Annotated in this window: 44 protein-coding genes and 2 tRNA genes (2 of these 46 cut by a window edge); 21 read left to right on the top strand and 25 right to left on the bottom strand. The window is 41.9% G+C overall.

The window, feature by feature from the left end; translation table 11 throughout:
* The 4 genes in view from LC454_RS16035 to LC454_RS16020 are tightly spaced (at most 37 nt apart) and all read left to right on the top strand, a layout consistent with a single transcriptional unit that may run on beyond the window.
* Positions 1-1166 carry the 3' portion of a SusC/RagA family TonB-linked outer membrane protein gene (locus tag LC454_RS16035; protein ID WP_223583485.1) on the top strand. The gene continues 1960 nt to the left of window position 1, outside the view, so the window shows 1166 of its 3126 coding nt (coding positions 1961-3126); its start codon lies off the left edge, out of view; its stop codon occupies positions 1164-1166.
* An 18-nt stretch (positions 1167-1184) separates the two neighbouring features.
* Complete coding sequence (locus LC454_RS16030) at positions 1185-3140, top strand: RagB/SusD family nutrient uptake outer membrane protein (RefSeq protein ID WP_223583484.1); 1956 nt, start codon at positions 1185-1187, stop codon at positions 3138-3140.
* A 37-nt stretch (positions 3141-3177) separates the two neighbouring features.
* Positions 3178-4449, top strand: coding sequence for a DUF4959 domain-containing protein (locus LC454_RS16025; RefSeq protein ID WP_223583483.1), 1272 nt, complete (start codon positions 3178-3180; stop codon positions 4447-4449).
* A 24-nt stretch (positions 4450-4473) separates the two neighbouring features.
* The gene (locus tag LC454_RS16020; RefSeq protein ID WP_223583482.1) at positions 4474-6150 is read left to right on the top strand and encodes a DUF4998 domain-containing protein; all 1677 of its coding nucleotides are present in this window, start codon (positions 4474-4476) and stop codon (positions 6148-6150) included.
* Between the two features lie 163 nt (positions 6151-6313).
* On the opposite strand, the gene LC454_RS16015 is transcribed toward LC454_RS16020, so the two are convergent.
* The 4 genes from LC454_RS16015 to LC454_RS16000 form a co-directional block, all read right to left on the bottom strand.
* The gene (locus LC454_RS16015) at positions 6314-7144 is read right to left on the bottom strand and encodes a M48 family metallopeptidase (protein WP_223583481.1); all 831 of its coding nucleotides are present in this window, start codon (positions 7142-7144) and stop codon (positions 6314-6316) included.
* A gap of 158 nt (positions 7145-7302) precedes the next feature.
* A complete protein-coding gene (gene plsY / locus LC454_RS16010) occupies positions 7303-7953 on the bottom strand; it encodes a glycerol-3-phosphate 1-O-acyltransferase PlsY (protein WP_223583480.1) in 651 nt (216 codons plus the stop codon).
* Between the two features lie 16 nt (positions 7954-7969).
* Entirely contained in the window at positions 7970-8827 is an 858-nt protein-coding gene (gene nadC / locus LC454_RS16005; protein ID WP_223583479.1) for a carboxylating nicotinate-nucleotide diphosphorylase, read from the bottom strand.
* A gap of 76 nt (positions 8828-8903) precedes the next feature.
* Positions 8904-9287: a DUF4783 domain-containing protein gene (locus tag LC454_RS16000; RefSeq protein WP_223583478.1), complete on the bottom strand. Its 384-nt coding sequence runs from the start codon at positions 9285-9287 to the stop codon at positions 8904-8906.
* 250 nt (positions 9288-9537) lie between these two features.
* On the opposite strand from LC454_RS16000, the gene gpmI reads away from it, so the two are divergent.
* The 4 genes from gpmI to LC454_RS15980 all read left to right on the top strand — a co-directional run bounded on the left by gpmI (position 9538) and on the right by LC454_RS15980 (position 14664).
* Complete coding sequence (gene gpmI / locus LC454_RS15995) at positions 9538-11070, top strand: 2,3-bisphosphoglycerate-independent phosphoglycerate mutase (RefSeq protein ID WP_223583477.1); 1533 nt, start codon at positions 9538-9540, stop codon at positions 11068-11070.
* Positions 11051-11641: a hypothetical protein gene (locus tag LC454_RS15990; protein WP_223583476.1), complete on the top strand. Its 591-nt coding sequence runs from the start codon at positions 11051-11053 to the stop codon at positions 11639-11641. Before gpmI ends, LC454_RS15990 begins: the two co-directional genes overlap by 20 nt.
* A gap of 166 nt (positions 11642-11807) precedes the next feature.
* Positions 11808-12107, top strand: coding sequence for a hypothetical protein (locus LC454_RS15985; RefSeq protein WP_223583475.1), 300 nt, complete (start codon positions 11808-11810; stop codon positions 12105-12107).
* Between the two features lie 259 nt (positions 12108-12366).
* A complete protein-coding gene (locus tag LC454_RS15980) occupies positions 12367-14664 on the top strand; it encodes a TonB-dependent receptor (RefSeq protein WP_223583474.1) in 2298 nt (765 codons plus the stop codon).
* A gap of 158 nt (positions 14665-14822) precedes the next feature.
* On the opposite strand, the gene LC454_RS15975 is transcribed toward LC454_RS15980, so the two are convergent.
* Together LC454_RS15975 and LC454_RS15970 are read right to left on the bottom strand one after the other, a co-directional pair.
* Positions 14823-15377, bottom strand: a complete 555-nt coding sequence (locus LC454_RS15975) for a ferritin (RefSeq protein WP_223583473.1) — start codon at positions 15375-15377, stop codon at positions 14823-14825.
* Positions 15378-15585: 208 nt separating this feature from the next.
* Positions 15586-16236 carry a tetratricopeptide repeat protein gene (locus tag LC454_RS15970; RefSeq protein ID WP_223583472.1) on the bottom strand — a complete coding sequence of 217 codons (651 nt, stop codon included), beginning with the start codon at positions 16234-16236 and terminating at the stop codon, positions 15586-15588.
* Positions 16237-16582: 346 nt separating this feature from the next.
* On the opposite strand from LC454_RS15970, the gene lon reads away from it, so the two are divergent.
* Positions 16583-19060, top strand: a complete 2478-nt coding sequence (lon, locus tag LC454_RS15965; protein ID WP_223583471.1) for an endopeptidase La — start codon at positions 16583-16585, stop codon at positions 19058-19060.
* Positions 19061-19185: 125 nt separating this feature from the next.
* Here lon and dctA read toward each other — a convergent pair whose 3' ends face one another.
* From dctA to LC454_RS15920, 9 genes are all read right to left on the bottom strand, one after another.
* Complete coding sequence (gene dctA, locus LC454_RS15960) at positions 19186-20439, bottom strand: C4-dicarboxylate transporter DctA (RefSeq protein ID WP_223583470.1); 1254 nt, start codon at positions 20437-20439, stop codon at positions 19186-19188.
* 4 nt (positions 20440-20443) lie between these two features.
* The gene (locus LC454_RS15955; protein WP_223583469.1) at positions 20444-21499 is read right to left on the bottom strand and encodes an alpha/beta hydrolase; all 1056 of its coding nucleotides are present in this window, start codon (positions 21497-21499) and stop codon (positions 20444-20446) included.
* A gap of 350 nt (positions 21500-21849) precedes the next feature.
* On the bottom strand, positions 21850-23760 hold the full coding sequence (locus LC454_RS15950) for an amidophosphoribosyltransferase (RefSeq protein ID WP_223583468.1): 1911 nt from the start codon (positions 23758-23760) through the stop codon (positions 21850-21852).
* 120 nt (positions 23761-23880) lie between these two features.
* Entirely contained in the window at positions 23881-25758 is a 1878-nt protein-coding gene (locus LC454_RS15945; protein ID WP_223583467.1) for an Nramp family divalent metal transporter, read from the bottom strand.
* 83 nt (positions 25759-25841) lie between these two features.
* Positions 25842-26444, bottom strand: coding sequence for a 2'-5' RNA ligase family protein (locus tag LC454_RS15940; protein ID WP_223583466.1), 603 nt, complete (start codon positions 26442-26444; stop codon positions 25842-25844).
* An 82-nt stretch (positions 26445-26526) separates the two neighbouring features.
* Positions 26527-28479, bottom strand: coding sequence for a gamma-glutamyltransferase family protein (locus LC454_RS15935; RefSeq protein ID WP_223583465.1), 1953 nt, complete (start codon positions 28477-28479; stop codon positions 26527-26529).
* 253 nt (positions 28480-28732) lie between these two features.
* Entirely contained in the window at positions 28733-30409 is a 1677-nt protein-coding gene (locus LC454_RS15930; protein WP_223583464.1) for a sodium/sugar symporter, read from the bottom strand.
* A gap of 52 nt (positions 30410-30461) precedes the next feature.
* Positions 30462-31790 (bottom strand): xylose isomerase, encoded by a 1329-nt coding sequence (gene xylA / locus LC454_RS15925; RefSeq protein ID WP_223583463.1) that lies wholly within the window; start codon positions 31788-31790, stop codon positions 30462-30464.
* 1 nt (position 31791) lies between these two features.
* Positions 31792-33276 carry a xylulokinase gene (locus tag LC454_RS15920; protein WP_223583462.1) on the bottom strand — a complete coding sequence of 495 codons (1485 nt, stop codon included), beginning with the start codon at positions 33274-33276 and terminating at the stop codon, positions 31792-31794.
* 121 nt (positions 33277-33397) lie between these two features.
* Between LC454_RS15920 and LC454_RS15915 the strand changes: the two genes are divergently transcribed.
* The 4 genes from LC454_RS15915 (at position 33398) to LC454_RS15900 (ending at position 36586) form a co-directional block, all read left to right on the top strand.
* Positions 33398-34420: a LacI family DNA-binding transcriptional regulator gene (locus tag LC454_RS15915; protein ID WP_223583461.1), complete on the top strand. Its 1023-nt coding sequence runs from the start codon at positions 33398-33400 to the stop codon at positions 34418-34420.
* A gap of 28 nt (positions 34421-34448) precedes the next feature.
* The gene (locus LC454_RS15910) at positions 34449-35006 is read left to right on the top strand and encodes a hypothetical protein (RefSeq protein ID WP_223583460.1); all 558 of its coding nucleotides are present in this window, start codon (positions 34449-34451) and stop codon (positions 35004-35006) included.
* Position 35007: 1 nt separating this feature from the next.
* Complete coding sequence (locus LC454_RS15905; RefSeq protein WP_223583459.1) at positions 35008-35481, top strand: hypothetical protein; 474 nt, start codon at positions 35008-35010, stop codon at positions 35479-35481.
* A gap of 82 nt (positions 35482-35563) precedes the next feature.
* Positions 35564-36586: a WD40/YVTN/BNR-like repeat-containing protein gene (locus tag LC454_RS15900; protein WP_223583458.1), complete on the top strand. Its 1023-nt coding sequence runs from the start codon at positions 35564-35566 to the stop codon at positions 36584-36586.
* Between the two features lie 68 nt (positions 36587-36654).
* Here LC454_RS15900 and LC454_RS15895 read toward each other — a convergent pair whose 3' ends face one another.
* Together LC454_RS15895 and glmM are read right to left on the bottom strand one after the other, a co-directional pair.
* Positions 36655-38730, bottom strand: coding sequence for a Na+/H+ antiporter (locus tag LC454_RS15895; RefSeq protein WP_223583457.1), 2076 nt, complete (start codon positions 38728-38730; stop codon positions 36655-36657).
* An 86-nt stretch (positions 38731-38816) separates the two neighbouring features.
* A complete protein-coding gene (glmM, locus tag LC454_RS15890; protein WP_223583456.1) occupies positions 38817-40199 on the bottom strand; it encodes a phosphoglucosamine mutase in 1383 nt (460 codons plus the stop codon).
* A gap of 201 nt (positions 40200-40400) precedes the next feature.
* Between glmM and LC454_RS15885 the strand changes: the two genes are divergently transcribed.
* Together LC454_RS15885 and LC454_RS15880 are read left to right on the top strand one after the other, a co-directional pair.
* A complete protein-coding gene (locus LC454_RS15885) occupies positions 40401-40982 on the top strand; it encodes a phosphatase PAP2 family protein (RefSeq protein ID WP_223583455.1) in 582 nt (193 codons plus the stop codon).
* The gene (locus LC454_RS15880) at positions 40982-41800 is read left to right on the top strand and encodes a ZIP family metal transporter (RefSeq protein WP_223583454.1); all 819 of its coding nucleotides are present in this window, start codon (positions 40982-40984) and stop codon (positions 41798-41800) included. Before LC454_RS15885 ends, LC454_RS15880 begins: the two co-directional genes overlap by 1 nt.
* On the opposite strand, the gene LC454_RS15875 is transcribed toward LC454_RS15880, so the two are convergent.
* Positions 41801-42250 carry a MarR family winged helix-turn-helix transcriptional regulator gene (locus LC454_RS15875; RefSeq protein WP_223583453.1) on the bottom strand — a complete coding sequence of 150 codons (450 nt, stop codon included), beginning with the start codon at positions 42248-42250 and terminating at the stop codon, positions 41801-41803.
* A 131-nt stretch (positions 42251-42381) separates the two neighbouring features.
* Between LC454_RS15875 and LC454_RS15870 the strand changes: the two genes are divergently transcribed.
* From LC454_RS15870 to LC454_RS15855, 4 genes are all read left to right on the top strand, one after another.
* A complete protein-coding gene (locus LC454_RS15870) occupies positions 42382-42621 on the top strand; it encodes a ferrous iron transport protein A (protein ID WP_223583452.1) in 240 nt (79 codons plus the stop codon).
* Positions 42621-44723 carry a ferrous iron transport protein B gene (gene feoB / locus LC454_RS15865; RefSeq protein ID WP_223583451.1) on the top strand — a complete coding sequence of 701 codons (2103 nt, stop codon included), beginning with the start codon at positions 42621-42623 and terminating at the stop codon, positions 44721-44723. The genes LC454_RS15870 and feoB overlap by 1 nt, the downstream gene beginning before the upstream one ends.
* Positions 44724-44776: 53 nt before the next feature.
* On the top strand, positions 44777-44941 hold the full coding sequence (locus tag LC454_RS15860; protein ID WP_120259094.1) for a FeoB-associated Cys-rich membrane protein: 165 nt from the start codon (positions 44777-44779) through the stop codon (positions 44939-44941).
* A gap of 374 nt (positions 44942-45315) precedes the next feature.
* Positions 45316-46737, top strand: a complete 1422-nt coding sequence (locus tag LC454_RS15855) for an amino acid permease (RefSeq protein WP_223583450.1) — start codon at positions 45316-45318, stop codon at positions 46735-46737.
* 141 nt (positions 46738-46878) lie between these two features.
* Here LC454_RS15855 and LC454_RS15850 read toward each other — a convergent pair whose 3' ends face one another.
* From LC454_RS15850 to mnmA, 3 genes are all read right to left on the bottom strand, one after another.
* Positions 46879-47424: a GNAT family N-acetyltransferase gene (locus LC454_RS15850; RefSeq protein WP_223583449.1), complete on the bottom strand. Its 546-nt coding sequence runs from the start codon at positions 47422-47424 to the stop codon at positions 46879-46881.
* A 53-nt stretch (positions 47425-47477) separates the two neighbouring features.
* Entirely contained in the window at positions 47478-48542 is a 1065-nt protein-coding gene (locus LC454_RS15845) for a PA0069 family radical SAM protein (protein WP_223583448.1), read from the bottom strand.
* Between the two features lie 264 nt (positions 48543-48806).
* A complete protein-coding gene (gene mnmA / locus LC454_RS15840; protein ID WP_223583447.1) occupies positions 48807-49898 on the bottom strand; it encodes a tRNA 2-thiouridine(34) synthase MnmA in 1092 nt (363 codons plus the stop codon).
* A 187-nt stretch (positions 49899-50085) separates the two neighbouring features.
* On the opposite strand from mnmA, the gene LC454_RS15835 reads away from it, so the two are divergent.
* Positions 50086-50158, top strand: a tRNA-Phe gene (locus LC454_RS15835).
* Positions 50159-50200: 42 nt separating this feature from the next.
* Positions 50201-50273, top strand: a tRNA-Phe gene (locus LC454_RS15830).
* Between the two features lie 65 nt (positions 50274-50338).
* On the opposite strand, the gene LC454_RS15825 is transcribed toward LC454_RS15830, so the two are convergent.
* The 4 genes from LC454_RS15825 to LC454_RS15810 all read right to left on the bottom strand — a co-directional run.
* The gene (locus LC454_RS15825) at positions 50339-52441 is read right to left on the bottom strand and encodes a hypothetical protein (protein ID WP_223583446.1); all 2103 of its coding nucleotides are present in this window, start codon (positions 52439-52441) and stop codon (positions 50339-50341) included.
* Between the two features lie 28 nt (positions 52442-52469).
* Positions 52470-54227 (bottom strand): RagB/SusD family nutrient uptake outer membrane protein, encoded by a 1758-nt coding sequence (locus LC454_RS15820; RefSeq protein WP_223583445.1) that lies wholly within the window; start codon positions 54225-54227, stop codon positions 52470-52472.
* Between the two features lie 11 nt (positions 54228-54238).
* Positions 54239-57385 carry a SusC/RagA family TonB-linked outer membrane protein gene (locus tag LC454_RS15815; RefSeq protein ID WP_223583444.1) on the bottom strand — a complete coding sequence of 1049 codons (3147 nt, stop codon included), beginning with the start codon at positions 57383-57385 and terminating at the stop codon, positions 54239-54241.
* Between the two features lie 199 nt (positions 57386-57584).
* Positions 57585-57671 carry the end of a hypothetical protein gene (locus LC454_RS15810; RefSeq protein WP_223583443.1) on the bottom strand. 966 nt of this gene lie beyond the right edge of the window, so the window shows 87 of its 1053 coding nt (coding positions 967-1053); its start codon lies beyond the right edge, outside the window — the gene reads right to left on this strand; its stop codon occupies positions 57585-57587.

Below are 57671 nucleotides of genomic sequence, written 5' to 3'. Positions count from 1 at the left end.
TCGGAAACGACGCCATTGCCGAGCGGAGAGACCGCTTCTTTTACCTATCGGATATTTCAAGAGGTAATGATGCCATGTATCGTTGGGGAACCGATTTTATGAATGCTTATAATGGATTTAATGTAAACCGCTACGCTAATCCAGATATCACCTGGGAAGAGTCCGAAAAATGGAATGTTGGTATAGAAGCCAATTTCTTTAATGAGTCACTCAAATTGCAGGGAGACTTTTTTAAAGATGTACGGAGCAAAATCTACATGCGACGGGAAAACTTCCCTGCATCTGCTGGTTTGGAGGCTGCCATCAGTGGTAATGTAGGTAAAGTCAGTTCGCAGGGATTTGATGGCTCGCTTACCTATCAAAAATTCTTCGGATCGGATCTCTGGCTTTCGGCTCGGGCCAATTTCACCTATGCAACCAACAAATATCTTGCACTGGACGAGAAAAATTATGCAGATACCTATCTAAAGAAACTTGGACACAATTTGAGACAAGAATGGGGACTGCTTGCCGAGCGATTATTTGTCGATCAGTATGAAATAGATAATTCACCCAGACAGGATTTCGGTGAATACATGGCGGGTGATATCAAATACAAAGATATCAATGGTGATGGCATTATCAATGATAACGACAGGATCCCGATGGGTTACCCTACCGTACCAGAGATCCAATATGGTTTTGGTATGTCTGCAGGTTATAAAGCTTTTGATTTTTCCTTCTTCTTTCAAGGGAACAAAAATGTCTCTTTCTTTATTAACTCCACCGCTGAATCCAACCCAAACACCGGATCTTATGGAATAGCTCCCTTCGCTTTCCGCAGAAATGCATTGGCTATTATCGCCGACGACTATTGGAGCGAAACTAACCCAAATACCCATGCCTTCTGGCCTCGTCTGTCTACAGATCCCATTAATAATAATACACAGCAATCCTCCTGGTGGCTGAGGGATGGTTCCTTTATCCGGTTAAAATCCCTTGAAATCGGTTATAGCCCGCGAAATTTAGAACGCTTTGGCTTTGGCAAGGGAAGCCGGATCTATATCAGTGGCGAAAACCTGGCCGTATTCAGCCCATTCAAACTCTGGGATCCAGAATCGGGACGAAATGGACTCGGCTACCCCCCAAACCGACGGTTTAATGTTGGTATTCAATTATCATTTTAACGTATAACGGACTTACACATGAAAACAATAAAATATATCGCAATTGCAACTGCATTCTTTTTGGGTTCTTGCTCCAAGTACCTTGATGTGGTGCCTGACAATACCTTAAAATTAGAAGATATATTCAACATCAAAGTTGAAGCGTATAACGCGCTAGCAAAAGTTTACAGTTACCTGCCCAATGATGACCAGACACATGTGACTTCATGGTCGCTGGGAGACGAATGGCTCGGCCGGCTGGATCTTAACACCAATACAGGCAACCTACGGGCAATCCGTATTATGCGTGGTTTACAATCACAGACCTCACCTCAATTGGGTCTTTGGTCTGGTACCGAGGGTGGCAAACCGCTCTATCAGGGTATACGCCAATGTGAGGTCTTCCTGGCTAATATTGACAAAGTACGTGATATGACCGAAGGAGAAAAAGCCGAGTGGAAGGCCCAAGTCAAATTTCTAAAAGGCTATTTTGCTTTTTTACTGATTCAGCGTTATGGTCCCATCGTTCTACCTACGGGCCTTGCTTCGCCAACATCCACACCGGAGGAATTGTTTTTGAGCCGTTCCAAAGTAGAAGATTGCTTTAATTACGTATTAAACCTGATGAACGAGGCTATTCCGAATCTGACCGAACGTGTATCCTCCAACAACCTCGGACAGATCGACCAAGTAGCAGCCAAAGCAATCAAAGCTAGGGTGCTTGTGTTCAGAGCAAGTCCATTTTTCAATGGTAACCGCGAATACTTTGGCGATTTTATGGACAGTGATGGCCAGCCTTTCTTTCCACAAGCCGAAGATAAAGAGAAATGGAAAGCAGCCATTGATGCGCTTAACGAATCGATTACGTTGTGCGAAGCAAATGGACTGGGACTCTATCATTTTGCCAAGGAACCTTTTATTTATGATCGTCCCGCATTTACGGCCAATCCCGAAAGAATGCAAACATTGTATGACCTACGCATGCTTGTTGTAGATCCATGGAATAAAGAACTGGTTTGGGGGAATTCAAATCTCAATTACTATAACCAAGGTGAACTGGCCCATTCCTCCAATATCCGTTTGCCCGAAGGCTATGGTGACGGGGTCGTGAACGAACCTTCTTATTCTTGGCAATGGATGGGTGCTACTTATCAAATGGCTGAACGTTATTACACCGAAAATGGATTACCTATTGATGAGGATCTGACCTATGATTTCACCAACAAATATGAAATCATCAAAACACCGGCGTCCAGTGAGAGCAGCTATACGCACTGGAACGGCTACATGCAGCCCAATACCGAAACCATCAGATTATACATGAACAGAGAGCCTCGATTCTATGCCAACCTGGGCATTACAGCGGGTTATTGGCGAGCACATACCGTTCGTATCAATACCATGTTCTATGGAAATTCACATGGAGGCTATAACTCCTCGCAGCACACCACAGACTTTTTTGCTACGGGTATTGGCACACAAAAAATGGTTCACCCGGAGTCACAGTCAGGCGCCTGGCAGCGTACAATAAAATTCCCTTATCCCATTATCCGAATGGCTGATCTATATCTGATGAAAGCGGAAGCACTAAACGAATATTCGGGTCCATCACAGGAAGTATACACTCTCTTAGATCGTGTCAGAGAGCGTGCTGGAATCCCCTCCGTGGAAAAGGCCTGGTCCGATGCCTCACTCGCCAAGACGGTCAATAAGCATCGCTCAAAAGAGGGGCTGCGGGATATTATTCTGCAGGAACGCGGTATTGAGTTTGCATTTGAAGGTATTCATTTCTGGGATATGATGCGCCACAAACGGGCGACATCGGCGTTTTCAATGCCAATATGGGGCTGGAACCATACGGGGACCTCTGGCACTTCATTCTTTGTACTTGATGTCAAACAGGAAAGACGATTCACCATCCGGGACTGCCTATGGCCAATTGATCTCAATGAGATGAACACCAATGGTAAACTTATTCAGAATCCGGGCTGGTAATACTAAGCTCTTATTGTAACAATTAATAAAGACAAACATGATCAAATTAAATCTCCAATATATCGCATTTAGTCTACTAATGCTTTTCGTTGCCTGTAAAGAGATTGAGCGATTTTCTCCGGCTGCGGACGATACTACGCCACCCGGAAAGGTAGAACTGCGCAGGTATACACCCTTATACGGTGGAGCCCGTTTTTTTTACAATATACCAAAAGATGAAGATCTTATGAGCATCGATGCCGTTTACACCAATCCCAACGGTAAATCATTCACCTTTTCCGCCTCTTATTTTGTGGATTCCCTAGATGTGTATGGACTGCCCAACACGGATGAATACACCATAAAACTGTATGCCGTAGACCGCACGGGCAACAGATCAGAAGCACTGGATGTCAAGGTGCAGTCTCTGGAACCTGCTTTTACCCGGGTAGCCAGTTCCATACAGGTGAAACCGGGCTTCAGTTCCTTCTTTCTGGACTGGGAGAATGAGCTCAAACAGGACGTCAATGTTTATGTAGACTTTACTTTTAACCAAAATGGCACACCTCGTAGCCTGACCTCGGTCTTTTCGTCCAATCTGGCTACCGACCGAAGGTTTATCAATGACCTGGTGCTCCCGTCAACAGAAAAAGTAAGTGTGAAAGTTCGCGTCGAAGACAGCTATGGAAATACCACGGCAACAATAGACAAAGGGAATATTTCCCTCCTCGAAGATACGAAAATACCGAAAAAAGACTGGGTACTGCCTAAAGCCGCAGATTCCATCGGCCGTATCCCAATGGCCTTTGGCGACGGGCTGGAAGGGCGCTCACGCTACGTCATAGACGATATCATAGACCGTGGTGACAACCTCAACTTTATGCACACCCACGGAAGGGGACGAACTGGAAAAACGGCTGATGGCAATATGCCATGGAACTTTATCATCGACCTGGGTGCATATTATGAACTGAGCCGCATTATTACCGTACAACGGCACTCCGGGGGATTGGCCAATATCTCCAGAGGGCAGTACTACCGCAGCGAAAATGTCGGAAGGTTCAAAATGTATATCTGGGATGATGCCAAACAAGACTGGGAACCTGTATCAGAGCACTTTATTCCGGTACCTTTTGGGATCAGTGAACTTGAATTTGTGAAAAAAGGCGAAGCCGGCGATATGGCTTATATGTATCCCGACAATCCGAAGTACACGAAGAAGACAAGATGGTTCAGGTATGAAGCTGTAAAGGGTTTTACATCTGACTATACTTTAGATGATGCGAACTGTCTTTCCGAAATCACGCTTTACGGACGCAAAAGTAACTAAATAGGGACCTCTAAGACATAAAGTATGAAAACAAAAAATAAGTTCAGAAAAATAGCTGGGTTTTTAGTTGTCTTGACGTTAATGGCTTTTAGCTTTTCCTGCAAGAAAATGTACGATAATATAAAACCCTACGCGGAGGAAACTGTGTATCCGCAACGCTATGATACTATCGCCGCCAAGATCGGCTATGAACGGGTCGAAATTGATCTGATAAAGGCAGGGCGGATTCCCTCGAGTCAGATCCGGATGGGAAAATCCAAAAAAACAATTGTTGAATATGACAATCAGAAAATCATCATTGATTCATTGGTTTCATGGTTAAATATCAAAGGACTCAAGCAGTCTAAACTGTACCGATTTAAAGTCTATACCATAGACGAATTTGACAATAAGTCGGTACCACAGCAAATCGCTGTCATTCCATTTACCGAAAGTGACGTAAAAAACCTGGTCATCGCTTCTCCACGGATTATGACCTCGCCGAATGCGATGGTCATCGACTGGACGAGCTCGCTATCATCGATCCTATTGACTTATAAAAGTCTTTCTTATGAATATAAAGATAAGACCGGAAAAACAATTACAGGAACCCGAGGGGCCTCACCACGTATATTTGCGGCAAACCTCAATCCCGGATCTACGGTGGCAATGAAACTATCCTATAACGTGATTCCAAAAGTGGGTGGACAGGAAATAGTAGACTCGATCACCTATACACAGACACTCGATATCACTTTGCCGACCGGAGAGACAACTTTCAATCCAACAGAACGGGATATCCTCGTCGCGAACGGGGTCACAACCTTCAATGCAAATGTCGCTGCGGGAATTAAGAAATTGACTTTTCCGATTCACACGAATAGTTTACAGGATTTATTCTATTTTTCCAATGTAACTGAATTGGATCTGACCGGCGGTGACCTGTTTAATGTTAAAATTCTTGATTACAACAGAAATGGCGTGGTCAAAACGATCGGTGGTGGCAAGTTTCAGCCTTTTATACGCCATGTATCGGCCATATCAAATGCGAATGCACAAGCGATGTTAGATCTACTGGATCTGGGGATAATCAAAAAAATTAAATATGTCCCCAATTCGCTAGGAATAGACGAGTTACTGAAACGCTATGATGGCAAAAACATTGTCGAATGGGTGACACCTCCGGATGAAAGCTTGATTCCGATGAATTTCTTCCTGGACGGAAAGATTCAGGACAATAATTGGGCAACGGATATTGTTAATCCAGCGACGGATGCCCCGGCGGGAACAGCTATTGTGAACCCAATGAAAATAACACTAAAGGCAGCGAGCGCTTCCTTTGTATTTACACTTCCAAAGGAATATCGATTTAATATCGCAACCTACAAGTATCTTAAATTCAAGGTCTATGCACCCGACAAATCTAAATTTACTGGTAGTTACAGCGCTTTCCAAAAATTGTGGCCTAGATTTATGAACTATATGTGGGCATTTTCCAGCGAAAGCGCCTTTGGTCAGGAGTACTGGGAGCTGGACCGAAATGCCACCCCAATTCCGGACAGCGATCTGACAAAATGGAAGGATGTGACCATTGATTTGTCTTCAGCAAAAGACAAACACAACAGGGTAATCGTCATTAACATTGGTGGTGAGCCCGGCGGAACATTCAGTCCTCCGGCGGATATTACTTATTACTTTGCTAATTTCAGGTTTTCAAAATAACACAAAGAAATAATCCCCCCAAAGAACCGTTTAGCACGGAATAATCGAAAATAGGACATAAGGGGGATTCGAAAAAATGAAATAAAAAAACGGGAGTGTCCAAAGGTGGACACTCCCGTTTTTATTATTCGATGTGAAGCATATAAACTATGCTTGTATTTTTTTACTTTTTGTAATACCGCATTGCATTTGGAATCTGCTTCTCAATATCGGCAATACGTCTCGCATCGCTTGGGTGAGTACTCAAGAACTCTGGTTGTCCTTTTTGACTGCCCGCTGCCATGCGCTTCCAAAATCCAATGGCTTCATTCGGATCGTAACCGGCCAATGCCATGATAATTAATCCAGCCTGATCTGCAGAAGATTCATCGCTACGTGAGAATTTTAGCTGGGCCAAGCTGCCTCCCAAACCATACAGGTTATTAAAGATTCCAAGGGAGCTACTACCAGTCATTCCTGCTGCTGAGCCCAGAATCTGACCACCCATTTGTAAAGCCATTTGGTTAGATGCCTGCGCTACGGAGTGCTCTTCAATGGCGTGCGCAATTTCGTGTCCCATTACTGTTGCCATACCAGCTTCGGTACGCGTTACTTGAAGTATTCCGGTATACACAGCAACTTTCCCACCAGGCATACACCAAGCGTTCACATCATCACTCTTCACCAGGTTAAATTCCCAATTGAAATTATATTTATTGGCTATGCCTTTGCTCTGCAAGTATTGATTGACCGCTGTTGCCAATCGGTTACCTACACGTTTTACCATCGCCGCATCCGCCGTACCGGTAATAACCTTTGTATTATTTTTTGACAAGAAATCTTTGTACGCCAGCGCAGCCTGTTGGTTGACCTGGTCAGCACTGACCAATTTCAAATATTTTTTTCCCGTAACAGCTGAAGTAGCACAACCTGACAACCCAGATGCCAGCGCTACACAGGCCAATACTATAGCCGAATACTTAAACATGCTTTTCATATGTATCTTATTATTCATCTGTGTTTGTTTCAATTGTATTCATGAGCTCTCAGGCCCAGTCTCATTTTCAATGATTATATGGAATGTCTAGGCTAGATTCGCAGGGTCTCTGCTTTTCTAGCGCAGCTATTTCATAATATTCTATTAAATACTTTTTTAGGATGCAATTATTGTGCCTATTCTTTTGCCTTGTTTTTTTTCTTGAATAGATAAATCTTGGACTCATGTCCTTTTAGCAAGCGCTCAATATTCTTTTGATGGGTAATTAATAGCAGCGTACAAATGGCAATACCATAAAGCAATACCGAAGGAATGGTAGTTTTAAAAATAAATGCCAAGCTAAATGGAAAAGCAAAACCGGCCGAAATTGAACTTAGGGATACATAATGTGTCGTCAATAGGATAATGACAAATACCGATACACAAACTAAGGCTGCCGGTGTATGTATCGCCAGAATCATTCCACACAATGTCGCCACCCCTTTTCCTCCCCGGAAGCCCGCAAATACAGGAAATAGATGTCCTATCACAGCAATCACTCCCAAAGCCAACTGAAAATTAACGAACTGAACATCACTGGTATTTTGGCCCAACTCAATCAGATAGGCAAGATTTGTTGCTGTCCAACCCTTGAATATATCCACAAACATCACGATGGAGCCGGCACGCGGTCCTAATACGCGAAAGGTGTTAGTCGCTCCAGCATTACCACTCCCATACTCACGAACATCTACGCCATAAAATGCCTGACCTAACCAAACTGCTGTAGGTATAGAACCAAACAAATAAGCTAGTAATACTGCAATTACTAAATAAATCGATATCATTAAATTAAATCAGTTCTTATAATAATTTGGCTTTCAGACTCAGATCTAAGCTCTTGACACTGTGTGTCAAAGCGCCCACCGAGATATAGTCTACTCCAGCCTCTGCATAGGCCCGAATGGTTTCAAATGTTATTCCCCCAGAAGCTTCTGTCTTAAATCGATGATCGATAATTTTAACAGCTTTCGCCACATCCGCAGGTGAAAAATTATCCAACATGATTCGGTCCACTTCGCCAAAGTTAAGAACTTCGTCAAGTTCCGCAAAATTTCGGACCTCTATTTCTATTTCAATTGGTTTATTTAATTTCTTTCGATAGTCATTTGCGCGTGTCAATGCCGGTATAATCCCACCACTATAATCCACATGATTGTCTTTGATCAGAATCATATCGAATAATCCAAACCGATGATTGGTGCCGCCACCTATTTTGACCGCTTCCTTTTCCAATACTCGAAGTAAAGGTGTTGTCTTTCGAGTATCCAATACCTGTGTATCTGTGCCTTTCAACAGCTCCACATATTTTCGGGTTGTCGTCGCTATACCACTCATACGTTGCATCACATTCAATACCAAACGCTCTGCCAACAGAATACTCTGGATATTTCCGCGAACGTAAAACGCGATATCACCAACTTTTACCTGGCTTCCATCGGGAATAAATACCTCACAGGCCAAGGTTTCATCGATGTAACTCATAATCGCCTGAGCAACCTCTACGCCTGCCAAAATACCCTCGTCCTTAACAATCAGTTTCGCCTCTCCCTGTGCCCCCACCTCTATCGTGGATAAAGAGGTATGATCACCATCTCCGAGATCTTCCGCGACTGATTGTTTTACAAACTGCGCCAAATAATCCTTGATTTCCTTCTCCATAAATTCAATTTATTGGGCTAAGATGTGGAATAATTTTTTAATCGAAAAATAGAATGATAAAAAAATAGCGTCTGACTTAACTTTTATCGATCCGAAGTTCTTCTATTGTCTGACTATTGGATCCCGCACTTATCTTAATAAACACACGGTAATTGGCTTGTTCTGTAGCTAATGAAAAGGTGAAATATTGATAACCATTGTTTGCATTACTGGCCTGGGTCAGTTTGACGGTCTTGGGTTTATGTTGGTTAAAAAATGTACCCAGCATAATCTCGGACTGGTATTTGGTATACACGCCATTTTCTCCCAATAGGGACAGGGTCAGATTGGAACCAAAATATTTCGCAATATTCTTTGCATTCCCCTCCTTTAAATAGGTTTTTAGTTCTTCGGAAATACTTCCCAAAGACTCCTCTCCTTCCCATGCAACAGGCTGTGACGAATAGTTTAAATCTTTCAAAAGATGCCCTGAGGCGTTAGTGTGTATAAAAAGACTATAAACAAATATAAATACGCAGTAGCTTAAAAGTTTCATATAGCTCAAAATAAGACAGAACAGTTTCCACAATAGATGTAATCAATCATTAGGTAGCATAGTTTATACTAAACATAAACTATGCCACAAACCTATAAAATTATTGCATATAAACGAGGGAAGATTTTAAAGACGCATTGATAGATTCTAAAATTAAGGTTATCTTTGTTATACGATGAATAAGAAAAAAGTTGCACTCATGATCCTAGACGGACTAGGATACGGAAAACATGATAAATCAAATGCAGTTGAAGCTGCAAATACCCCATTTTTAGATCATTTATTGGAAACATACCCAAATTCAAGCCTGGAAGCTTCCGGTGAAGCCGTTGGCCTTCCTGATGGACAGATGGGTAACTCTGAGGTTGGCCACATGAATCTTGGAGCCGGAAGAGTTGTCTATCAAGAATTAGGACGTATCCACAAAGCGGTAAATGACGGCGTATTCAATACAGATATTGTTATCCAGGACGCATTTAAATATGCGCTTGAAAATAATAAAAAAGTACACTTTATCGGTTTACTTTCGGATGGTGGTGTACATGCACACACCAAGCACCTAAAAGGTCTTTGTGATGCTGCCAAACATGCTGGACTAAACAGTGAGCAGGTTTTTATCCATGCTTTCCTGGATGGTCGTGACACCGACCCTAATTCGGGGATCGGCTATGTCAAAGATTTACAGGAATATCTAAAAACAACTTCAGGTACTTTTGCTTCTGCCATCGGTCGATATTATGCAATGGACCGTGACAACAGATGGGAACGCGTCAAGTTGGCTTATGATCTTTTGGTGAAAGCCGAAGGTGAAAAAACCAATGACCTGGTTGCTGCGATCCAAAAATCATATGATGCAGGAGTAACAGACGAATTTGTTAAACCAATCACATTGGTCAATGAAGATGGCACCGCTGTAGCAACAATTCAGGAAGGTGATGTCGTCTTCTGTTACAATTTCAGAACAGACCGTGGTCGTGAAATCAGCATTGCACTGACACAGAAAGCCTTCCCTGAGTATGATCTTGTACCGTTGAATCTGTACTATGTTACGCTAACAGCCTATGACGAAACCTTCAAAAATGTACGTGTTGTTTTCCAAAAAGATAACCTGACAAACACCTTGGGTGAGGTTTTGGAAGCCAATCATAAAACACAGACCCGTATTGCCGAAACTGAAAAATATCCACACGTGACATTCTTCTTTTCGGGTGGCCGTGAACAGCAATTCGAAGGTGAGAACCGTCTTTTGGTCCCTTCTCCAAAAGTGGCTACTTACGACCTTCAACCTGAAATGTCTGCAAGTGGAATCACCGAAGCAATTGTCAATGATATGGAAACTCTTCAGCCTGACTTTATCTGCCTAAATTTCGCAAACCCTGATATGGTAGGCCATACTGGTGTATTTGAGGCTGTCGTAAAAGCAGTAGAAACAGTAGATCAATGCACAAAAACAGTGGTGGAAACAGGATTGAAAAATGGTTATTCATTTATCATTTTGGCTGACCACGGTAATTCAGAATTTATGGTCAATGAAGATGGTTCACCAAATACGGCACATACAACCAATTTGGTTCCTTGTATCTTGATTGATGATCACTACAAAAAAATCGCAGATGGTAAATTGGGTGATATCGCTCCAACCGTTCTCAAACTTTTGGGCGTAGATATCCCCGTTGAAATGACAGGAAATGTATTGGTATCAGAATAAGAATTTTTATAAAAAATTAAGCAGCGCACTTCCACTACTGGTGGGAAGTGCGCTGCTTTTTTGGAGCTGTAGCTCCCCCTCAGGCCAACAGAAAGCTAAAAAGACGACGGATATATTTTCTGTAGACTCTTTTTTCAGTGCCGAAGCACAACGCTTGCAGCAACTCAACCCTTCGGTGTTAAAATCCGTCAATAAAGATGGTGAAAAGGAACAACGTGAGCTCAAAATTGAAAACTGGAAAAATGAACTTTCAGCTTTCCAGTCCGCTGATATCAGCAAAAATTTTGATCCCGCACTCTACGATGTCAAAGCCGTAGATTGTGTAACGGAATTTACTGCAAAAAAGAAAGAACTGCAGATACAAAAACTCCGAATCGAGTTTGATCGTAAAAACGAAAAGGTTAAACATATCCAAATCGATAAAAAGATCGCGAATTCCCTCTATGACAGTGATGAAAAACTAGATTATTATATCGATTCATTGTATAGTATTGTGAAACTCCAGGATGTACAAGGACTTGATGCAAACCAATATGAAATTATTGGGCGATTTGTGCAATCAAAAAAATAACTCATGCTGATAAATGTCTTTATGCGCATTCATAAAGACATTTATTTGTTCCCCAATACCAATAAATAAATGCAACAACATTGCTTTATTTGTAATTTTTCTTATATTTGCCTCATTAATTGTCTGCAAAGACATCGTATAGAAAAATAAAGTGCGCAATATTTCATTGAACAAATTAGCAGCGTTAACGCTTTTAATGACCTTTTTAATCGGTCAGTTCATTGTCTATACCCATTCCCATGAGTCGCCGACATTAAGTATAGTGGGCTGCAGTCCCAAAAAACATCATGCAGACCATCCAAAATGTTCCATTTGCGACCAAAGTTCACATCCGCAGTTACTCTTTCATTTTAGTCAAAGTGAGATTTCTCTTCCTGAACGGGAAATAGCATTTGGTTTCTTTGTACCCAGTGACCAAATGATCAGTGCATTGCTATCTGGCAATCGTGGTCCCCCTATTTGTTAAATTTCATCTACTATGCGACAACAAAGCTTCAATGGAAAGCCTTGTTTACTACGATCAGGAAACAAAGGACCAACGTTTTGGTGATTGTTGCTAGCATATTCATAATGGATCATCCTCCTATTTAACAATCAAGCAATTCAATGATGAATTACTTCGTATTGAACAGGCTATTTTTCACGACTGATGAAAGTATAGGTTTAATGCGACAGGTTATCATTTGGATAGGCACCATCGACAGATGGCATAAAAATATTTACAGATGAAACTCAAAATTAAAGGCGGCATATGCATGCTTGTCTGCTATTTCCTTCTATTCACTGCTAACGCCGCGACTATATCGGGTAAAGTGACAGATTCAAAAACAAATCAACCGATCGCTGGAGCGACCATATCTTTACTCCAACTCCGTTCGAGCACCTCTTCAGACCAAGAGGGGCGTTATTCGTTCAAATCACTGCCCTCGAGTGGACGTTATCTTGTCGAAGTACGTTTTATTGGCTACCAATCGCTGATCAAAACGATAGATCTGACATCTGCGGATGTATCGGTCGATTTTGCACTAACAGAAAGTATAATCGAGACAAATGAGGTGGTGGTTACAGGTACACTTGTGACTGCACAAAGCCGTCGCAACAGTACCTCAGTCTCCGTTATCTCCAAAGACGAATTACAAGGTGGTGCGACAAATCTGATCGACGCGCTAGCCCGTCAGGTACCTGGTTTAAGTCAGATTACAACGGGACAGGGTATTTCCAAACCTGTCATCCGCGGTCTTGGTTATAACCGTGTTGTCACCGTCAATGATGGCGTGAAGCAAATGGGCCAACAATGGGGCGACGAACATGGTATCGAGATTGACCAAAACCAGCCAGACCGGGTAGAGGTACTTCGGGGAGCAGCTTCGCTGATGTACGGATCTGATGCCATCGGTGGTGTTATCAATATCCTCGAGCCCAGCGTCCCTACTGCAGGCGAAATAAAAGGTGAGCTGCTATCTAGTTATTCAACCAACAACGGACTGACCAATAACTCGCTCATGCTTACAGGCAATGAAAACGGCTTTGTGTGGCGCGGACGTGGATCTTATCAAAATGCATATTCCTACAATACACCAGCAGGACGCTATATGAATAGCGGTTTTAATAATACCAGCTTCAGTGGAATGCTGGGTTTAAATAAACAATGGGGATATTCACATCTTAATTTTTCTTACCTCAAAAATAACATTGGTTTTTACGATGCCGACCCCGGAGATCCGCTATACGATGCATCCAAAAGCCGAACATTGGATTTCCCCAAACAGGATATCCGCCATTATAAGCTCGCGCTCAATAATAATTTTGTGATCGGCTCAGGAAATTTAAAACTGGACCTGGGCTACCAGAAAAATCAACGTCGCGAACTTGAGGAAGCAACACCCTCGTTATTTTTTGATTTAAATACCTACTCTCTTGATGCGAAATATTATCTAGCTGAAAGAAACGGCTGGCAACATGTCGTTGGTATCAGTGCCAGTCAGGAGCATAGTATCAACAAGGGTGTGGAATTTCTGATCCCTGCTTATGACCAGATCGAATTGGGAGTTTTTGGTTATGCAAAAAAAACCTGGGGCCATAATACATTCAATATGGGACTACGTTACGATTATGTCAATAGCAAGGGTAAACAGCTTTTCGTTGATGATGAGGAGCAATTTCCGGGTTTTAAAAATAAATTCAGCAATGTTAGCGGTGCTTTAGGTTTTACCCATAGTTTCAGCGAGGATTTCAACTTCAAAGCAAATGCAGGATCGGCTTTTAGAGCGCCCAATCCAGCAGAATTGGGTTCTAACGGGGTACACGAAGGTACATCACGCTACGAAATCGGCAATGAGAACCTCAAAGCTGAACGTAGTTTCCAAGCGGATGCAACCCTTGAATTTGGACATAGCATCGTCACCGGTAGTATCGGGATCTATGAAAATTATATTCATAATTTTATCTACGCTTCAGCAAAAAAGGGCGATACAAAAACCATCGTTGATGAGGACAACAATGAGCAAACTTACGATGTTTATCGCTATGGTCAGGTGAACGCCAATCTTTATGGTTTTGAGGGAAGTCTGAATTTCCATCCGCTGAACTGGATACATCTGGATAACACGTTTACCTATACCCATGCACAAAATAGGACCTTTGATAGGCCATTGGCATTGATTCCGGCAGGTGTCTTACATAATACGCTACGCCTCGAGCCCAAGATAAATGGATTACATGCTTTTTACGTATCTGTAGGTCTAGACAATTATTTTAAACAGAATCGCATTGACGAAACTTTTGAAACGGCTGCAGATTCGTATTCACTGATCAATGCGGGAATAGGTACTACCTTGCACTTAGGAAAACAACAAGTGAAGCTGTACGCGGCTGCGTCTAATCTCACTAATAAGCGCTATTACGATGCTTTGAGCAGACTACGTCCAGGAAGATTATCGCAGGAGGATCCTACTTATGGTGTTTATAATATGGGAAGGAATGTTACTTTTGGAATCTACCTTCCACTCAGCATAAAAAAATAAGCCCCAGAGGTTTTCTCAAAAGGCAGATTTGGCAAATGTGCTAAATATTACTTTGAGGCTTCAGTCTAAAAAATAGTGTCCGAATTCATTAAGAATTCGGACACTATTTTTATACGATCACCGTATTAAAAATTATTCTCAGAATTTAAATTCCCTTCCTACTTAGGATCATCTGCTGTGCCTTCTCGTGCCAAAGGCACATCGTCAGCCATGCTTTCTAATGAGGAATCTAATGCAAATAACGATTCGTCTGAAGCCCGATCTCCACCAGCTATCTTTAATTTATCGATCAGCTCAAGAGCAAGTTTTTCTTCTTCAATCTGTTCTTTGACAAACCATTGTGCAAAGTTCCATGTCGCCCAATCTTTCTGCTCCATAGACAGATTGACAATATTATAAATCGCTTCGGTATTATCCACCTCATGTTTAAAAACCCGTTGGAAACACTCAGTTAAGGTCTTCGGATCTGCTGGCGGTGCTGAAATGGCTTGTATCCGGGGACGCCCTCCTCTTTCCAGTATGTAACCCATAATTTTGGTCATATGATTCCGTTCCTCCTGGGCATGTCGATATAAGAAATTGGCGATCCCACCATAGCCCTGATCATCGGCCCATACACCCAAAGCCAGATAAATTTGCGCAGCTTCGGCTTCTTTTGTCATTTGACTGATTAAAATATCCTGCATTTCCGCAGACAATCGATTCGTTTCCATATACTAAATTCCTGTTGATTCAATAAAAGAACAGTATTGCGAAGTATTTCGTTTGCAAATTTGTCAAAGACAGGCTCGAGAGCGAATCAATCTCATCAGGAAAACCAACGGGGATAACATGAAGAATAAAAAGAACAGAACAGGTAATTGCACAAAAAAAGGGAAACTCGGCTGAGTTTCCCTTTTTGTATCTATCTTATAGGTAAGCCTATTTCAGATTATCTCTATATACTTTTGCTTTTTTGACTTCTGTTTGAATATCTTTTTTAGAAGAATCAAAACTCAATACTTTTTCATAATCCTTGATCGCGTTATTATAAGCATCTGTAGCCATTGCTTTGTTGTAGTTAGGCGTACCAGCTGTACCGATCAAAATACCCAAATCGCGGTTTGCAACCGCTCTATTTTGATAGAATTTGGAGTCTGTAGGAGTGATAGCGATCGCTTTTGAATAATCTTCAATCGCTACGCGTAACAGCTGTTCTTTGTTTGCAGCAGACACTTTATTTGCTTGAACTGCAAGTGTATTGTTTGCTTTTGCTTTAAAGTAAAGTGCATTTGCATTTTTAGGACTTAATGCAACAACCTTTCCGAAAGTTTCAGCTGACTTTTTATAATCACCATTTTGAAATTGGGAGTATCCCAACATATACAAGACATCCGGATCTTTGCCTTCCTGCGGTAAAGCTTTTGTCAAGTATGACTCTGCATTTTTGAAGTCACCATCCAAAAGAGCTTTTTGGCCCATTCTCACATTGGCATTGCTATGCTCAGCTTGTTTTTGTTGTGCATTGGCACTAAGTGCAACCAAAGCAAAAACTCCTGTGAACAAACCTAATTTAAGTGATTTTAAGTTCATATCTAAATAGTTACGTTTTTTCAATATACCTTATTAATGATCAATATTGATCGTTTATTAACCCTAGAAAAAATAATCCTATTGCTTCACCCCTCGCAAGAATCTGCCATCGTTTATTCTTTCACATTCCAATATTACAATTATTATGCCTATTTATCCAACAAATGGCAGATAAATTTTATTTAACCTGCCTTTTTTTCATATTCTAGAAAATAGATTAGTAATTTTGCTACCTTTTAGCAATTGGCACTTCCCTTGCAATATAGGGGAAACAATATTTGAAGCTTAAAATTTGAAGGTCTGCCGACAACATGTCAGCGACTGCCAAATACACAAAATAAACACTATGAGCAAATTCGAAACTTTTGATTTCAGTCAGGCTATTCCAATCGTTACGGAAGACACAGAATTCTTTCCCCTATTGACACAGCAGGATGAAGACGATATGGCAAATGCTGAAATTCCAGAAGCACTATCTATTTTGCCTTTACGCAATACCGTATTATTTCCCGGTGTTGTCATTCCGATCACTGTAGGAAGGGATAAATCCATCAAATTGGTTAAAGAAGCCTATAAGGGCAACAAAACAATTGGCGTGGTCTCCCAAAAGGATATGACAGTAGAGGATCCCGGGTTTGAGGAGCTGAATAAGGTGGGTACTGTTGCCCATATTATCAAAGTGCTTCAGATGCCCGACGGAAACACCACGGTAATCATCCAGGGAAAGCAACGTTTCAACCTGGTGGAGATCTTAGAAACTGAACCTTATCTCAAGGCGCGTGTCGAGAAATTCAACGAGGCAAAACCAAAGATGACTAAACATTTCAAGGCGACAATATCCACCTTGAAGGAAATGGCATTGCAGATTATTCAGCTTTCACCCAATCTACCCAGCGAAGCCGGTATCGCAATCAAAAATATTGAAAGCCCTTCTTTTCTGATCAATTTTATTTCGTCCAACATCAATGTCGAAATGATCAAAAAACAGGAGCTTCTTCAAATTCCGAAGGTCGAAAACCGTGCAAAGCTCTTGTTGGAATTGTTGACTTTGGAAATCCAGATGCTGGAACTGAAACATCAGATCCAGAATAAGGTGCGTGTCGACTTAGACAAGCAACAACGGGATTATTTCTTGAACCAACAGCTGAAAACCATCCAGGAAGAGCTTGGTGGAAACACACCTGACCTGGAACTGGAAGAACTCAAAAAGCGTGGCAAAACAAAAAAATGGTCTCTTGATGTTGAAAAACATTTTAACAAGGAACTTGAAAAATTATCACGTATCAACCCTGCAGCAGCAGATTATTCTGTTCAGCTCAATTATTTGGAACTCCTTCTGGATCTTCCATGGAATGAAACAACCAAAGATAATTTTGACTTAAATAAGGCGCAAAAAGTCCTGGACAGGGATCACTATGGACTGGAAAAAGTCAAAAAACGTATCGTTGAATACCTTGCGGTATTGAAACTAAAAAATGATATGAAAGCCCCTATCCTTTGTCTGGTAGGTCCTCCGGGAGTTGGTAAGACTTCTCTGGGGCGCTCTATCGCCAAAGCACTGGGCCGCAAATATACACGTATGGCCCTGGGTGGGGTACGTGACGAAGCCGAAATCAGGGGCCACCGCAAGACCTATATCGGTGCCATGCCTGGCCGTATTATCCAATCGCTAAAAAAAGCAGGCACTGCCAATCCAGTCTTTATTCTGGATGAGATTGATAAAATGAATGCAGATTTTAAAGGCGATCCTTCTTCTGCCCTGCTAGAGGTTTTGGATCCGGAGCAAAATACACATTTCTACGACCATTATGTAGAAATGGAATTTGACCTTTCTAAAGTGATGTTTATTGCAACGGCCAATTCGCTAAGTGCTATCCAGCCCGCTTTATTGGACCGTATGGAAATCATCGAAGTCAATGGATATACCATTGAGGAAAAGATTGAAATAGCAAAAAAACACCTGCTTCCCAAACAACGTGAAATGCACGGTATGGCTGCCAAGGATGTTGCGCTAAAAGGTAAGATTATCGAAAAAATCATTGAAGACTATACCCGCGAATCCGGCGTACGTGGACTGGAAAAGAAAATTGGTTCGATCGTCCGTGGTATTGCGACACGTATTGTCATGGAGAAAGACTATAATCCAAGTATCAACGATCAGGATGTCGTGGATATCCTGGGTGCTCCGATCTTTGATAAAGATATCTACGAAAACAATAATGTTGCCGGTGTGGTGACTGGCTTAGCCTGGACTTCCGTGGGCGGTGATATTCTATTTATCGAATCCTCTTTAAGTCCCGGTAAAGGACGCTTGAGCCTAACAGGTAATCTTGGCGATGTCATGAAGGAATCTGCTTCTATTGCCTTAGCTTATTTAAAAGCTCATGCTGCTGATTTCGGGATTGACTACAGGGTATTCGATCATTGGGATATTCATATCCACGTGCCTGCGGGTGCTATTCCTAAGGATGGTCCATCTGCTGGTGTAACGATGCTGACTGCGCTGACATCTCTATTTACCCAACGTAAAGTTAAAGAGAAATTGGCTATGACTGGCGAAATTACGCTTCGTGGAAAAGTATTACCAGTAGGCGGTATCAAAGAAAAAATCCTTGCGGCCAAACGTGCGAACATCAAGGATATTATCCTTTGCAAATCCAACGAAAAAGATATCCTTGAAATCAAGGAAGATTATATCAAAGATATGCAGTTCCATTATGTGACCGAAATGGCACAGGTGATCAAACTAGCACTTTTAGAAGAAAAAGTAGATGGTGCTTTGGATCTAAGCCAAGGAATTGAAAACACAAAAAAAGAGGCTTAATCGCCTCTCAAGAGTTTAAATAAATTTATTCAGAAAAACGGGGTGTCCAAAAAGATTGGGCACCCCGTTTTTCTTTTAAGAGATACATCGTCTAGACAAGTATGAATGTCCGGTTCGGTAAGATATCAACCAAGTTTCTCATGGAGGACTTCCTCATCCAGACTATTTTCATATTTGGAAATCACAAGCGTTGCTGCCGAATTGCCAATCAGATTGGTTATAGCCCTCGCTTCACTCATAAACCGATCCACCCCAAACACCAATGCCACGGACTCAACAGGAACATGTCCGACGACAGGCAAGGTTAGCGCCAAGGTCACGAAACCACTTCCCGTTACACCCGCAGCTCCTTTGGAGGTTAGCAATAGGACCAACAGCAAGGTAATTTCCTGCTGCAAGGTCAGATGCATATTGAGTGCCTGCGAAATGAATACCGCTGCCATGGTCAGGTAGATACTCGTTCCATCCAGGTTAAAGGAATACCCCGTCGGGATCACCAAACCTACCACGGACTTTGCACAACCTGCATCCTCCATTTTCTGCATAATGCCCGGCAATGCTGATTCCGAAGAAGAGGTTCCCAATACAATCAAAATCTCATCTTTGATATATTTCAGGAATTTGAAAATATTAACCTTGAGATAGAAGTGTAATACCGCCCCGATGACAATAATGACAAAGATAAAACAGGTCAGATAGAAACTTAACATCAACATACCTAACTTGGTCAAGGCTTGAATACCAAACTTTCCAATGGTAAATCCCATCGCCCCCATGGCTCCCAATGGGGCCAGATACATCACCATCTTAATAATGGAGAAAAGTACCTTTAGAAAAGATTGCAGCACATTGATAACGGGTTCAGCAGCTTTTTGACCGATCTTGGTCATCCCTATCCCAAAAAGCACCGCAAAAACCAGGACTTGCAATATGTTATCTGAGGCAACCGAAGCTATAACGTTCTCCGGAATAATATCCATGATAAAGTCCATGAAACTATGGGGCTTCTGGGACTCAGTAATGTAGTGTGATACCGACGATGTATCCAGACTCGCCAGATCCGCATTCATACCTATTCCGGGCTGAATCAGATTGACAAAGATCAAACCGATAATCAATGCAATCGTGGTCATGACTTCGAAATAGATAATCGATGTCAGACCAATCTTCCCTACTTTCTTTACGTCTTGCATCCCTGCAATACCGATCACGATCGAACTAAAGATCAGAGGTGCTATCACCATCTTGATCAATTTGATAAAGACATCACCCAGCGGCTTTAGTTTAACGGCAAAATCCGGGAAATAGACCCCACAGAAAATACCGATCAATATACCAACGATAACCTGAAAATAGAGACTCTTAAAAATATACTTCATTGTCTTAACGATTGACTGCAATTCCCTCCGCCTTCAACATGGCCTTGAATTTGGGGTTGCGGATGTATTTATTAAAATCGTGGCTCTGCATGCCAGTAAAATCGGTATACTTCATCATCGGGTAATGCTTCACCAATTCATTACAGACATCAGCTTTATAGCCCAAATCTGTAGCCTTCAATTTATTGGACAGAAAACCAACAAACTTCTTTAACATCACATCGGTATTGTTAATAGTAATATGGATCTTCTTAACTTGCTTGCTCAAGTTACAAAATGACTCGGTTCCCTTATCTACATCTCTTATCTTAAAGTCCTCCAGTCCTATTGCTGGAGCTAGCATAATACAGGTAATATCATTGCCGTTTTCAGCAAGCTTTTTTGCGCCATCGACGTCGACGTTGTGGTTCTCCAGCGTTCCTTTGGCAAAACTTTCACTAAAAGTTGCACTGCTTAAAGCACTCAACACGACTGATGCACCACGGCTATGCGAGATCAGAATAATCTTCTTATTACTGATGCTATTCAGGAGGTTACGCAATCCAAACTCACCCGCCATTTGGCTGAATGAGGTTGCGGAAAACCAAACTTTGGCGCCCCCAAAGGGATTGGTTGTATGTAAACCATCCCAATAAAATTTAACCACCTCATCTTTATTCGCATTGATCTTTAACAACTTGCGCATATACTCATAGCTCTCATTGACCTCGTCTGATGGCGCATTGAATCCATGCACAAATATAAATACACGGTCTTTGGCCTTCACTTTGCTGCCCACAGCCAACATTCGAGTCTTCTCAAAAGCTTTCAGCTGGCTTTCAATTCCTTTTTCTGTTGCAATCTTCATCAAGGAATAAGCATTGACATCACCGCTTTTAGGCGGTTCACCATAAGTTCTGCGCCAATTGTCTGGATAGAAGTTTCCATTCTGATCCACGAAGGAATTCACGATATTTGGCTTGTCAAATGAGTTGGGGTAAGGATCCTTGGGCACGTTATGGGCTATATCACAGGAAACCATTGAAAAAAGAAGAAAAAGATAGAAAAGTTGTCCTCTCATGGAGCTATTTATTTACGCTGTTAAAAACCTTAATTTCAGTAAGGCTAAAGGTTGATTGAATCATAAAAGTATATATTGGCAAAATACAGCAAATACCTTATGATGCGCCTGCTGTGTCATTATAATCAATTCCGTATTACGAATATATAAAAAAAGAAGCTGTACAAAAAGTAAAAGCGTCCCTTGAGAATTGAATAATAAAAAAGAGACTGGAAAGGAGTATGAGGAAATGCAAAAAATAAAAACGGCCCCCTTGGGTCTCGAATATAAAAATTGACCTCGCAGGGTAAAAACAAGTTGAAAGAAAAAGGGGGCATTTTGAACGCCCCCTTTTCCTGATATTTTTATACTTAGTTACTGAAGTATGCACGTACATTTTTACCTTCAATCCAGTTCATATAGGCTTTATTAACAACCTTATTACCACCTGGAGTCGGGTAATCGCCGGAGAAATACCAATCACCGCTATGTGCGGGACATGCTTTATGCAAATTATCCAAGGTTTGATACACCACCTCAAGTTCGGCTTTCAAATGGTGAGGTCTAACGATACGGCCAATTTCTTCGGAAATCTCTTCATCTGTAAATGGCGCATAAATTGCTTTCACATAGTTTTCGATTTCATTGACATCCTGCGTCATCGACAACAGACATTTTTGATACACTTCATCAATAATATGTGCCATGCCGCGTTGTTTCAACAGGTTGATCGCCGCTTCGAATGCAACGAATTCACCCATACGTGACATATCGATACCATAACAATCAGGGTAGCGAATTTGTGGTGCGGAGGAAACGATTACAATTTTCTTCGGGTTCAAACGATCTAAGATCGTCAGGATACTTTGCTTCAACGTCGTTCCACGTACAATGGAATCATCGATTGCAACGATGGTATCTTCATGATCTTTAACAATGCCGTAAGTGGTATCATACACATGTTGTACCATATCTGTACGATCGGCATCCTGTGTAATGAAGGTACGCAATTTAGCATCCTTTACATTCAATTTTTCAAAACGTGGTTTGATGCTCAAGATCTCATCCAATTCCTCGTCAGAAATTTTCTCTGCACGTTTTAGTAAGGTCTCTTTTTGAAAATCCCTGACGTAGGTATTGATACCATCCATCAAACCGTAGTACGATACTTCAGCCGTATTGGGGATGAAAGAGAATACGGTATTCTTAATATTACTTTTGACAGATTCCAGTACCTGTGGCACTAATAATCTACCCAATTCTTTACGTTCTTTATAGATATCAGCATCTGACCCACGGGAGAAATAGATACGCTCAAAAGAACAAGAACGTTGTTCAACAGGCTGTCTAAACATTTCCTGTGACACAGTACCATCTTTTTTAGCGATCAAGGCATGCCCCGGTTTAATTTCTTTCACGGCACCGATAGGCACATTGAATGCAGTCTGGATGACTGGTCTTTCGGAAGCTACAACTAAAATTTCTTCATCCTGGTAGTAGAATGCCGGACGGATACCCGCAGGATCACGCATCACGAAAGCATCGCCATGACCAAAGATACCAGCGATGGTATAACCACCATCCCAAGTCTTCGCTGAACGCTTTAAGATCTTGGAAACATCGATGTTTTTGGCAATCAATGAACTGATCTCGACATTGGAATATCCCTCTTTTTTGAAGTGATCAAAAAGCTCCTGGTTTTCATCATCTAAGAAATGTCCAATTTTTTCCAAAACGGTTACGGTATCCGCTTTTTCTTTTGGATGTTGTCCCAACTCATACAATTGTTGCAAAAGTTCATCCACATTGGTCATGTTGAAGTTACCCGCAACAACAAGGTTGCGTGACATCCAATTGTTTTGTCTTAAAAATGGGTGACAGCTTTCGATACTGTTCTTTCCATGCGTTCCATAGCGCAAATGTCCTAAAAGTACTTCTCCAGTAAAACTGACATTATCTTTTAACCATTGGGTATCCTTTGACTCATCTGGAAATGCCTTCTGAACAGAAGCAAATTTTTTCTGTACATATTCGAATATGTCTGCCACAGCAGTTGAGCCCATAGCTCGGTAACGCGAAATGTAACGATTTCCAGGTTTAACATCAAATTTAATGGTTGCAATTCCAGCCCCGTCTTGTCCACGGTTGTGCTGTTTTTCCATTAATAGGTACAATTTGTTGATGCCATAGAATGGCGTACCATATTTTTCCTGATAATAAGATAAGGGTTTTAACAGGCGAATTAGTGCGATTCCGCACTCGTGTTTAATAGCGTCGCTCATATCTTGATTTGATGACGCAAAAGTAAGAATTATTTAGCACTTACCGATCCATCCCTACACTTTTTCCGTAATAAAATTACAGTGAATAGACAGTGTCTCTTTGGGATAGGTCTCCAAGTCTTATTGTGCAATAAAAACTGGAACTTTTACAGCATGACGCAACTTGTTTACTGTCTCACCAAACACAAAATCCTTGACACCGGTATGACCATGGCTCCCCACGACCAAGAGGTCTGCATGGTATTTTTCACAGACTTCGGCAATGCTCTTGATCCGATTATTGTAGCCGAGTTCATACTCCGTTTGATGCCCTTTGGACAATAAAAAGTCAGCATACAGCTTTAGGCGTTCCAAATCTTGTCGTGACTCAAAATCATCGGTAGACTCACCTGTATATTTGACGGAGGCACTTTCGACAATGTGGACAACGACAAAGCTGGTGTCGGGATGTGACAGTTGCAAAGCATACTGTATCACTTTCTGATCTGAACTAGAATAATCTAAGGCAATTACCACTTTCTTGAAATACCCTCTGTCTTCAAAATGTAAAGCTTCAAATGGTGGGTGCACTTCCAACTCGATCGGTTTTGATTTGCGCATAATGGGAATTAATACCGTCATGATCAGCAGAAAGAGCAGACCAGCGGCACCCAGAATAAGTAACACCGTGACAAAAAGATTGTTTGCTTCGGTAATCCATCCGGTGACCTCGTCATAAACCAACTTAAAATTCAGTACGGCTATCACAGCGGCTATCAGCCAGGCAAAAGCTTTGGTCAGGGGTTTTATAGCAAAGATTCCCATCTTGGCCTTGTCGCTTACAAAGTGAATCAATGGTATGACAGCAAAAGCCAACTGCATACTCAAGATCACCTGACTAAAGATCAACAACTGCCCTACTCGCCCTTCACCGGAAATCAGGATCACCAGGACGGCGGGTATGATTGCCAAAAGCCGCGTGATAATCCGACGCAGTGTCGGACTGATCCGCAACCGTAGGTAACCCTCCATCACGATCTGTCCGGCCAGGGTTCCCGTGACCGTAGAACTTTGACCCGCTAGGATCAATGCTACTGCAAATAGCTTCGAGGCCCATTCTGTACCGAGTAAATTGCCTAATAAGTGGTAGGCATCTTCCAGTTCGGCGACATCATGCATACCATTTTTATGAAATACGGATGCGGCAAGGATCAATATGGCGGCATTGACCAGGAATGCCAGGTTTAATGCAATGGCACTATCCCAAAAATTATATTTCAATGATTTTCGTATGGAGACTTCATTTCGGTCAATCTTTCGGGTCTGCACCAGAGCGGAATGCAGGTAAAGGTTGTGTGGCATGACAGTAGCACCGATAATACCAATCGCTATATAAAGCGCAGCACTATTGGGGATGCTCGGAATAAAACCCGTGACTACTTCGGAGAAATCAGGTTTGGCCAAAAACATCTCCACCATAAAGCACATGCCGATCATGGATATCAAACCAATAATAAAGAGTTCCATTTTGCGCATGCCTAACTTCTGTAAGTAGAGTAACAGGAAGGTGTCGGCAAAACTGATCAATACCCCCCAGAGTAGATCAATGCCAAAGAGCAGGTTAAGACCAATGGCCATACCCAATACTTCGGCCAGATCACAGGCTGCAATAGCAATCTCGGCTAGGACATATAGCACAAAATTCATACGCTTGGGATAAGTCTCGCGGTTACATTGCGCCAGATCCTTACCTCTCACGATCCCCAAACGTGCACAGAGGTTTTGCAGCAATAGTGCCATAATATTGCTCATCAGCAAGACCCAGATCAAAGCATAGCCAAACTGACTTCCCCCAGCAAGGTCCGTCGCCCAGTTGCCCGGATCCATATACCCCACACTGATCAGATAGGCTGGACCGAAAAAACTGAGTACCTTTTTGAATTTGGATTTTCCTTGATTGACATCCACACTTTCATGGATATCAGATAATGATTTATGATGGGAGTCGTCGTGATGCATAGCTTACATTAGGACAATATCTTTTATTGCTAGGGCTAAAGATAAAAAGCTTTACATTACTAGACAATTAAACAGCCATATAATTAGAATTTAAATGAAAGTTGTCCGGAATTTTCTTTCGATTGATTGCCAAATTTGACAAAATCAACGGGTTCATACTGTCCCATGTCAGGATTAAAGCGACGAATATGCACACCGGTACACATAAAACTCAGATCAACCGAGCGTAATAGTTTTTTTGCGAAATCGAGCCGTTCCGGCTCCAATCTACGTCCAATAGAAATATGCGGTTCATCACTAATCTCGATCAGATCAAACGAGTTGAGGGTGTGTACGACCTTTCGGATTCGATCCTTTAGATAACTTCGGGCATGTACTGTGGGGGCAATATAAAAAGTTCCTCCAGCAAAAGAACAAAAATGGTCAAAATAAACGTACTGACTACGTTCATATAGCATCGTTTGTTGCAAAGCTGTAATAGCCTGTGCCAGTGTATCCTCATTTCCGGCAAAAGCACAGATGGTCACATGAGCTTTGGAATTGCAGCTGTGGTACCAGCCTTTGTCCTTATCTGGAAACTCTTCGGCCAATGCCGCTCTCAACTGCTGCTTTAAACCATCCACTAATACTAAACCCGCTTCATCAGGTTGAAAAACAAACGAATACTTATTGACACTACCCTCCATAACAAAAAAATCACCTTTTGATCAGTAGGTAAGATACCAAATACGATGGAGATAACAAAACGATGTTACTTTTCTGTTCAGGTTACCATCCTATTCCATAGTCTTCCCCATTATTGCTACTACCGCCCCAGAGTGTGCCATGCTTCTGATCGAAATAGATCGCATTGATCGGACCACTGTTTCGTTCGCCGAATTGTATGCTATAGCCCATTGTCTTAAGCTTTTCGACAACTTCCTTTGGAGTACGTTTATCCAGTAATAAGCTTCCGGCACGAGGTTTTCGATCGCCAATTTTGGTACCACCCAAAGATAACCACAGTTGATTACTATTGATATTCGGCGCCTCACTCGCCTGCTGTGTTGTCATGTCAAACTCCACAGTATTCAGAAAGAATTGCAACAGATTCTGGTCCTGTGTATCACCACCCTGCACCGCAAAAGAAAGATATGGTTTTCCCTCTTTTAGTGCCAGCGCGGGTGTAAGCGTTACACGCGGTCTTTTGCCCGGTGCCACGACATTGAACGGATTGATCAGCGAGTCGAGGACAAAACTTTGTAAGCGTTGGCTCATACCTACTCCAGTATTTCCAGCGATACAGGCCGGTAGCCAGCCTCCACTTGGCGTGATCGAAACAACCCAACCTTCGGCATCTGCCGCTTCCACACTGGTCGTCCCACGCAATAGCCGATCCATATAGACACTATCTGTTGCCAGAGAGGCCCATAGGGTTGTATCGCGTGGCGATGACAAGGATGTTGTTGAATTCGCATCGTGCTTGGGAACAAAATCTTTTTTTGACTCCGTATCCGGAGTGAATTGTTTGCTACGTTGCTGAAGTAGCTTAGCAAAAGGATTCTTCTTTCCTTCATAAGGATAAGGATCACCAGGAAGAACATGCGGATTGTTATGCTTTGGATCAATCGTAGCGGCCCGTGCCTTGGCATAAGACTCACTTAATAGACCTTGAATAGGTGCCTTAGGTTTGAAATAGGGATCCCCATAATAAAAATCCCGGTCTGCAAAGGCCAGATTCATGACCTGATATATCGTGTGTATATAGGGCGCAGAGTTATAGCCCATAGCTTTTAGATCAAAATTTTTCAGCAACTGTAAACTTTGCAGCATGGCCGGTCCCTGCGTCCACTCTTGTAATTTATAGACGTCTATACCCTTATAATTTACATGCAAAGGTTCTTCTTCAATGGGTTTCCAGTTAGCAAGGTCTTCTTTGGTAATCAAGCCCCCCTGTTCTTTACTGCCACGGACAAATTCATCCGCGATATCTCCTTTATAAAAACGGTCGTAGGCGGCCATAATAGCGGCTTTTCTATCCTTGCCGGCGGCAATAGCTTTCTTCTCGGCCTCAACCAATTTTGAAAGTGTCTGTAGTAGATCTTGCTGTACAAAGATTTCGCCGGCTTCGGGAGCTTCCCTTTTGCTGCCTTCATGGACGAGGAAAACTTTTTTGCTGTAAGGCCATTCTTTGATACGTGCTTTACCACGTTCGATGCTATTGGCCGTCTGGGCATCGATGGGATAGCCCGCTGCCATCTCCATGGCTGGCGCGAGGACTTCAGCCAGGCTTTTGGTGCCATAATGCGCTAACATATAACATAAGCCTCCAGGCGTGCCGGGGGTAACTGCAGCAAGGGGACCGTATTCCGGCGGGAATTCATAGCCCTTTGACCGAAAGAAATCAACCGTTGCTCCTGTCGGCGCAACACCGAGGGCATTGATAGCAATCACCTTTTTTAATTTCGGATGATAGATTAGCGCCTGTGTCTCTCCTCCCCAGCTAAGCACATCCCACATGGTACAGGTGGCTGCGAGCATTGCACAAGCGGCATCAACAGCATTGCCCCCTTGATGGAACAACTGGGCACCAGCGGTTGCAGCCAAAGGCTTTCCTGTAATCGCCATCCAATGTTTACCATGCAATGGCGGCTTCTCAGTACGTTGTGTTTGCCCCTGAACTGGCGTAAATGTGGTCATTATCCCTACAAGAGCAGTAAATAGCGTATACCTTCTTTTCATCCTTGTTATTATTTTAGTGTCCAAAGTCCACCCCTTTGGTCTCCTCCTCTATTGAAACAGGAATACCAGGCCGGATTTGCGCCTCGCAGCACATGTAATAGTTATTGAAGACAAGATAGGAATTTTTTAAAAATCTTCTGACTACTGGTGTAAACCCTCAGGATAAAACGGTAAACAGAAGTTGTTAAAAACAAAAAGCCCATATCAACCGCAGTTGATATGGGCTCTCTATGATGCCTTTTTGATTATCGGATTACCAATAGATGGAATACAATGCAGTCACCAATAAGGCAACAATCAATGCTCCTATCAAAAATGCTTTATGCGGTTTAAACATCGTTGTATCTACCTCTAAACCGGCAGGTACTACCCCGCGTTTATTGTCAATCAAACTGATAATGATCATACCGATGATACAGATTGCAAAGACAAAGCCCATCCGGTCCAAAAACGGAATTTCGTAAATTCCCGTTGTCGGATTTGGAATAGAGAAGCCAGTAGAAGCCAAGAAGGAGAGATCCGCCCAATCTGGTAATTTTTTGAAAATAATGGATAATATAAATCCACCGATCGTTGCAAATAATGCAGCATTTGATGTTGTCTTTTTCCAGAAAAATCCCAAGATGAACATGGCAAAAATACCCGGTGATACAAATCCGGTATACTCCTGGATGTATTGAAATCCACCTTTTTTGTCGATACCCAAATGTGGCGCGATAATCACAGCCAAAATCATGGCAACGACAACTGTCAATTTACCAATATTGACCAACTTCTTGTCAGAAGCTTCGGTATTAAATACCTTTTTATAAATATCCAATGAAAAGATCGTGGCAATACTATTTGCTTTACCCGCCAATGAAGCAACTACCGCAGCTGTCAAAGCCGCAAATGAAAGCCCTTTCAGTCCTGCAGGCAACAAATTCAATAAAACGGGGTAAGCATGATCCGGATTTACCTCACCATGTTGCATCATTTCATTTTGAAATAAGCCATCTTTCCACATAACGTAAGCAGCAATACCCGGCAATACCACGATAATCGGCATCAACAACTTCAAGAATGCAGCAAACAAAATCCCGTTACGTGCAGTCTTCAAATCCGCTCCCAACGCGCGCTGCGTGATGTACTGATTACAACCCCAATAATTCAGATTCACAATCCACATACCACCGATCAGAACTGTCAGTCCAGGTAAATCCAGATAGTTCTCGTTTTTACGATCCAGAATCATATGGAAGTGATCGGAAGCTTTTTCTGTCATCAGTTGGTAGCCCTGTAAGATACCAGAACCACCATAATGTTCTGAAACAAGGTTCAATGCCAAATAGGTTGTTGCCAAACCACCCAACACCAAAAAGAATACTTGAATAATATCCGTATATCCAATCACCTTCATACCGCCCAATGTGATGATAACGGCAAAAATGGCAATAGCATACATACAGGCATCCAGGCTAATACCAGAGATACTGCTCACCGCAATAGCACCTAAGTAAAGAATAGAAGTCAGGTTGACCACCACATATAATAGCAACCAAAAGACAGCCATAATCATGGCTACAGTGCCATTATAACGTTTGTGCAGAAATTGCGGCATCGTAAAGATCTTATTCTTGAGGTATACCGGAATAAAAAACACCGCAACAACAATCAAGGTAATTGCCGCCATCCACTCGTAAGTCGCAATGGCAAGTCCCATCTTGAAGCCTGACCCACTCATGCCGATAAATTGTTCCGCAGAAATATTGGATGCAATCAGGGAGGCTCCAATCGCCCACCAAGTTAGCGATCCTTCGGCAAGGAAATAATCCTTCGAGCCTACAGATTCAGACTTTTTGCGATAATACACCCATAATCCATAACCTGCGACAATGACAAAGTATATCAGGAAAACGATGTAATCTTTTGTACTTAAATAATTATTCATGTATTGGTAATTGGTTTAATTTGATCGCCTAATATAGAAATATTTTGAATAACTATATATATCTATTGATCAAATTTTCTAAATACTCCTGTCTTCCACTGATCGTTTGTGGCTCACCAAATTCTACTGCTAAATCTCTTAAAGACTCCAAAGTCAGAGCACCTTCCTCAAAAGAGGCCCCCTTGCCGCTATCGAAGGACGCATAACGGTCTGTCCTTATTTTGCGGTATTCACCGTCTTCCAAGATACGTTCAGCAGTGAGCAAAGCGCGTGCGAAAAGATCCATCCCACCGATATGTGCGTAGAATAAATCTTGAGGATCAGTCGAGTTTCGACGGATTTTGGCATCAAAATTAACACCACCGCCCTGGAAGCCACCACCTTCTAAAATGATCAGCATGGACTCGGTCAGTTCATTAATATCATTAGGAAATTGGTCGGTATCCCAACCATTTTGATAATCACCACGATTGGCGTCAATCGAACCCAGTTTTCCGGCATCAATAGCAACCTGTAATTCGTGCTGGAAGGTATGCCCAGCCAAAGTTGCATGGTTTACTTCAAGATTGAGTTTGAAATCGTCCAATAGGTCATACTGTCTCAAAAAGCCCAATACGGTTGCTGCGTCGTAATCGTATTGATGTTTGGTCGGCTCACATGGTTTGGGTTCGATAAAGAATGTTCCTTTGAAACCATTTTTACGGGCGTAATCTTTAGCTAGGTGTAAAAACTGTGCAAGATGTTCCTGCTCCCGTTTCATATTGGTATTCAGTAGGCTCATATAACCTTCCCGTCCCCCCCAGAACACGTAGTTTTCACCACCAAGTGCGATGGTGGCATCCAATGCGGCTTTTACCTGTGCAGCACCATGGGTCAATACCTGAAAATCCGGATTGGTCGCGGCGCCATTCATGTAACGTCTGTGACTGAAGAGGTTGGCTGTACCCCAAAGAAGCTTGATACCACTCGCCTGCTGTTTCTCTTTCGCGTAGTCGACGATTGTTGCCAGTCTTTTTTCGTTTTCCAGCACATTATCCGTGTAATCCACTAAGTCTACATCATGAAAACAGTAGTATGGAATATTCATTTTACTGATAAATTCAAAAGCAGCATCCATCTTATTTTTTGCACGTGTGATCGGGTCATTACTCTCATCCCAGGGGAATCTGTGGGTTGGCCCGCCAAATGGATCGGATCCGTCACCATTGAAGGAATGCCAATAGGAACAGGCAAATTTAAAATACTCTTCCATCGTTTTACCTGCAACGACTTGTTTTGGGTTGTAATAACGAAAAGCAAATGGATTTTTACTTTCCTGTCCTTCAAATTCGATCTGTCCGATCCCTTTAAAAAACTCTTTTTGTCCTTTAATAATATTCATTTTATTTGGTTTTGATTTTTGTTTCTAAAATTCCTTTCCATTGTTGATAATTTTCTTCATACTGATCAACATGTTTGGGCGCTACGGAATACACGGGCTTTAAGTTCCTGAAAGCCTCCGTGAAATCAGTATAATAACCGCTGCCGATGCCTGCTCCCATGGCTGCACCAACACTTCCGTCATGATCATATACTTCTACGGGGACATTCGTAGCGCCCACAAATGCCTCCCTGAATACTGGACTGAGGAATAAATTGGCGTGTCCGGCACGGATCATCTGCGGATATAGTCCATTTTCACGCATAATATCCAATCCATAGCGAAAGGCAAATGCTATTCCCTCCTGAATCGCCCGCAGGATATCTGCGGTTTCATGTCTATTCAGATCAATGGATGTGATCGAAGCACCTACCAGTTGATTATTCAACATTCGCTCGGCTCCATTTCCAAATGGGATAACCTGCAATCCCTGACTTCCAATAGCTGCGGTTGCAGCTATAGTATTGATCTGATCGTAGGATAACTCTTTTCCCAAGAGCTTCCGGCCCCAGCTGTTCATAATCCCGGTACCATTGATACAGAGCAATACACCTGTCCGGATTTCATCTTTGCGGTAGTTGACATGTGCAAATGTATTGACACGTGACTCGCGGTCGGCAATCAGCTGGTCGCTCACACCGTAGATAACGCCGGAAGTCCCTGCCGTAGCTGCCACCTCACCGGGTTGGAGCACATTTAATGAAAGCGCATTATTCGGTTGATCTCCGGCCTTGTAATTGATCGTTACTTGGGGTGATAGCCCCAACTCTTCTGCCACAGCGAGTTTAACTTGACCGTGCTCAGCAAAAACAGGTTGTATTGCCGGAATCAGATTCGGGTCAAAACCATAATAGTCCATCAGGGTAGCCGACAGCTCATTCCGCTGAAAATCCCAGAATATACCTTCCGATAAAGCAGATATCGATGTGCTGATGGTGCCTGAAAGTTTCATGGCAATAAAATCACCAGGAAGCATAATCTTGTCAATTTTATGATAGATTTCGGGCTCATTCGCTTTTACCCAAGCCAGCTTGGAAGCTGTAAAATTACCCGGAGAATTGAGATGGTGTGTTAAGTTAAAATCCTTTCCTATCTCTTCAAAAGCTTTATTTCCCAAAGTGACAGCACGACTATCGCACCAGATAATCGCATTGCGTAATACCTGCTGATCCTTATCGACAACAACGAGTCCATGCATTTGATAAGCGATACCAATCGCTGTGATTTGTTTGGGATCATACAACCCGGAAGCATTTGCCTTGGAAAGGGCCTGTTTGAAATAGGCCCACCAATCGCAGGGATTCTGCTCTGCCCAGCTGGGCTGCGGCGAATAAATGGGTGCTTCAACAGAGGGATACTGCGCGGAGCAGATCTTTCGTTGTGAAGATGCTTCGACAATGGAAACCTTGACCGAAGAAGTACCAATATCTATACCTAAAAAATACATCTGATTTTTTTAAACTGGTTATTAAAACAAATAGCGGAAACAATTTTGCAACCGGTTGCATAAAAGTAGGATATGTTTCTGAATTTTCCAAAATATTCAATAAAATTATTTACTTTGGGGCGTGAATAAAAAAACAACAATTTATGATATTGCCCGGGCGCTTGGAATCACGGTTTCAACCGTTTCCCGTGCCTTGAATAACGTACCAACCATTAGTGAGGGGACACGGCAGCTGGTCCTGGCAAAAGCAAAAGAGCTCAATTACAGTGTCAATAAAATTGCGTCTTCACTCTCTTCGGGACGCTCCAATACAATTGGGGTTATCGTACCGACCATGCAAATTCACTTTTTTGCAGAGGCTGTTCACAGTATTGAAAAAGAATTAAAAAAACATAACTATAGCCTGCTACTTTATCAGTCGAACGAATCTTATTCGGATGAGGTAAATGGCATCAAAACCTTACTGGAAGCACAAGTGGATGGTATCATTGCTTCACTATCCTTAGAAACCCAGCAGATAACGCATTTTCAAGAGGTCATCAAGCAGGGCAAATGCCTGATCATCTTTGACCGTACACATCGGGACATTGCGGCACCTGTAGTCAAATTAAACGATTTTGAGGCGGGTTATCTGGCGACCAAGCACCTAATCGAACAAGGGTATAAAAAAATTGGTTTTATCACCACAAACAAAGAAATCGCGATTTTCCAGGATCGTTTCAGTGGCTTTGAAGCCGCCTTAAAAGAGGCTGATCTTCCGCAACTGGATGATCTTATTGTCCGTGGGGAGCTGTCTATTGAAGCGGGGATTAAAGGTACGGAGCAGATCTTACAATCTTCCATTCAACCGGATGCCATCATTGGTGGTGACGACTTCACAGCCGTGGGGATTATCCAAGCACTGAAAGCAGCTGAGATTGCTATTCCAGCGACCGGTGTCATCGGTTTTGCGAATCAGACTTTCTCTTCGTTTATTACGCCCGCTTTATCAAGTATCGATCAACAGGCCAACAAAATGGGCGAAGAATGTGCTAAACTCTTTCTGAAGATGGTCAAACAAAAGAATCCTTATGAAGATATCGAGCAAGTTGTACTAGATCCAATCCTGATAAAAAGAAAATCTACCTGTAGAATAGACAAATAATTGATAACTTTGCCGAAATTTGAAATAAATGCAAGCCAGGCAGAAGTTTAGAATTTTAAGTATTTGCTTATTATTTGTTATCCAGGCACTCTTTCTAGTCGCCATCTTCGTTGAAAACACCAACTCATATATTGTACTGTCATTCATCGGATTACTTTCCTTATTCATCTTATATAGTTACCTCAAATCGCCGATACACCACCACATCCATGAATATGAGTCGATCAAAATTGCGGTTTGGGTGCCAATAGGTGCTATCATCTCCTATTATTTTAATCAGATTTTTGGTCTCGGACCAGTCATGGGGGCTGCACTGACGGGTACATTGGCGTCGTTCATTCCCAACATCAATAAAGATTCCGACTACCTTCCCCATCTTCCTGCGTCCATCTATTGTGGTGCTTTTGTCGGTATGTCGAGTTCCCAAGTTGCTCATGGTTTTTCTTTTATATTGACGGCGAGTGTCTTTACCGCAGTCTTTCTGGTCATTTCAAAAAGCTTACTGAATGGTGTAGGTGGCAAATTGGGAACACTGGCTTTCCTCGGTGTTTCGCTAACTTATTTACTGCTTTATCTTTTCAAATAACATGGAAATATTCATTCTATATCTTGTCGGAATTATCGGAAGTACAGCGACATATTATGTAAACACAAAATACAAACAGGGCGCAGTACGCTCCTCCGCATTACTGACGTTGATCGTATCAGGTTTCCTGTATTTCTTTCCCCATCTACTCTCCACCTATCTCACACAGTATATTCCGGCCGTATTTATTGGTGCATCTTTTATTGGTATGGTATCCAAAACACAGCTGTCCACCTACTTTGGACTTTCGTTAGCGGGTGTTATTTTTACCACCATCCTACTCAACACCAGTAAGTTTTTCAATGGGTACGGTGGCGCATTGGGAACATCGGCCTGTATATCGTTGCTCGTGATATTAAGTATCCCTTATTTCAAATCGCCAAGAAAAATGACAGTTGGCTTACTCCTATTGAGGAAAACGATATTGAAAAAAGGACGTAAAGCATCCCGCAGAGGTGTAGATTTGTCTAAATAATATGCGTAGATTTACCGTAACAATGCGAACGGATTTACTGCAAAAATACAACTGAATTTATTGCAATAACTAGTATAACTACATGAAACCACTATTTCTTCTCTTTCTCGTTCAGGTATTTCTTATTGAAAGTCTATCTGCACAAAAAAACACAATTCAGCTGTTGAACCAAGAACGCAATAGCAGCTATCGGGGACTAAGTGTAGTCGATGACCAAACACTTTGGGTCAGCGGAAGTAACGGCACAGTAGGCTTGAGTACCGATGCTGGAAAAAATTGGCAGTGGGTCAATCCGATCGGTTATGAAAAGATAGACTTTAGGGATGTCGAAGCTTTTGATGAAAATCAGGCCCTGATTATTTCAGCAGGTTCTCCAGCCTTAGTATTGCTTACGACTGATGCGGGTAGAAGCTGGAAGGAGGTTTTTAAAGATACACGACCTGAAATATTTTATGATGGCTTTGCTTTTACACCCAAAGGTGTCGGTATCGCTTTTGGAGATGCCATCAATGGGAAGATGCCTTTATTAAAAACAACAGATTTTGGACAGACATGGCAGGATATATCCTCCAATCTAAGCTATGCCATTTCCGAAGGTGAGGCTGGTTTTGCCGCCAGTGGTACATCCATATTTAGTCTTGCAACCGGAGATTTCTGGATCGCAACTGGCGGAACGGTTTCCAATATTTACACGAGCAATGATCACGGGGACACCTGGCAACGTTACAGCTGTCCAATTACGCAAGGACAAAATAGCACTGGCCCTTTTTCCATTGCATTTAGTTCACCTAAGTCAGGGATCGTCGTTGGTGGTGATTACAGAAATGACAAAAACAAGGAAAAAGCCTGTTTTTTGAGCAATGATGGTGGCAAAACTTGGCAGGCTTCAAGTCAGCCAATATCAGGTTTTAAATCGGCTGTAATCTATCTTTCAAACAAACAACTTATCTGTACTGGAACCTCGGGAACGGATCTGTCAGCGGACAAAGGAAAAACATGGTATACAATCTCTCAAGAAAGCTACAATGCGGTGCAGAAGGCTAAGAAAGGTAAAACCGTCTTTTTGGTTGGAGATAAAGGAAAAATAGCAAGGTTGATCCAATAGACCAACCTTGCTATTTTTTGAGCCTTTCGTCAGTTTTGAGCCTTTCGGCTTTTGGTGGAAGAATCAACTTATTTGCGTGTCAGGCGCGACTCTTCTAGATCCAATGAATATTCCAAATCTTTGATGACGTCACTGTCGTACTCTTTGCTTTCTTTCATCTTCGCTAATCCGTTGCGACGTACAACCAGAATTTCCAGCATAATTTTATTGTACAATCCTCTAACAGCCGATAGCTGCGCTCGGGTATCCTCTTCTTTGGCGCGTTCAGATGCATTTATACTTCGGATAAGCTGTTCTTTTACTCGTGCGATTGTCTCGTACTCCATCATCTCCTTGGCATAGTGTTTATCAAGATATGCAATAGAGTCCCTACCGAGCCTAACACGGATTTCATCAATTTGCTCTTCCATCGGCACTTGTTCATCAACCTCCTCGATCTTGATCAATTTTATCAGCAGGGGTAATGTAAGTCCCTGAAACACCAAAGTCACCAGAATAACGACGAAAGTGATAAACAAAATAAGATTACGATGTGGGAAAGCTGTTCCGTCATATAAGGTCATCGGGATAGCCAAGGCTGAAGCAAGTGAAACGACACCTCGCATACCAGCCCAACCGACGATTAATGGCAATTTCCACCCCGGTCCTTTTTCTCTGACGCGAACTCTTTTGAACAATAAGCGTGGAACATAAGCCGAAAGATAAACGGCCACCAATCGCAAAACAATAACAATAACACAGATGGCCAAAGAAAAATCAATCGCCTCTTCCATGGAGTATTCACCTAATCCATTGATGATCACAGGAAGTTCAAGGCCGATCAGGATAAAAACAAAGCCATTCAATAGAAAACCTATTGTTGCCCAAACCTCCTTGGTTTGGATACGAGTATGGTAGTTGAGATAATCGCCTGCCCGGAAAGAAAGAAATAAACCACCACTGACGACTGCCAATACGCCTGACCATTCAAAATGCTCGGCAACGATATACATCAGGTAAGGAGCGATGAGTGTGATGGGGGTTGATATACTGGAGGATTTAGCAACATAACGCAAGAAGAAATACAAGATATGGCCGATCACAAGTCCAACAACAACACCCATGACTGACAGCACAAGAAATTGTGTTGTTGCCGTACCCATCGCAAATTGCCCTGTTAGGATAGCGATGGAAGCAAACCGAAATACGGTCAAAGAAGCCGCATCATTAACCAAACTCTCCCCCTCCAGGATAGCAATACCCCGTTTGGGTATACTCACGCCTTTTAATACTGAACTTGCGGCTACCGCATCCGGCGGAGAAATAATACCACCCAACAGAAAACCTAAAGCCAAAGTGAAGCCCGGAATAATACTGACTGAAAAATAAGCGATTGCCAAGGATGTAAAAAAGACCAAACCAAAACCCATGATGAAAATGGATCGGCGCCATTTCAGAAAATTGTTCCAGTTAGTATACCAAGCTGCTTCAAACAACAAGGGTGGCAAAAATACCAAAAAGACAATATCCGGATCTATGCTAATCACGGGCGCTCCAGGAATAAGAGAAATCCCTAACCCCCCAATAACCAATAAAATGGGATAGGATATCTTTAATCGTTGACTGAGGACAAACAGCATCGCCATAAAGAAAAACAACACCATTACCAGGAGTACATTATTATGAACATTGTGTCCCAGCTTACCGCCAATAGCAGATTTGACCTCCTGATAAGGTGCGAGCATAGACAGATTATATTGTTGAATTTTCCAATCATTGTCTATTATGCTTAACACACCGGTACCGCGAAAGTACTTCGTATTTATCTTAAAGATTTCGTCAAACCATGCTGTCGTACTGTCGGTATTAAAATGGACAGATCGGTTTTGGTAGGTATAATTCCAGGCATATTTGGGGTTAAAATACTGTTCAGAGAATTTATCGCTATGGTTTTTATCCCAACGTTCCTCCCGGTCGGCACCCATTATTACCGCATCTGCCGCAAGTGAATTGATAAAGGGGCCAAACTTCACCTCGCCTGAAGATTTATGCCAGGTATCTAATGTCTTATTGATCGCATCAAGGGGTTCTTGAGCCATCAGCGAAACCGTAAATAAAAATAGACTCAAAAAACAATAAATCGCTATAAAGGTTTTTTTAATCATAAATAATGAAAACGTGTTTTTATTTTGTGGAAATATCTTTCCATGTAGATCATAAAACAAAAAGCTGCGGATGCAGCTTTTTGTTTTTATTTAATTATTTCTTCGATCTCGCGAATGATTTTTTGTGCAATCTGCTCAGCGGCTTCCGGTGTCGGTCCTTCGGAGTAGATCCGAATGATTGGCTCCGTATTAGATTTACGCAAATGCACCCATTCATTCTCAAAGTCTATTTTCAGACCATCGATGGTACTGTGTTCTTCATTTTTATATTTCTCCTCCATTTTCGCCAAAAGATTGTCGATATCCAGTTCTGGAGTCAACGTGATCTTATTCTTAGACATGAAATATTGTGGCAGTGAAGCACGGTATTCAGAAGCTTTCTTGCCCAGCTTAGCCAAATGCGTCAGAAAAATAGCTACACCTACCAAAGCATCACGACCATAGTGCGAGGCTGGATAGATTACCCCACCATTACCTTCGCCACCGATCACAGCATCTACTTCTTTCATTTTGGTAACCACATTGACCTCGCCAACAGCAGCGGCATAATATTCACCACCATGTGCTTTGGTTACATCACGCAATGCACGTGTAGATGATAAATTGGAAACCGTATTACCTTTTTTATGTTGTAACAGATAATCTGCAACTGCAACAAGTGTGTATTCCTCGCCAAATAACTCACCATCTTCCATCATAAAGACCAAACGGTCTACATCTGGATCAACGGCAATGCCCAAATCAGCTTTATTTTCGATTACAGCAGTAGATAAATCTGCCAAATGTTCTTTTAAAGGCTCTGGATTATGTGGAAAATTACCATTAGGCTCACAGTGAATTTTATAAATTGTATGTACACCCAAGGCATCCAACAAAGCCGGGATAAATGTACCACCCGTACTATTTACCGCATCCAAAGCAACTTTAAAGTTCGCTGCTTTGATCGCTTCCTTATCTACATATTCCAATGCCAATACAGCATCAACATGTTTTTGTAGATAAGAATAATCTTTGTGCACTGATCCTAGTTCTTCCACAGCAGAAAAATCAAAATCTAGGGATTCTCCAAGGGCTAATACTTCCTGACCTTCCACATCAGATATAAATTCGCCTTTCGCATTTAACAGTTTAAGCGCATTCCATTGTCCTGGATTATGCGAAGCTGTCAGGATAATACCACCTGCTGCTTTTTCCAGTGGAACAGCAATTTCTACTGTCGGTGTTGTCGATAATCCCAAATCAATCACATCAACACCGATACTTTGCAGGGTTCCGATAACCAAGTTGCTGACCATTTCGCCAGAAACACGGGCATCCCTTCCAACCACAATTTTCTTTATTCCGCTTTGCTTTACGATGATAGTTCCGTAAGCAGCTGTAAATTTAACAATATCTATCGGCGTAAGTCCTTCTCCTGCACGACCGCCTATCGTACCACGTATTCCTGAGATTGATTTAATTAAAGTCATTTCCTTTGAATTGATTAACGTGTAAATTTAGCATTATGGCAATAAAATATCGAATTAAAATTATAATTATTGAATATTTAATGTATCTTTGTTGCAACAAAGTTGTTTTTAAAAGAAACAATCGTTTGCAATGAAATTATTTTTACTTTTGAAAAGCGAGTTTTTAAAAGTTTGGGAATTTTATTGTAATCAACAAGATTTATGATTCAACAATTAGTACACATCGACCAAGAAATTTTTCTTGCCATCAATCAAGGTTTAAGTAACCCTGTATTTGATTGGCTGTTGCCTATATTGCGTAATCCATACACCTGGGCTCCATTGTATCTATTTTTGGTTATTTTTTTCATTAAAACCTATGGAAAAACAGGTATACTGATTGTGGCGATGACATTGGTTACTTTCGGTATTTCTGATGGTATCTCATCTCATTTGATCAAAAAGACTGTCAAAAGAATCAGGCCCTGCAATGATGTGGAGTTTAAGGAAAATGTCAATATCCGGGTACGATGTGGCTCTGGATTTAGCTTTACTTCCTCTCATGCGTCCAATCACTTTTCCTTGGCCTTCTTCTGGATTGTGCTGTTCCGAAGAAGATGGAAATATGTACTTTGGTTATGTATTGCCTGGGCATTCCTGATTTCAGTCTCCCAAATCTATGTTGGTGTTCATTACCCGTTTGACATACTATGTGGCTCCGCGCTGGGAATCCTAGTTGGGTTGGCTACAGGCTACCTGTTTAAGCGGTTCGTACCTAGCTTTTTTAAAACTGAACAAGTATAATGAATTCAATTTTATTGATTTTAATTTTATTCGTACCTGCATTTGCAAGTGGTATCGCTGTCTTTTTTGTACAGAAAAAAGGGACAAATTTTCTAAAATTGATCCTTTCATTTAGTGGAGCCTATCTATTCTCCATTACTGTACTGCATTTAATTCCACATGTTTATCAGTCGACAAACACCTCACCCGAAATATTGGGTATCTATGTACTTGGAGGCTTTCTGTTCCAGTTATTCCTTGAGCAATTTTCGCAGGGAATTGAGCACGGGCATATCCATACCGAAAATGAGCATGGTCATCACAGCCATAGTTTTCCGATCGGTATCATGTTTAGTTTATGTCTACATGCCTTCTTGGAGGGAATGCCATTAGCGGCAACACATCAGACCGAACTTGCATTAGGGATCTCGATCCATCATATTCCAGCTGCATTTGCCCTAGGCAGCATCTTGATCAGCACACACCTGAAAAAAAATACGATTATCATCACACTGGCCCTGTTCGCGGCTATGACTCCTTTCGGCTTTCTATTGAGTAAAGCAATTAGTGCCGGTGAGGTGGGTAATATTCAGCAATATTTTGATAAGATCATGGCTGTGGTAATTGGTATATTTCTGCATATATCCACGACAATATTGTTTGAGTCCGGATCTATAGACCATCATAAATTCAACAAAAGAAAGATGATTGCGGTAATTGCCGGTGTGGCCATTGCTCTGGCGAGTTTTGCTTTCGGCGGTGAACACGACCATGCACATGGACATGATGAAGGCCATCAAGAGCTGCATGATCATGATCATCATGACCATGCACATTAACTAGCCTCTTAGCTTGTCCAATAAAGTACTAAGCTGGATTGCTTCCTTTTCACTAATTCTATTGGTTAAAATATCCGTCATCAGCATCGGCTCTTCGAGATTTTCAAGGATCTTCAGGCCCTTATCGGTGATAACCAGATCAACGGCGCGTTTATCACCACCAGATTGACAGCGGGAAACAAGTCCTTTCGTCACCATCCGATCCATCATACGGGAAATATCGGGTGTTGTGCTTAGCATTCTTGATTTGATCAGGTTATTGGTTGCAGGTTTTGGATATTGGCCTCGGAGGATACGTAAGACATTAAATTGTTTCAAAGTGATCCCTTCTTTGGCTGCTCTTTGTTCAAGTTCATTATTAAGCCAATTGTACGTATATAGAATGTTTACGGTACAACGATGCCATTCATTACTGAATTTACTTACTTTGATTTCGTCCTCGATTTTCATTTTGGTTGATAATTAATCCCTTTTTACTCGTAAAGATAGCTGTTTTTTGCGCTAAATACATAACTATGACATTAGAATCATTCTAAATGGTAGAAAATCTGTATATTTGGAGAATACAAAAAATTAGGTAGATGCGTAATAAAACTAGCTTAGACAAGCTAAAAAAAGGGGAAAAAGCGGTGATTATTGATTTTGATTCGCACGATATTCCAGCTAAATTTTTCGAATTAGGTTTTGTGCCTGGTACTGAAGTAGAAGTGAAACATATCGCACCTTTAGATGGTCCTATATGTTTAAATATTATTGCTAATAACGCCTTGATTGCCATTCGCAAATCCGAAGCTAAAGTCATCCTAATTGATCAGAAATAATGAATAACCCGATTATTGCACTTTTGGGTAATCCAAACGTGGGTAAAACATCCCTTTTTAACCGGATTACAAAATTAAATCAGAAAGTAGGAAACTATCCTGGTATCACTGTAGAAAAACGTGAGGGACAAGTTAAAGCCAACAACAAGACCTATCGCATTATTGACCTTCCAGGAACCTATACCCTGTTTCCGAGTTCGATGGACGAAGAAGTCGTCTTCAATACCTTGGTCAACAAAGAAAACAGTTTTAGACCAAACCTGGTTATTGTTGTTGCCGAACCAACAAACCTGAAAAGGTCTATCATCCTTTATCAACAAGCGCGAGAGCTCGGGCTTCCGGCCATCTTCGTCATCAACATGATTGATGAGGCCAAAGAAAAAGGAATAAGTATAGATATCCCAAAGCTTGAACAGCTACTTAATACAAAGGTTTACGAAACAAATGCGCGTACTGGACAGGGTATAGATCAGCTGATCAAGAATTTCGATGCCACCCCGCCGATGTATGTCAGCAAATTTCAGTTGCCCCCAATAGCAAACGAAGCATTGGAAGAAACTAAAAGACTTTTTCCTTTGGACACTGAATACCATACCTGGCAGTACCTGGCTAAAGGTGAGGTCTCTTTTCTATCGAAAGAAAAAAACGATTCGATTCAGCAAATTCGGGACAAGCATCAGTTAAAAGCGGAGAAACTACAGAAAGAAGAGGCTATTCTTCGGAGCAAATCCTTAGATGGAAACTTAGCTGAAATCTATACCAAGGACGATGCTTCCAACAAAAATAAGACAAACGCGATTGACAAAATATTGCTCCATCCAATCTTTGGGTATCTGATCTTCTTTGGTATTCTCTTCCTGATTTTCCAGGCGATCTATACCTGGTCGGGTCCGGCTATGGACTTTATTGATGGGCTTTTTGGTGATCTTGCCGCTTATACGCAGACCACGCTTCCTGCTGGTCCGCTCACAGATCTGTTGAGCAATGGTATTATCAAAGGTATCGGTGGTATCGTAATATTTATCCCACAGATCGTTATTTTATACATTTTTATTTCTATCATGGAAGAGACTGGCTATATGAGCCGTGTGGTTTTCCTGATGGATCGTTGGCTCAGACCCTTCGGGCTAAATGGAAAATCCGTTATCCCTTTAATCTCTGGGGTAGCCTGTGCTGTACCAGCGGTCATGTCTGCACGTAATATCGAAAATGCAAAGGAACGACTCGTCACCATATTGGTCACGCCGTTCATGACCTGTTCTGCACGTCTACCCATTTACATCGTATTGATCGGTTTAGTTATTCCGGACACCAAATATGCAGGATTTCAATTGCAGGGTATGGTTTTATTTGTCATGTACCTCCTTGGGATATTTGCAGCATTGTTTTCGGCCATACTCTTGACCAAAATCATCAAATCCAAACATAAGTCCTTTTTAATATTTGAACTTCCGACTTATAAATCTCCAGACTGGAAAAACGTCGCTTTAAATGTTTGGGAGAAAACAGCAAGCTTTGTATTCGGAGCAGGTAAGATTATATTGGCAATTTCTGTTATTCTTTGGGCTTTGGGTAGTTTCGGTCCAAACGACAAGTTTAGCAAGGCAAAGGAATATGTCACACAAAATAACCCCAACCTCTCAGGTGAGGATCTTGACCATGAGATCTCTTCTTACCGACTGGAACACTCCTTCCTTGGCTATCTTGGCATGGCAATTGAACCTGTTGTAGAGCCTCTAGGTTATGACTGGAAAATGGGAATCGGTTTGATCTCCTCATTTGCAGCGAGAGAAGTTTTTGTGGGAACAATGGCAACCGTATACAGCCTTGGCGATGAAGTGGATATTGAAGATGAAGCAACGAAAACAACAGTATTAAGCAAAATGCGAAGTGAGATTAACCGTAACACAGGCTTACCAGCCTACAATTTTGCTTCCGGAATATCTCTTCTCTTATTTTACGCTTTTGCTATGCAATGTATGAGTACAATAGCAGCAGTAAAAAGAGAAACGGGGTCGTGGAAATGGACATTAATTCAAGTTGGTTTTATGACAGGCCTGGCTTATTTCAGTGCCTTGATTGCTTATCAACTCTTAAAATAAACGAGTTGTGCAAGTGAGATAGACGCTTTCACAGTTAAAAAAAATAAAAGATCATGGATAATTTAACAGTACAATATCTCATCGTTGGAATTTTGGTGTTAGCGGCTGTATGGTATGTCGTTAGAAATGTCCGCAAATCACTGAAAGGTAAATCAGGTTGCTCCAAAGGTTGTGGATGTAGCTGCGGAACAGTGGAAAAACCACAGAAAGCAAATTAATTTATCTTTTACTGTATCATTTACAAACAAAATTTCGTTCTAAGGTGGAGTGGCCAAAAATCACACTAGCTACGAACAAATGAAACGCTATCATTCTCATGGTAGCGTTTTCTATTAAAAAGCTGTCTTTCAGCAGGATTAATCAAGATTACTTTCTAGTCCAGCAAAAAGCAAAGCCCAAGGTGCATAAAATACCTAAGTGTTTATTAACTTTATGCGCTTAGGTCAGAATGCTGTAGTACCAAATTAAATAATTTGTAGTACTTTGCAGATAAACCGATTTTCATCCCAATCCCGCGTTGGAAAAGAGATGGGTAGAATGTTCAGGACCAAGACTGGTCGACACTTAATAAGTAACCGTATTAACCATACAAATGGAGAAACAGAATAACAAGGATTCGAAACAATTAAAAAGGGGACTTCAAAATAGACATATTCAGCTGATTGCTCTTGGTGGCGCCATCGGAACTGGATTGTTTCTTGGAATAGGAAAAGCCGCTACACTAGCGGGGCCAGCGGTCATACTTGGTTATGCCTTTGCAGGGATAATTGCTTTCTTCATTATGCGCCAATTGGGAGAAATGGTGGTTGAAGAACCCGTATCCGGTAGCTTTAGTTACTTCGCTAATAAATATTGGGGTTCTTTTGCCGGTTATGCCTCCGGCTGGAATTACTGGGTGCTCTATATTTTAGTGAGCATGGCCGAACTAACAGCCATTGGAGTATATGTCCAATTCTGGTGGCCGGAAATCCCACTATGGGGATCCAGCTTATTTTTCTTTTTCGCTATCAATGCCCTGAACCTTGCTTCTGTAAAAATTTATGGCGAGACAGAATTCTGGTTTTCAATCATTAAGGTTGTTGCTATTATTGCCATGATTGTCTTTGGTGTCTATCTCCTGGTTAGTGGTACCGGAGGTGAGCAGGCGAGCCTGAGCAACCTCACTTCGCATGGTGGTTTTTTTCCAAAAGGCTGGTTTTACCAGGCTGAAGACGGTAGCTATGAAGGTCTGCTATCTGCCATGGCACTGATTATGTTTTCTTTTGGTGGACTCGAATTGGTGGGTATTACCGCTGCCGAAGCCGAGCATCCGGAAAAAAATATTCCTAAAGCGACCAATCAGGTTATCTACAGGATCTTAATCTTTTATGTAGGCGCACTGATTATCTTGTTTTCGCTTACCCCCTGGACAAATATTAACGCGGATACAAGCCCTTTTGTGCTGGTATTTGACAAACTCAATGGTTTTGAATTTACCCTATTCGGAAAAACGTTCTACTTCACAAAAATTATCGCAAACGCACTCAACCTGATCGTACTCACCGCAGCCTTATCGGTTTACAATAGCAGTGTTTACAGCAATAGTAGAATGCTATTTGGACTTGCTGAACAAGGTAATGCGCCTAGATTTTTGTCCAAGCTAAACAAAAACCATGCACCTATAAATGCTATTCTGGTTTCAGCTGTGTTTGCTGCGATCTGTGTCTTTATCAATTATGTTGCACCTAAGAATGCATTGGAGATCCTGATGTCGCTGGTTGTATCTTCGTTGATCATCAACTGGGTAATGATTTCAATCACGCATTTATATTTTAGAAAAAACAAAGTCGATGGCCATGTAAAAACTAAATTCCCTTCGTTTCTCTATCCATTGAGCAATTATATCTGTCTGATCTTTCTAATCGCTGTACTGGGTATTATGTGGGTAACAGGCATGAAATTGCCGGTTGAACTCATCCCAGCTTGGCTATTATTGTTATATATCAGCTATATATTGATCAAAAGAAAAAAGTAGGGATTGTAAATCAATTTTATCAGCCTCATAATTCTGGAGCCATCGATCTCCGTACGAAATAAAGGGCCAGATTCGTTTAGGAATCTGACCCTTTTGCAAAGAATAAATTAAATAATCAATCTTTATCGTTCTTTACTATGCTTAATCTAAGTAGTCCTGATCTAAAATTGCATATTCATAATTATCACTCCAACCGTCTTTTAAAGGCAAGATCTTTCTCCGATGAGCTTCCCTAATCATACCTACCTTTTCCATTATCTTATAAGACGCGATATTTTCTACCGCACAGCCAGCTTCTATCCGATGGAGATTAAGTTGTCTGAATCCAAATTCAATTATTCGTTTTAATGCCTCTGTTGCATATCCTTTATTCCACATTTCTGGGACTAACTTAAACCATACTTCCGAATTTCTATATTTTACTTTTACAATACTGATATCAATCAGACCAACAAATTCCGCCCCCGCAATAGTTTCTATATAAAAAGTATAATTATTCTTTCCATCCGCGGATTCCTTTTCTTGCTCCGACCAGGTTTTTACCATTTGGGCGGTATCCCCTATCCCATTAGGATGCCCGCTCGGATTAAATAAGGCCGTTTCCGGACACATTAATAAATAATGAATCTTTTCCAAATCTTCATTTTCCACTGTTCTTAACCGGAGTCGCTCTGATATAATTTCCATTTTTTAAAATTACACAAATAGCGTAATTTTCAGCAGTCATTTGACAACAATAACTAAAACAATCCCAACTGCATTCCCGCATCGGGCAAGCGGAAAAGATCCCTTCTCAGGGGCGGAAGCACCCCGTTATTCATATATTTTTTGACTGACAACTTAAACAGGTGCTGCAGACTCTCTGCCATATTACCATCCCCTTTTATCCGCCGTCCGAAATCAGTATCATTAATTTTCCCACCATGACAAGCCTCGATCCAATGCAATACCTTTTCAGCACGATCCGGGTAATTCTGATACAACCAATCTTTAAAGATACCTCCGATCTGCCCGTTGAGCCTAACAATGGTATAAGAGGCTGTCATTGCTCCCGCATCTGCTCCAGAACGGATCAAATCTGAAATCTCGTCGCTATTGATCCCAGGAACAATTGGTGCCATCATCAGCATCACAGGCACACCTATTCCCGTCAATCCCTCAATGAGTTTTAAACGGGCCGAAGCTGTAGCGGTCCTGGGTTCCATCTTTTGCCGGACCTCCTCCCGCAGGGAATTAATGGTCACGGCAACAGATACCAGATTTAGCGCTGCAAGCTCGCGTAAGAGGTCAAAATCCCTTCGCATCAATACATTTTTACTAATGATAGAAACTGGATTTCGGTATTTAAGCATCAATTCTAAAAGCGAGCGTGTGATCCCCAATTTTCGTTCAATAGGCTGATAACAATCTGTATTGCCTGAGAGCATAATCAAATCAGGCTGATAGCTTGACTTGCGGAATTCATGCTCCAGGAGTTGAGCGGCATTGTGTTTGACCAGGATCTTGCGTTCGAAGTCTAATCCGGCACTAAAACCCCAATACTCATGCGAATTGCGGGCATAGCAATAAATACAACCATGCTCACAGCCCTGATACGGATTAATTGACCTTTCAAAGCGCAGGTCTGGGCTATTGGATTTGGAGATAATGGACTTCGGATGCGTCGGAATAAACTGTGTTTTTTCGGCCCCAAGAAATTCTTCGTCCAAACCTTCGATATGTTCCTGAACATATTGATTGGAAAAAAATTTGTTATTGGGGTTGATCTGCGCCCCTCTGCCCTTAAAATATTCTGACGGATTCATAAGTTAAAATTACTAAAATAATTAGTAAATAGAAAATAAAAATCTGTCTTTATATATTCTCATTTAAACGATTATGGATACAATGTCGGCCACTTATCCATGTTCCAGAAATAGATAACGTGAACTGCTTCAATTACTCGTTGTAAATGTCTCTATGGAACTCGTTCAAATCATGTTTACACTGGTTGCAAAATAAAAATCCCTATACTGTAGATGCAGTATAGGGATTAAAATTCTTATGCTGAATTTCAGATCAGCTTTTTATTATTTCATCAAGAAACCGCCCCCTAAGAGATCATTTCCTTCGTAGAATACGGCTGATTGTCCTGGCGCAATACCTTTCACATTGTGTACAAAATCTATACGCACTTTATCACCCTCTTGCGAGATAGTAGACAAAGCCCCTGAATCTTTATAACGTACTTTTGAAATTGCCTCCATTGGCTGGTCAAGACTTGCATATTTGACAAAGTTCACATTACGTACATAGGCATGTGATTTTTCGAGCTCATGCTCCTCACCCAATACGACAGTATTACTTTCAGGGAGAATTTCAATCACAAACATCGGTTTACCCAAAGCAATACCCAAACCTTTACGTTGGCCGATGGTAAAATATGGGTAACCAATATGTTTACCGACCACTGTTCCGTCTGAAAGGATAAAATTACCCGGACCGATCTGCTGATCTAATGTAGGTACCTTATGTCTTAAAAATGCACGGTAGTCGTTATCTGGCACAAAGCAGATTTCGTAGCTTTCCGATTTATTGGCAAGCTCCTTCTGTCCCATGTCAAGCGCCATTTGACGGATTTCCTTTTTCGTGAACGATCCCAATGGAAACTGCGTCCGAGCTAGATTTTCCTGCGATACGCCCCATAGGACATAGGATTGATCCTTATTTTCATCTTTACCCTTGGATATGACATAACGGCCATTGTCGTGCATACGAATATTGGCGTAATGTCCCGTAGCGATAAATTCACAATCCAATTTATCAGCACGCTTCATCAAAGCTTCCCATTTGATGTGGGTATTACAAAGAACACATGGATTGGGTGTACGCCCAGCAATGTATTCCTCTACAAAATTATCAATTACAAAGTCTCCAAACTCATCGCGTATATCTAATATATAATGAGGGAAACCATAGTTTACGGCTAATGTACGAGCGTCATTGATACTGTCGAGGCTACAACATCCAGTCTCCTTAGACGAACCACCTGCGGATGCATAATCCCAAGTCTTCATCGTGATACCTATGACCTCATATCCTTGTTCGTGGAGCATGACAGAAGCAACGGAGCTATCGACCCCTCCACTCATTGCAACTAAAACTCTTCCTCTTTTACTCATCTCTATTTATTGAAATGCAAAGATACAGCTTATTCCTTTTTCTCTATGTTAGTTTCTTGTAATTTTATCTCGATCAAAATCAACACTTTCGAAAAAAGAGCAAAAATAATCCACATAAAAATTTTAGAATTCAAATTATCACACTATATTTGCATCGCAATAGGGGAACAAACCCATAGCAGAAAGCGGTGCCATAGCTCAGCTGGTAGAGCAAAGGACTGAAAATCCTTGTGTCCCTGGTTCGAACCCAGGTGGCACCACGCTTCAATCTGATGATCACAGATTTAAATAAAAGGTCAACTGGTGCCATAGCTCAGCTGGTAGAGCAAAGGACTGAAAATCCTTGTGTCCCTGGTTCGAACCCAGGTGGCACCACAAAAAAAGCCTGTTCATTTGAGCAGGCTTTTTTTGTTTCTTAACCACAATACATTGGCAAAAGACTACAAGCCTCTCCCCCGTAAAAAATCAATTCCATAATGGTCTAATATCCGATTATAGGCTTCCGCTGCAGCTCCATTGCCCCAATCGTAGATCGTAAACTCCCCTATGCCCAGACCTTTAGCATTTGTCTCCCCACCATGACCATAGTTTTCCATCATAAAACCATAGTCCTCTTTTCCAAAAAATGGCCAGGCTTCCTCCCATTGTGCTTTGGTATTAGGGTTTTCAGGACAGTACATCATGACAAAGGAGGCCCGTAAAGCCGCTAAACCACGCTGAAGGTATTCCTTTTGCTTCAATTCCTTACCATAGCGAATAATCAACTCTGCAAACAAACTCTGCCTGGCATCGTTCCATTCTCCATCTGCATTCATCACACCAAACCCGCCCAATGCTTTTATGGGAATAAAATGAGGCTGCCATGCGGCCTGTGTCATCAACAGTTCGTCCAAGGTACGTTGACCAATCTTGAGGTATGGTTTCGCTTTAGTGATTTGATAGCATTCCAATAGTGCTTCTGCAGTCCAAAACATAGAGAAATTATTCTGCTTGAACATGTCGTTGCGCGACACCTTTTTCCCTACCCAATCTTCGACACCAACACGCGAACAGGACCAATAGGTTTCAAAATCTTCCCAGCGCCCATTGGGTATAATTTCCTTCATAATAGCTTGCATTGCTCTTACTGCCGCTACTTTATACTCCTCCTTTTGCGTCATGCGATAAAGAGTCAATAAAAAGGTAACCGACAACGCGCTTTCGGGTGAATCATTGAGGTGAGCAAGAGGCTTTAATGTCTCTAGGTCAAGCCAGCCCGGAAAGAACCCATCCGCAGTCTGTACTTTAAGCAGAGATTTTCCATAGTCTTCGGCATAGGCTAACAAACGCGGGTCCTTTTCCAACTCATCGTACCAACGCAACATCAGTAGCGCGGTCCAACTCATATCCAAAAGATGAAAAGGGGATTTACGAGCATCCCAGGTATAGGGATTTCGATTAGAATTTCCCCAATAATAGTGTTCCCAACCTTTACTCCGAACGGATTTTTTATCGCCTTCTTCCTCAATAGTTTCTTCCATTTCTGTTCCAATCAGACCATAGAAAAACCCCTTCTTTTTGGGATAGGATAGTGCCAGTTCCTTGGTCAGATTCGCCTTATCCAAGAGTTCAGAATCTCCTATCCGCTTTGCAAAACGATATAGGCCACCGGCTGAACGTAAAGAACTGAACCAGGCCTGATTCCATATGGAACGGAACTCCCGTTCATTGGTTTTCCCAGGATAATTGGGGCTTTGTGTGGTATTGACAATAAAAGTCGGTGCGCCCACTTTTTTTCCATTAATTTCAAACGACTGCCATACCTGCTTGACCCAGGATTGGAATGCCCATTGATAGCTATGCCGCACATAGGCTTCCATATCTCCAGAGATTGGTTCGCCCTTCTCAAAAAGACCTGCTCCCCATTTTTTCCAGTAGAAAGCCAGCGGTCTACGAAAGGGATTATCTGCTACTTCCCGATCGTCAAAGGCGAGAACATAAAATGCAAACTCAAATTTACCACGCGTGTATGTATTTCCGGATTTCCGTTTGAACAAAACATGTTCGCCGACTTGCGCCAGCGACCGCCCCAGTGTTAACTGGTTTTTCGTCGCATCCATATCCATATACCAATCTCTGGCTAAAGTGTTATTCAACAGATCTACATCGGGAATAATAACAAGTTGCTTCCGTTGATCTGATAGCATCATCATGGGCGCTCTAAAGACATGCTGTGCAATAATATGGCTATCCGAGGGTGTCAGATGTGGTGCCCAATGAAATGTGGGCTGAAATGCCGGCAAAATTCTGATCCGCCAATCATCGCAGCGCACATTTTCGGGCAGATCTACCGAAACCCGCACCTTAACGACCTGATGCGCAATTTTCTGATAACTCAATTGGGGAAGTTGCCCTCCTATACTATCAACTTTAATTGCTTTAATCAATGCATTTATTTTCCCTGGATCCACATTTGCCTGGCACATCTGGTATGCACAACATAATGTCAATAGTATCGACAAACAGCAAGGAAATACATTATTCTTGATCAATATCTTTATCATCACACTTCGGTTTCGTTATAGTTAGGAACTAATAGCCAGGATTTTGTGTATAATTTCCTTTCGCCCAGTTAATCTGAGGCTGAGGAATCGGAAAATATTCATCACGTCCTGCTGTAAAACGCCCCGCTCCCAGCCACTTAAACCTATTTTTTTCTACTGAAAAGTAGGCATTCATCGTTGGCTCTAATATTCCCCAGCGTTGCAGATCAAAAAAACGACGCCCCTCCGCGGCCAGCTCGAGACGGTTTTCCCATTGTAAGGCCTTCCAGGCAAAAGCTTTATCCCAAGTACAATTGACACCAGGTTGATAGGTTGCAATTTTGTAATTGAGTACCGGAGAACCATCCTTTTTCACTAACCTCGCTGTGCTTTTAGCCGCTCGTTCACGAATCTTGTTGATCAGTACCAATGATTCATTCCAACGGTCCAACTGGATCAGCACCTCAGCTTTCCAAAGTAAAACCTCATCATAGCGAATCATTTTCTTGTTCATCGAGTTAAATTGCCAGCCATCATATAGCAAACATTTACAATCTGGTTGTGGCAATTCCTTAATAGATTTCAAGTAACCATATTCGGCACCATTTCGAATCCCCTTTGTTTCAAAAAGAAGATTTGGATTATATTTCCAAGGCTGCCCCGGCGCGGCGACAGTATGGCTAAATCGCGGATCAAAGCTGTTCCCACCAAAAAATACCGCGTCCCCATCTGCATAACTCCCATTATTGTAAGTATCAAATAAAGGAAGACCATTTGTTCCAGTTTTAAATGCATTCGCCATGGTGTAGCTGATCTGGTGAAATCCGCAACATTGAAAACCGCCCCATTGGAAGGGGTGATTTAGTCCCTCACCTCGATTGATCTTACCACCACTTGAACTTCCATCATCAATGGAATATTGAATCTCCCAAATAGATTCTTTAGTCTTGTTATCAAAATTTATATCAAAATTTTCCGCAAAATCTGTCTGTAAGCCAACCTTTCCTCCTTCCTGATCGGTCAATTTGTTGAGATAAGTCAATGCTTCGCTCAACCTTTCTTTGTTGATATTGACGACAGTATGTTTATCATTTTGTTCATACGCCATAAATAACAGCGTGCGGGCAACCATCGCAGTTGCCGCATTTTTATCAACACGTCCTTTTTCGGGCTGCGTCGCTGGCAACAGCTGTTCAGCCTCTTTAAAATCAGCCAATATTCTGCCCCAAAGATACTGATCGTTGGGTTGGTCTTTTTCTCTATTCGGTACCGCTTCAAAGTCGGCACTTGTACCAATTACCTTTTCGTCGATATAAGGTATATATTTCCAAAATTGCTTTAGCCTAAAAAAGGTGAATGTCCGTATAAATTTCACTTCTCCAAGACGGGCATTCTTTTGTGGAAATTCTTCCTCCTTGATCAGCTGCAACTTTTGAATCGCCGTATTGCAACGTTGAATAATCTGGTAAGAGACATACCAGGGATAGTCTAGGGGCCATCCATTGGGATTGACTCCGACAAAGATCTCCATATTATGCCAGCCATCACCATCCCATGTTCCGCCACCACCTTTATAAGAATCATCTGCCCGCATAGAACCCGACCACCAGGGTGCAAAAGGTGAATCAAATGACGGAATATCGGTCATTCTTGCATAGGCAGCTGTCACAAAACCGTCCATATCCTCTGGTTTCACTAGAAAGGATTCATCCAGCACCTGTTTGGGTGCAATATCAAGAGAATCAGTACAACTTACAGTAGTTAATAGGAAAAGCGCAAGGCATATTTTTATTTTATACGTTTTCATAATAGGGAAGTTTAAAAGGTTACATTGATACCAAAAGTCAAAAACATAGGGGTCAGATAGCCGTAGTCAGGCATCTCAGGGTCAAAACTAGTATATCGGTCTTTTCCCCAACCTTTTTTGAATGTCAGGAGATTACGTCCAGAGACATAAAATCTTAAATTATTCATGGCTGCTTTCTTGGAAATTTCCTGTGGAAGTGTATAGCCAAGTTCTATATTCCTCAATTTCAAATAAGATCCATCCTCCACCGTATAACTTGAGGGGCGTTGCTCCGCATTTAATGTAGAATTTGAGATGGCTGGAATATCGGAGTCTGTACGATCAAAATACCATCCATCCAAAATACGTGTGGGATGATTTTTGTGTGCTGGGACATTGATATTCCATAGGTCAGATTCCAATTTCCATAGGTTATTTACCTTATTGCCAAAGACCCCCTGGAAGAAAATATTAAGGTCAAAATTGCGGTAACTAAAATCAAAGGTTATCCCGCCGAAAAACTTAGGATCTTTGACTCCAATATAAGTCCGGTCATAAAACTCTTCGATCTTTCCATTGCCATCGATGTCTTTGTAACGTATCCGTCCCACTGCCTTGCCGGGTTGCTCAGCATGATTATCGACTTCCTCCTGTGTCTTAAAGATTCCATCCGCGACCATGCCATACAAGATATTTGGCGTCCTTCCTAACACAAGGTCGTTGACACCATTTCCAGGGTATTTATTGATGACATCTTTTGGAAGACTAACGATTTTGGTCTTATAAGTTCCCAGATTTGCAGAGATGGTATACCGAAATGCATTTTTCGGATTGTTGTGATAACTAATATCCAATTCGATCCCGCGGTTATTCATACTTGCGCCATTGATCCAGGGTTCCCCACCTTCACCCATCGCGGCAATGTATGGAGTCTGAACCAAGATATCTTTTGTTTTCTTAAAATAATAACCAAAAGATCCGCTCAGTCTGCTATCAAATAGGCTGAAATCTAAAGCGAGATCAGTTTGTGTGGTTGTTTCCCATTTGAGATTAGGGTTGCCTAGCCAGGTCCGTCGATATCCTGAAAATATTGGTCCGGTTTCATTCCCTTCGATCGGATAAGATGTTCCAAAATAATCGGTTGTAAATGGTGTTGAGGTATAACCTCTTGGCAGGCCCTGTACACTTCCATTAGCTCCCCATCCGCCACGCAGCTTAAGATCAGATATAAATGTATATTTTTTCATAAATGGTTCGTTGCTGATCCGCCAACCAGCCGAAAATGCTGGGAACATAGCGAATTTGTTGTTTGCGCCGAAAAGTGAGGATCCATCCCGACGCAAAGTCGCCGACAGCAGGTATTTTTGGTTATACACATAGTTGGCTTTGGCGAAATAAGACAGGTATACATATTCGTCAGCCGTGCTTCCAAGTGAATATTTGGTTCCATTGGTTACGCCAATATGCGCAAAATCACGATCTTCCAGGTATATTCCTTCCCGTCGGGCAGAGAAACCTTCCTCGACAAATCGTGTGTATTCAGTTCCCAATACCGCATCTAAGCTATGTTTGTCATTTTGTAGGCTGTAAGAGAGCGTATTTGTCCACACATAACTGAGGGGATGAGACTGGATATTCCCCACATAATTTTCATCGTCACTATTTCGTCCACCTGTTTCCGACCATTTCTTTTCCACTATCCTTCGATAGGAATTTCCGTAATCGATACCAAATTGTGAGCGGGCAGAAATTCCCTTCCAGATATTTAGATCCACAAAGACATTACCGATCATTTTGACATAATTATTTACATTGTCTTTGTTATCGGTCAGTACACGCACAGGATTTGTGAAGTCGTCAAAACCTGCCGCACCAGCCCAGCCGCCATAAATATCATGTACAGGAACAGCTGGTGGATTGATCAATGCCCAACGCATCTCGTTTGCATCGCGATATCTTAAATAAGAAACTGCAAAATTCTCCCCTACTTTTAGGCGGTTATTGATTAAATTAATCTCATTGTTGGCCCGCAGTGAAAACTGCCTAAAGAAGGTGTGTATCTGCGTTCCTTGGTTTTCAAAGTACCCCAATGAAAACATGCTCTTTGATTTTTCCGTCCCACTGGAAACAGATACCTGATGATTTGTCATCAGCGCTGGACGGAGAATTTCATCAAGCCAGTCGGTATCGGCGCTTTTCACCGTTTTATCAGCATTGAGATACTCCGCTGGTTTAACAGCATCCAGCACAGCGCGTCCTTCAGCATCCCTATGCCAGGTAAAATCGTACGTTTTGGGCAGAGTCAATGGCACACCATAGACCGCCTCATCATAGGCATAAGCCCGAAAGGTTGCCCGCCCGTATTCCTCGGCATTCATCAATCTGGGCTTGCGCACAATATTGCTTACCCCGACGCTACCATTATAGTCCACTTTTGTCTGTCCAATTTTACCCTTCTTAGTTTGGACAAGAATAACCCCACCAGAAGCCCGTGCACCATAGATACTTGCGGAGGCTGCATCTTTCAGCACCTGAATAGATTCAATATCTGCTGCATTGATATCCCGTAAATTGAGGTTCTCCGTAGGCATACCATCCAAAACAATGAGCGGTTTAACTCCGCCGGAAAGTGACGACAAACCTCTGATCTGTACGTTCACACCCTCTGCCGGATTTCCACCGTTGGTGGTGATGTGCACACCCGCTAATTTTCCCTGAAGTGATTTCATGGCATTCGCCGATGGGTTCCTCGCAATATCGCTCGCATTTGCGATAGCAACGGAGCCAGTTAAATCGGCTTTCCGCTGCGTCATATAACCGACATAGACTTCGGCAAGCATATTGCTCTCATCCGTAAGACTTACATTAATCAAATCGTTTTCACCCACTAAACGTTCTTCAGTCTTCTTTCCTGTATACGTGAAAACAAGTATACTTTCCTTGGAGTCAATCGGGATTTCATATTTTCCATTTGAGTTGGTGACAGTTCCGCCTGTTCTTCCCTTAACCCGCACATTGACTCCCACAAGTGCGGTATTCGTACCACTTTCCCGCACTTCGCCTCTGATGATCTTTTGCTGTAATCCGGTCGGGAATTCTATAGCTTTTGCCTGCAAAAAAAATGTACAAAACAGAAAGGCTATACAGAGCCAGTGTGCTAAATCTAGGTAGCGTTTCATAGTCATTAATATTAGGTGTTATTAATCAGTTTATACTACGGCACAAAAATTTAATCGTTTAAGCTAAATATGGGTAATGCGACAGCAACTATATACTTAATACGTTCGATCACATAAAATCCTCTGCTCGGAAACTATTTTTTATTAAAAACCCGCTATGTGGGAGGATTCGTTTTTTCGTTGGTTATTGTTTCGTCGGTTAATGTTTGATATGCTGGATAAATGCGTCGGGAGAAAGCGGTGTAATCCCAAAAATAAAGGTATCTCCCGCCTTAAACGGTTCTTT

The organism is Sphingobacterium sp. GVS05A, from assembly GCF_019969845.1.
Taxonomy (GTDB): Bacteria; Bacteroidota; Bacteroidia; order Sphingobacteriales; family Sphingobacteriaceae; genus Sphingobacterium.
Note: the sequence above shows the minus strand (reverse complement) of the source record. Positions and strands in the feature narration are given on the sequence as shown.

Coding starts and splice junctions, on each gene's coding strand:
- LC454_RS16030 (WP_223583484.1), top strand. CDS start 1,185: ATGAAAACAATAAAATATATCGCAATTGCAACTGCATTCTTTTTGGGT.
- LC454_RS16025 (WP_223583483.1), top strand. CDS start 3,178: ATGATCAAATTAAATCTCCAATATATCGCATTTAGTCTACTAATGCTT.
- LC454_RS16020 (WP_223583482.1), top strand. CDS start 4,474: ATGAAAACAAAAAATAAGTTCAGAAAAATAGCTGGGTTTTTAGTTGTC.
- LC454_RS16015 (WP_223583481.1), bottom strand. CDS start 7,144: ATGAATAATAAGATACATATGAAAAGCATGTTTAAGTATTCGGCTATA.
- plsY (WP_223583480.1), bottom strand. CDS start 7,953: ATGATATCGATTTATTTAGTAATTGCAGTATTACTAGCTTATTTGTTT.
- nadC (WP_223583479.1), bottom strand. CDS start 8,827: ATGGAGAAGGAAATCAAGGATTATTTGGCGCAGTTTGTAAAACAATCA.
- gpmI (WP_223583477.1), top strand. CDS start 9,538: ATGAATAAGAAAAAAGTTGCACTCATGATCCTAGACGGACTAGGATAC.
- LC454_RS15990 (WP_223583476.1), top strand. CDS start 11,051: ATGTATTGGTATCAGAATAAGAATTTTTATAAAAAATTAAGCAGCGCA.
- LC454_RS15980 (WP_223583474.1), top strand. CDS start 12,367: ATGAAACTCAAAATTAAAGGCGGCATATGCATGCTTGTCTGCTATTTC.
- LC454_RS15975 (WP_223583473.1), bottom strand. CDS start 15,377: ATGGAAACGAATCGATTGTCTGCGGAAATGCAGGATATTTTAATCAGT.
- LC454_RS15970 (WP_223583472.1), bottom strand. CDS start 16,236: ATGAACTTAAAATCACTTAAATTAGGTTTGTTCACAGGAGTTTTTGCT.
- lon (WP_223583471.1), top strand. CDS start 16,583: ATGAGCAAATTCGAAACTTTTGATTTCAGTCAGGCTATTCCAATCGTT.
- dctA (WP_223583470.1), bottom strand. CDS start 20,439: ATGAAGTATATTTTTAAGAGTCTCTATTTTCAGGTTATCGTTGGTATA.
- LC454_RS15955 (WP_223583469.1), bottom strand. CDS start 21,499: ATGAGAGGACAACTTTTCTATCTTTTTCTTCTTTTTTCAATGGTTTCC.
- LC454_RS15950 (WP_223583468.1), bottom strand. CDS start 23,760: ATGAGCGACGCTATTAAACACGAGTGCGGAATCGCACTAATTCGCCTG.
- LC454_RS15945 (WP_223583467.1), bottom strand. CDS start 25,758: ATGCATCACGACGACTCCCATCATAAATCATTATCTGATATCCATGAA.
- LC454_RS15940 (WP_223583466.1), bottom strand. CDS start 26,444: ATGGAGGGTAGTGTCAATAAGTATTCGTTTGTTTTTCAACCTGATGAA.
- LC454_RS15935 (WP_223583465.1), bottom strand. CDS start 28,479: ATGAAAAGAAGGTATACGCTATTTACTGCTCTTGTAGGGATAATGACC.
- LC454_RS15930 (WP_223583464.1), bottom strand. CDS start 30,409: ATGAATAATTATTTAAGTACAAAAGATTACATCGTTTTCCTGATATAC.
- xylA (WP_223583463.1), bottom strand. CDS start 31,790: ATGAATATTATTAAAGGACAAAAAGAGTTTTTTAAAGGGATCGGACAG.
- LC454_RS15920 (WP_223583462.1), bottom strand. CDS start 33,276: ATGTATTTTTTAGGTATAGATATTGGTACTTCTTCGGTCAAGGTTTCC.
- LC454_RS15910 (WP_223583460.1), top strand. CDS start 34,449: ATGCAAGCCAGGCAGAAGTTTAGAATTTTAAGTATTTGCTTATTATTT.
- LC454_RS15905 (WP_223583459.1), top strand. CDS start 35,008: ATGGAAATATTCATTCTATATCTTGTCGGAATTATCGGAAGTACAGCG.
- LC454_RS15900 (WP_223583458.1), top strand. CDS start 35,564: ATGAAACCACTATTTCTTCTCTTTCTCGTTCAGGTATTTCTTATTGAA.
- LC454_RS15895 (WP_223583457.1), bottom strand. CDS start 38,730: ATGATTAAAAAAACCTTTATAGCGATTTATTGTTTTTTGAGTCTATTT.
- glmM (WP_223583456.1), bottom strand. CDS start 40,199: ATGACTTTAATTAAATCAATCTCAGGAATACGTGGTACGATAGGCGGT.
- LC454_RS15885 (WP_223583455.1), top strand. CDS start 40,401: ATGATTCAACAATTAGTACACATCGACCAAGAAATTTTTCTTGCCATC.
- LC454_RS15880 (WP_223583454.1), top strand. CDS start 40,982: ATGAATTCAATTTTATTGATTTTAATTTTATTCGTACCTGCATTTGCA.
- LC454_RS15875 (WP_223583453.1), bottom strand. CDS start 42,250: ATGAAAATCGAGGACGAAATCAAAGTAAGTAAATTCAGTAATGAATGG.
- LC454_RS15870 (WP_223583452.1), top strand. CDS start 42,382: ATGCGTAATAAAACTAGCTTAGACAAGCTAAAAAAAGGGGAAAAAGCG.
- feoB (WP_223583451.1), top strand. CDS start 42,621: ATGAATAACCCGATTATTGCACTTTTGGGTAATCCAAACGTGGGTAAA.
- LC454_RS15860 (WP_120259094.1), top strand. CDS start 44,777: ATGGATAATTTAACAGTACAATATCTCATCGTTGGAATTTTGGTGTTA.
- LC454_RS15855 (WP_223583450.1), top strand. CDS start 45,316: ATGGAGAAACAGAATAACAAGGATTCGAAACAATTAAAAAGGGGACTT.
- LC454_RS15850 (WP_223583449.1), bottom strand. CDS start 47,424: ATGGAAATTATATCAGAGCGACTCCGGTTAAGAACAGTGGAAAATGAA.
- LC454_RS15845 (WP_223583448.1), bottom strand. CDS start 48,542: ATGAATCCGTCAGAATATTTTAAGGGCAGAGGGGCGCAGATCAACCCC.
- mnmA (WP_223583447.1), bottom strand. CDS start 49,898: ATGAGTAAAAGAGGAAGAGTTTTAGTTGCAATGAGTGGAGGGGTCGAT.
- LC454_RS15825 (WP_223583446.1), bottom strand. CDS start 52,441: ATGATAAAGATATTGATCAAGAATAATGTATTTCCTTGCTGTTTGTCG.
- LC454_RS15820 (WP_223583445.1), bottom strand. CDS start 54,227: ATGAAAACGTATAAAATAAAAATATGCCTTGCGCTTTTCCTATTAACT.
- LC454_RS15815 (WP_223583444.1), bottom strand. CDS start 57,385: ATGAAACGCTACCTAGATTTAGCACACTGGCTCTGTATAGCCTTTCTG.